55 protein-coding genes, 1 tRNA gene and 1 riboswitch (2 of these 57 running past the window's edge) are annotated in these 55,702 nt (G+C 63.2%); of the genes, 34 read left to right on the top strand and 22 right to left on the bottom strand.

All coding sequences use genetic code 11. From position 1 onward, the window contains the following. From nuoG to AC07UC_RS18590, 12 genes are all read left to right on the top strand, one after another. Positions 1–292, top strand: the end of a protein-coding gene (gene nuoG, locus AC07UC_RS18535) for an NADH-quinone oxidoreductase subunit NuoG (protein WP_494906987.1). The gene continues 1,790 nt to the left of window position 1, outside the view; the window shows 292 of its 2,082 coding nt (coding positions 1,791–2,082); the start codon falls outside the window, past its left edge; its stop codon occupies positions 290–292. A 2-nt stretch (positions 293–294) separates the two neighbouring features. After that, entirely contained in the window at positions 295–1,338 is a 1,044-nt protein-coding gene (nuoH, locus tag AC07UC_RS18540) for an NADH-quinone oxidoreductase subunit NuoH (RefSeq protein ID WP_494906988.1), read from the top strand. Then, on the top strand, positions 1,338–1,829 hold the full coding sequence (gene nuoI / locus AC07UC_RS18545; protein ID WP_140775928.1) for an NADH-quinone oxidoreductase subunit NuoI: 492 nt from the start codon (positions 1,338–1,340) through the stop codon (positions 1,827–1,829). Before nuoH ends, nuoI begins: the two co-directional genes overlap by 1 nt. Positions 1,830–1,959: 130 nt before the next feature. Further along, positions 1,960–2,580, top strand: coding sequence for an NADH-quinone oxidoreductase subunit J (locus tag AC07UC_RS18550; protein ID WP_202321746.1), 621 nt, complete (start codon positions 1,960–1,962; stop codon positions 2,578–2,580). Between the two features lies 1 nt (position 2,581). Beyond that, entirely contained in the window at positions 2,582–2,890 is a 309-nt protein-coding gene (gene nuoK, locus AC07UC_RS18555) for an NADH-quinone oxidoreductase subunit NuoK (protein ID WP_019858930.1), read from the top strand. A 10-nt stretch (positions 2,891–2,900) separates the two neighbouring features. Further along, entirely contained in the window at positions 2,901–4,874 is a 1,974-nt protein-coding gene (nuoL, locus tag AC07UC_RS18560; RefSeq protein WP_140775929.1) for an NADH-quinone oxidoreductase subunit L, read from the top strand. Next, a complete protein-coding gene (locus tag AC07UC_RS18565) occupies positions 4,874–6,379 on the top strand; it encodes an NADH-quinone oxidoreductase subunit M (RefSeq protein ID WP_140775930.1) in 1,506 nt (501 codons plus the stop codon). Before nuoL ends, AC07UC_RS18565 begins: the two co-directional genes overlap by 1 nt. Positions 6,380–6,398: 19 nt before the next feature. Then, positions 6,399–7,835: an NADH-quinone oxidoreductase subunit NuoN gene (nuoN, locus tag AC07UC_RS18570; RefSeq protein WP_140775931.1), complete on the top strand. Its 1,437-nt coding sequence runs from the start codon at positions 6,399–6,401 to the stop codon at positions 7,833–7,835. Between the two features lie 4 nt (positions 7,836–7,839). Continuing rightward, positions 7,840–8,661 (top strand): biotin--[acetyl-CoA-carboxylase] ligase, encoded by an 822-nt coding sequence (locus AC07UC_RS18575; RefSeq protein ID WP_494906989.1) that lies wholly within the window; start codon positions 7,840–7,842, stop codon positions 8,659–8,661. Between the two features lie 93 nt (positions 8,662–8,754). Then, positions 8,755–10,425 (top strand): ribonuclease J, encoded by a 1,671-nt coding sequence (locus AC07UC_RS18580; RefSeq protein ID WP_494906990.1) that lies wholly within the window; start codon positions 8,755–8,757, stop codon positions 10,423–10,425. Between the two features lie 103 nt (positions 10,426–10,528). Continuing rightward, positions 10,529–10,933, top strand: a complete 405-nt coding sequence (gene mce / locus AC07UC_RS18585; protein ID WP_494906991.1) for a methylmalonyl-CoA epimerase — start codon at positions 10,529–10,531, stop codon at positions 10,931–10,933. Continuing rightward, complete coding sequence (locus AC07UC_RS18590) at positions 10,930–11,214, top strand: DUF1467 family protein (RefSeq protein WP_494906992.1); 285 nt, start codon at positions 10,930–10,932, stop codon at positions 11,212–11,214. The genes mce and AC07UC_RS18590 overlap by 4 nt, the downstream gene beginning before the upstream one ends. Positions 11,215–11,717: 503 nt before the next feature. Here AC07UC_RS18590 and AC07UC_RS18595 read toward each other — a convergent pair. Beyond that, complete coding sequence (locus tag AC07UC_RS18595) at positions 11,718–14,207, bottom strand: caspase family protein (RefSeq protein WP_494906993.1); 2,490 nt, start codon at positions 14,205–14,207, stop codon at positions 11,718–11,720. 241 nt (positions 14,208–14,448) lie between these two features. On the opposite strand from AC07UC_RS18595, the gene proS reads away from it, so the two are divergent. Genes proS through AC07UC_RS18610 form a run of 3 tightly spaced genes read left to right on the top strand, consistent with a single transcriptional unit; the run spans position 14,449 to position 17,749 of the window. Further along, on the top strand, positions 14,449–15,777 hold the full coding sequence (gene proS / locus AC07UC_RS18600; RefSeq protein ID WP_140775936.1) for a proline--tRNA ligase: 1,329 nt from the start codon (positions 14,449–14,451) through the stop codon (positions 15,775–15,777). After that, positions 15,774–17,060, top strand: coding sequence for a lipoprotein-releasing ABC transporter permease subunit (locus AC07UC_RS18605; RefSeq protein WP_056572849.1), 1,287 nt, complete (start codon positions 15,774–15,776; stop codon positions 17,058–17,060). Before proS ends, AC07UC_RS18605 begins: the two co-directional genes overlap by 4 nt. Then, positions 17,012–17,749: an ABC transporter ATP-binding protein gene (locus tag AC07UC_RS18610; RefSeq protein WP_494906994.1), complete on the top strand. Its 738-nt coding sequence runs from the start codon at positions 17,012–17,014 to the stop codon at positions 17,747–17,749. Before AC07UC_RS18605 ends, AC07UC_RS18610 begins: the two co-directional genes overlap by 49 nt. A 110-nt stretch (positions 17,750–17,859) precedes the next feature. Here the strand turns inward: AC07UC_RS18610 and AC07UC_RS18615 are convergent, their stop codons facing one another. After that, positions 17,860–18,072, bottom strand: coding sequence for a hypothetical protein (locus tag AC07UC_RS18615; protein ID WP_140775938.1), 213 nt, complete (start codon positions 18,070–18,072; stop codon positions 17,860–17,862). A gap of 372 nt (positions 18,073–18,444) precedes the next feature. On the opposite strand from AC07UC_RS18615, the gene AC07UC_RS18620 reads away from it, so the two are divergent. Both AC07UC_RS18620 and AC07UC_RS18625 read left to right on the top strand, forming a co-directional pair. Further along, positions 18,445–18,978 (top strand): STM3941 family protein, encoded by a 534-nt coding sequence (locus tag AC07UC_RS18620; protein WP_494906995.1) that lies wholly within the window; start codon positions 18,445–18,447, stop codon positions 18,976–18,978. 667 nt (positions 18,979–19,645) lie between these two features. After that, complete coding sequence (locus AC07UC_RS18625; protein WP_494906996.1) at positions 19,646–20,896, top strand: site-2 protease family protein; 1,251 nt, start codon at positions 19,646–19,648, stop codon at positions 20,894–20,896. 21 nt (positions 20,897–20,917) lie between these two features. Here the strand turns inward: AC07UC_RS18625 and lipB are convergent, their stop codons facing one another. Continuing rightward, entirely contained in the window at positions 20,918–21,661 is a 744-nt protein-coding gene (gene lipB / locus AC07UC_RS18630; protein ID WP_494906997.1) for a lipoyl(octanoyl) transferase LipB, read from the bottom strand. Positions 21,662–21,887: 226 nt separating this feature from the next. Here lipB and AC07UC_RS18635 point away from each other — a divergent pair. Beyond that, a tRNA-Leu gene (locus AC07UC_RS18635) sits at positions 21,888–21,972 on the top strand. A gap of 85 nt (positions 21,973–22,057) precedes the next feature. Here the strand turns inward: AC07UC_RS18635 and AC07UC_RS18640 are convergent. The 8 genes from AC07UC_RS18640 to AC07UC_RS18675 all read right to left on the bottom strand — a co-directional run bounded on the left by AC07UC_RS18640 (position 22,058) and on the right by AC07UC_RS18675 (position 30,835). Further along, positions 22,058–23,383: a HAMP domain-containing sensor histidine kinase gene (locus tag AC07UC_RS18640; RefSeq protein WP_494906998.1), complete on the bottom strand. Its 1,326-nt coding sequence runs from the start codon at positions 23,381–23,383 to the stop codon at positions 22,058–22,060. Continuing rightward, positions 23,380–24,147 (bottom strand): response regulator, encoded by a 768-nt coding sequence (locus AC07UC_RS18645; protein WP_494908961.1) that lies wholly within the window; start codon positions 24,145–24,147, stop codon positions 23,380–23,382. The genes AC07UC_RS18640 and AC07UC_RS18645 overlap by 4 nt, the downstream gene beginning before the upstream one ends. A 17-nt stretch (positions 24,148–24,164) precedes the next feature. Beyond that, positions 24,165–25,034: a MipA/OmpV family protein gene (locus tag AC07UC_RS18650; RefSeq protein WP_494906999.1), complete on the bottom strand. Its 870-nt coding sequence runs from the start codon at positions 25,032–25,034 to the stop codon at positions 24,165–24,167. A 650-nt stretch (positions 25,035–25,684) separates the two neighbouring features. After that, positions 25,685–26,584 (bottom strand): succinate--CoA ligase subunit alpha, encoded by a 900-nt coding sequence (sucD, locus tag AC07UC_RS18655; protein WP_032930699.1) that lies wholly within the window; start codon positions 26,582–26,584, stop codon positions 25,685–25,687. Between the two features lie 128 nt (positions 26,585–26,712). Beyond that, positions 26,713–27,897 carry a malate--CoA ligase subunit beta gene (locus tag AC07UC_RS18660; protein WP_494907000.1) on the bottom strand — a complete coding sequence of 395 codons (1,185 nt, stop codon included), beginning with the start codon at positions 27,895–27,897 and terminating at the stop codon, positions 26,713–26,715. Positions 27,898–27,935: 38 nt separating this feature from the next. Then, positions 27,936–28,889 (bottom strand): HpcH/HpaI aldolase/citrate lyase family protein, encoded by a 954-nt coding sequence (locus AC07UC_RS18665; RefSeq protein WP_494907001.1) that lies wholly within the window; start codon positions 28,887–28,889, stop codon positions 27,936–27,938. 11 nt (positions 28,890–28,900) lie between these two features. Next, positions 28,901–30,091 carry an aminotransferase class V-fold PLP-dependent enzyme gene (locus AC07UC_RS18670; protein WP_494907002.1) on the bottom strand — a complete coding sequence of 397 codons (1,191 nt, stop codon included), beginning with the start codon at positions 30,089–30,091 and terminating at the stop codon, positions 28,901–28,903. Positions 30,092–30,214: 123 nt separating this feature from the next. After that, positions 30,215–30,835: a response regulator transcription factor gene (locus AC07UC_RS18675; RefSeq protein ID WP_494907003.1), complete on the bottom strand. Its 621-nt coding sequence runs from the start codon at positions 30,833–30,835 to the stop codon at positions 30,215–30,217. A 415-nt stretch (positions 30,836–31,250) separates the two neighbouring features. Here AC07UC_RS18675 and mgtE point away from each other — a divergent pair, with 415 nt between their 5' ends. Further along, positions 31,251–32,663, top strand: coding sequence for a magnesium transporter (gene mgtE / locus AC07UC_RS18680; protein WP_140772865.1), 1,413 nt, complete (start codon positions 31,251–31,253; stop codon positions 32,661–32,663). Between the two features lie 137 nt (positions 32,664–32,800). Further along, positions 32,801–33,187 (top strand): MerR family transcriptional regulator, encoded by a 387-nt coding sequence (locus AC07UC_RS18685; RefSeq protein WP_006203215.1) that lies wholly within the window; start codon positions 32,801–32,803, stop codon positions 33,185–33,187. Positions 33,188–33,193: 6 nt separating this feature from the next. Here AC07UC_RS18685 and AC07UC_RS18690 read toward each other — a convergent pair whose 3' ends face one another. Further along, positions 33,194–33,670 (bottom strand): methyltransferase family protein, encoded by a 477-nt coding sequence (locus tag AC07UC_RS18690; protein WP_202321768.1) that lies wholly within the window; start codon positions 33,668–33,670, stop codon positions 33,194–33,196. Then, positions 33,667–34,665: a heparan-alpha-glucosaminide N-acetyltransferase gene (locus AC07UC_RS18695; protein ID WP_494907004.1), complete on the bottom strand. Its 999-nt coding sequence runs from the start codon at positions 34,663–34,665 to the stop codon at positions 33,667–33,669. The genes AC07UC_RS18690 and AC07UC_RS18695 overlap by 4 nt, the downstream gene beginning before the upstream one ends. A gap of 208 nt (positions 34,666–34,873) precedes the next feature. Here AC07UC_RS18695 and AC07UC_RS18700 point away from each other — a divergent pair, with 208 nt between their 5' ends. Then, positions 34,874–36,073 carry an MFS transporter gene (locus tag AC07UC_RS18700; protein ID WP_140772871.1) on the top strand — a complete coding sequence of 400 codons (1,200 nt, stop codon included), beginning with the start codon at positions 34,874–34,876 and terminating at the stop codon, positions 36,071–36,073. A gap of 3 nt (positions 36,074–36,076) precedes the next feature. Here the strand turns inward: AC07UC_RS18700 and AC07UC_RS18705 are convergent, their stop codons facing one another. After that, positions 36,077–37,246, bottom strand: coding sequence for an aromatic ring-hydroxylating oxygenase subunit alpha (locus AC07UC_RS18705; RefSeq protein ID WP_494907005.1), 1,170 nt, complete (start codon positions 37,244–37,246; stop codon positions 36,077–36,079). A gap of 145 nt (positions 37,247–37,391) precedes the next feature. Then, positions 37,392–37,589, top strand: a riboswitch (cobalamin riboswitch). 36 nt (positions 37,590–37,625) lie between these two features. Between AC07UC_RS18705 and AC07UC_RS18710 the strand changes: the two genes are divergently transcribed. The 4 genes from AC07UC_RS18710 to cobO are packed head-to-tail and all read left to right on the top strand — an operon-like array spanning position 37,626 to position 39,772. Continuing rightward, complete coding sequence (locus AC07UC_RS18710) at positions 37,626–37,805, top strand: CbtB domain-containing protein (RefSeq protein ID WP_027029535.1); 180 nt, start codon at positions 37,626–37,628, stop codon at positions 37,803–37,805. A 15-nt stretch (positions 37,806–37,820) separates the two neighbouring features. Beyond that, the gene (locus AC07UC_RS18715) at positions 37,821–38,633 is read left to right on the top strand and encodes a CbtA family protein (protein WP_494907006.1); all 813 of its coding nucleotides are present in this window, start codon (positions 37,821–37,823) and stop codon (positions 38,631–38,633) included. Further along, on the top strand, positions 38,626–39,141 hold the full coding sequence (gene cobU, locus AC07UC_RS18720; RefSeq protein WP_494907007.1) for a bifunctional adenosylcobinamide kinase/adenosylcobinamide-phosphate guanylyltransferase: 516 nt from the start codon (positions 38,626–38,628) through the stop codon (positions 39,139–39,141). The genes AC07UC_RS18715 and cobU overlap by 8 nt, the downstream gene beginning before the upstream one ends. Before the next feature lies 1 nt (position 39,142). Next, positions 39,143–39,772 (top strand): cob(I)yrinic acid a,c-diamide adenosyltransferase, encoded by a 630-nt coding sequence (cobO, locus tag AC07UC_RS18725; RefSeq protein WP_202321773.1) that lies wholly within the window; start codon positions 39,143–39,145, stop codon positions 39,770–39,772. Here cobO and cbiB read toward each other — a convergent pair. Beyond that, complete coding sequence (gene cbiB / locus AC07UC_RS18730) at positions 39,769–40,743, bottom strand: adenosylcobinamide-phosphate synthase CbiB (RefSeq protein ID WP_494907008.1); 975 nt, start codon at positions 40,741–40,743, stop codon at positions 39,769–39,771. The genes cobO and cbiB overlap by 4 nt on opposite strands. On the opposite strand from cbiB, the gene cobD reads away from it, so the two are divergent. Continuing rightward, on the top strand, positions 40,742–41,788 hold the full coding sequence (gene cobD, locus AC07UC_RS18735) for a threonine-phosphate decarboxylase CobD (RefSeq protein ID WP_494907009.1): 1,047 nt from the start codon (positions 40,742–40,744) through the stop codon (positions 41,786–41,788). The genes cbiB and cobD overlap by 2 nt on opposite strands. After that, positions 41,785–42,294 carry a tyrosine phosphatase family protein gene (locus AC07UC_RS18740; protein ID WP_494907010.1) on the top strand — a complete coding sequence of 170 codons (510 nt, stop codon included), beginning with the start codon at positions 41,785–41,787 and terminating at the stop codon, positions 42,292–42,294. Before cobD ends, AC07UC_RS18740 begins: the two co-directional genes overlap by 4 nt. A gap of 150 nt (positions 42,295–42,444) precedes the next feature. Here the strand turns inward: AC07UC_RS18740 and AC07UC_RS18745 are convergent, their stop codons facing one another. The 4 genes from AC07UC_RS18745 to AC07UC_RS18760 form a co-directional block, all read right to left on the bottom strand. Next, a complete protein-coding gene (locus AC07UC_RS18745; protein WP_140772889.1) occupies positions 42,445–42,741 on the bottom strand; it encodes a type II toxin-antitoxin system RelE/ParE family toxin in 297 nt (98 codons plus the stop codon). Further along, complete coding sequence (locus AC07UC_RS18750; RefSeq protein ID WP_140773917.1) at positions 42,741–42,995, bottom strand: type II toxin-antitoxin system ParD family antitoxin; 255 nt, start codon at positions 42,993–42,995, stop codon at positions 42,741–42,743. The genes AC07UC_RS18745 and AC07UC_RS18750 overlap by 1 nt, the downstream gene beginning before the upstream one ends. A 102-nt stretch (positions 42,996–43,097) precedes the next feature. After that, a complete protein-coding gene (locus AC07UC_RS18755; RefSeq protein WP_494907011.1) occupies positions 43,098–43,901 on the bottom strand; it encodes a creatininase family protein in 804 nt (267 codons plus the stop codon). 219 nt (positions 43,902–44,120) lie between these two features. Next, on the bottom strand, positions 44,121–44,504 hold the full coding sequence (locus AC07UC_RS18760) for a RidA family protein (protein ID WP_140772893.1): 384 nt from the start codon (positions 44,502–44,504) through the stop codon (positions 44,121–44,123). Positions 44,505–44,771: 267 nt separating this feature from the next. Here AC07UC_RS18760 and AC07UC_RS18765 point away from each other — a divergent pair, with 267 nt between their 5' ends. The 7 genes from AC07UC_RS18765 to AC07UC_RS18795 are packed head-to-tail and all read left to right on the top strand — an operon-like array spanning position 44,772 to position 51,325. Then, positions 44,772–45,776 (top strand): ABC transporter substrate-binding protein, encoded by a 1,005-nt coding sequence (locus AC07UC_RS18765; protein WP_494907012.1) that lies wholly within the window; start codon positions 44,772–44,774, stop codon positions 45,774–45,776. A gap of 12 nt (positions 45,777–45,788) precedes the next feature. Continuing rightward, positions 45,789–46,613: an ABC transporter ATP-binding protein gene (locus tag AC07UC_RS18770; RefSeq protein WP_494907013.1), complete on the top strand. Its 825-nt coding sequence runs from the start codon at positions 45,789–45,791 to the stop codon at positions 46,611–46,613. Beyond that, positions 46,600–47,448, top strand: a complete 849-nt coding sequence (locus AC07UC_RS18775; RefSeq protein WP_202321780.1) for an ABC transporter permease — start codon at positions 46,600–46,602, stop codon at positions 47,446–47,448. The genes AC07UC_RS18770 and AC07UC_RS18775 overlap by 14 nt, the downstream gene beginning before the upstream one ends. A 4-nt stretch (positions 47,449–47,452) precedes the next feature. Continuing rightward, complete coding sequence (locus AC07UC_RS18780) at positions 47,453–48,754, top strand: cytosine deaminase (RefSeq protein WP_494907014.1); 1,302 nt, start codon at positions 47,453–47,455, stop codon at positions 48,752–48,754. Beyond that, the gene (locus AC07UC_RS18785; protein ID WP_494908962.1) at positions 48,754–50,157 is read left to right on the top strand and encodes an FAD-binding oxidoreductase; all 1,404 of its coding nucleotides are present in this window, start codon (positions 48,754–48,756) and stop codon (positions 50,155–50,157) included. The genes AC07UC_RS18780 and AC07UC_RS18785 overlap by 1 nt, the downstream gene beginning before the upstream one ends. Continuing rightward, the gene (locus AC07UC_RS18790; RefSeq protein WP_494907015.1) at positions 50,157–50,738 is read left to right on the top strand and encodes an NAD(P)H-dependent oxidoreductase; all 582 of its coding nucleotides are present in this window, start codon (positions 50,157–50,159) and stop codon (positions 50,736–50,738) included. The genes AC07UC_RS18785 and AC07UC_RS18790 overlap by 1 nt, the downstream gene beginning before the upstream one ends. Further along, entirely contained in the window at positions 50,738–51,325 is a 588-nt protein-coding gene (locus tag AC07UC_RS18795; RefSeq protein ID WP_202321783.1) for an NAD(P)H-dependent oxidoreductase, read from the top strand. Before AC07UC_RS18790 ends, AC07UC_RS18795 begins: the two co-directional genes overlap by 1 nt. Before the next feature lie 211 nt (positions 51,326–51,536). Here AC07UC_RS18795 and AC07UC_RS18800 read toward each other — a convergent pair whose 3' ends face one another. The 3 genes in view from AC07UC_RS18800 to AC07UC_RS18810 are tightly spaced (each overlapping or abutting the next) and all read right to left on the bottom strand, a layout consistent with a single transcriptional unit that may run on beyond the window. Further along, positions 51,537–53,999: a GcvT family protein gene (locus AC07UC_RS18800; protein WP_494907016.1), complete on the bottom strand. Its 2,463-nt coding sequence runs from the start codon at positions 53,997–53,999 to the stop codon at positions 51,537–51,539. Continuing rightward, on the bottom strand, positions 53,996–55,177 hold the full coding sequence (locus AC07UC_RS18805) for a pyridoxal phosphate-dependent aminotransferase (protein ID WP_494907017.1): 1,182 nt from the start codon (positions 55,175–55,177) through the stop codon (positions 53,996–53,998). Before AC07UC_RS18805 ends, AC07UC_RS18800 begins: the two co-directional genes overlap by 4 nt. Next, a protein-coding gene (locus tag AC07UC_RS18810) for a homocysteine S-methyltransferase family protein (protein ID WP_494907018.1) crosses the window boundary here: on the bottom strand, positions 55,177–55,702 show its 3' portion. Its footprint extends 374 nt past the window's final position; the window shows 526 of its 900 coding nt (coding positions 375–900); its start codon lies beyond the right edge, outside the window; its stop codon occupies positions 55,177–55,179. Before AC07UC_RS18810 ends, AC07UC_RS18805 begins: the two co-directional genes overlap by 1 nt.

The raw sequence follows: 55,702 nt of genomic DNA on the forward strand, positions 1-55,702 counted from the left end.
CCTGCGGGCACTGTCCGACGTTCTGGGCAAGAAACTGCCGTTCGATTCGCTGCCGCAACTGCGGGCGAAGCTCTACGGCGAATACCCGCATCTGGCCCGCATCGACCAGGTCGCGGCCGGCAGTGCCGAGGACGTCGCCGGCGTGGCGAAGCTCGGCGGGCGGCTGAACAAGGGCACCTTCACGTCGCCGGTCAAGGATTTCTACCTGACCAACCCGATCGCGCGGGCATCGGCCGTGATGGCGGAATGCTCGGCACTGGCCAAGAGCGGCTTCAAGCAGGCGGCGGAATAAGCATGGACACCTTCTTCTCCTTCTACGTGCTGCCGGCGCTGATCATCCTGCTGAATTCAGTGGTGCTGATCGTGATCTTGCTGGTCTTCGTCGCGTATATTCTCTACGCCGACCGCAAGATCTGGGCGGCGGTGCAGCTGCGCCGTGGCCCGAACGTGGTCGGCCCCTGGGGCACACTGCAGGCTTTCGCCGATCTGTTGAAATTCGTCTTCAAGGAACCGGTCATCCCGTCAGGCGCCAACAAGGGCGTGTTCCTTTTGGCGCCGCTGGTGTCGGCCGTGCTGGCGATCTCGGCCTGGGCGGTCATTCCGGTCAACCAGGGCTGGGCGATTGCCAACGTCAATGTCGGCATCCTCTATGTCTTCGCCATCTCCTCGCTCGAGGTCTACGGCGTGATCATGGGTGGCTGGGCGTCCAACTCGAAATATCCGTTCCTCGGCGCGCTACGTTCGGCAGCGCAGATGGTGTCCTACGAAGTCTCGATCGGCTTCGTCATCGTCACCGTGCTGCTGACGGCCGGCTCGCTCAACCTCAGCGATATCGTGCTGTCGCAACAGGGTGGGCTTGGCACGCGGCTTGGCCTGCCCAACACCTTCCTCGACTGGAACTGGCTGGCCCTGTTCCCGATGTTCATCATCTTCTTCATCTCGGCGCTGGCCGAGACGAACCGGCCGCCCTTCGACCTGGTCGAAGCCGAATCGGAACTGGTCGCCGGCCACATGGTCGAATATTCGTCGACGCCGTTCCTGCTGTTCTTCCTCGGCGAGTATGTCGCCATCGTGCTGATGTGCGCGCTGGCCACCATCCTGTTCCTCGGCGGCTGGCTGCCGCCCTTCGACTTCGCGCCCTTCACCTGGGTGCCCGGCGTCATCTGGTTCGTGCTGAAGGTCTGTTTCGTGTTCTTCGGCATTTCGATGGTGAAGGCCTTCGTGCCGCGCTACCGCTACGACCAGCTGATGCGGCTGGGCTGGAAAGTGTTCCTGCCGATCTCGCTGTTCATGGTGGTCGCCACCGCAGCCTTCCTCAAGATCACGGGGTTTGCGTGATGTCCGCTCTCGGCCAAGCCGCCAAATCGCTGCTGCTGCAGGATTTCGTCAGCGCCTTCTTCCTGTCGATGCGCCAGTTCTTCGCGCCGAAGGAAACGATCAACTATCCGCACGAGAAGGGGCCGATCAGCCCGCGCTTCCGTGGCGAGCACGCGCTGCGCCGCTATCCCAATGGCGAGGAGCGCTGCATCGCCTGCAAATTGTGCGAGGCGATCTGCCCGGCGCAGGCCATCACCATCGAGGCCGGCCCGCGCCGCAATGACGGCACGCGCCGCACGGTGCGCTACGACATCGACATGGTGAAGTGCATCTATTGCGGCTTCTGCCAGGAGGCCTGCCCGGTCGACGCCATCGTCGAGGGGCCGAATTTCGAGTTCGCGACGGAGACGCGCGAGGAACTCTACTACGACAAGGACAGGCTGCTGGCGAATGGCGACCGGTGGGAGCGCGAACTGGCGCGCAACATCTCGCTGGATGCGCCGTACCGCTGATATTTGACGCATGGACGGGGCGAGGGGCCTCGTCTAAGGACAACGCGGCTTCGATACCGGAGGCGGGACGAAGCCAGAGATAACAAACAGGACGAGTGTCCTGTTTGGACAGGAACCCGGGGGAACCCCAATGCTGAGTGGACTAGAGGCGGCCTTTTTCTACCTCTTCGCCTTTGTCGCCGTGGCCTCGGCGTTCATGGTCATTTCATCGCGCAACCCCGTGCATTCGGTGCTGTTCCTGATCCTGACCTTCTTCAACGCCGCCGGCCTGTTCATGCTGACCGGCGCCGAATTCCTGGCGATGATCCTGCTCGTCGTCTATGTCGGCGCTGTCATGGTGCTGTTCCTGTTCGTCGTCATGATGCTCGACGTCGATTTCGCCGAACTGAAGAGCGGCGCGCTGCAATATGCGCCGATCGGCGCCTTCGTCGGGCTGATCCTGGCGGCGGAACTGATCGTGGTTCTGGGCGGCTACACCTTCGCGCCGCGGCTCGCCTCGACGATCTCGAAACCCATTCCGGATCTCGCCACGCGCTCGAACACGGCCGCGCTCGGCGACATCCTCTATACCGACTACCTCTACTACTTCCAGATTTCGGGCCTCATCCTGCTGGTCGCCATGATCGGTGCCATCGTGCTGACGCTGCGCCACAAGGAAGGGGTCAAGCGGCAGTCGATCGCAGCCCAGGTCGGCCGCACGCCGGCCACCGGCATGGAAATCCGCAAGGTCAAGTCGGGCGAAGGAGTCTGAGATGGTCGTCGGCATCGCACATTATCTGACCGTATCGGCGATCCTGTTCACGCTTGGCGTGTTCGGTATCTTCCTGAACCGCAAGAACGTCATCGTCATCCTGATGTCGGTCGAGCTGATCCTGCTTGCGGTCAACATCAATTTTGTCGCCTTCTCGGCGGCGCTCGGCGATCTGGTCGGCCAGGTGTTCGCACTGTTCGTGCTGACGGTCGCGGCGGCCGAGGCGGCAATCGGACTTGCCATTCTCGTCGTCTTCTTCCGCAACCGCGGCTCGATCGCGGTCGAAGACGTGAACATGATGAAGGGTTGACGGAACCACCATGTATCAGGCCATCGTCTTCCTTCCACTGCTCGGCTTCCTGATCGTCGGCCTGTTCGGCACGTCGCTCGGCGCCAAGGCGTCCGAATACATCACCTCCGGCTTCCTGGTGATTTCGGCTGTTCTGTCGTGGGTTGCCTTCTTCAGCGTCGGCTTCGGCCATGGCGAGGTGTTCACGGTGCCGGTGCTGCACTGGATCCAGTCCGGCGGGCTGGATGTTTCCTGGGCGCTGCGCATCGACACGCTGACGGTGGTGATGCTGGTGGTGGTCAACACCGTGTCGGCGCTGGTTCACATCTATTCGATCGGCTACATGCACCACGATCCGAACCGGCCGCGCTTCTTCGCCTACCTGTCGCTGTTCACCTTCGCCATGCTGATGCTGGTGACGGCCGACAATCTGGTGCAGATGTTCTTCGGCTGGGAAGGGGTGGGCCTGGCCTCCTACCTGCTGATCGGTTTCTGGTACAAGAAGCCGTCGGCCAATGCCGCGGCCATCAAGGCCTTCGTCGTCAACCGCGTTGGCGATTTCGGCTTCGCGCTCGGCATTTTCGGCGTCTTCGTGCTGTTCGGCTCGGTCAATCTCGGCACGATCTTCGCCAATGCGGCGACATTCATTCCGGCTGAAGGCGCCCCGCAAGGTGCTGCCGTGCTGACCTTCCTCGGCCATGCGCTGGACAAGCAGTCGGCAATGACCGTCGTCTGCCTGCTCCTGTTCATGGGCGCCATGGGCAAGTCGGCGCAAGTGCCGCTGCACACCTGGCTGCCGGACGCCATGGAAGGCCCGACGCCGGTCTCCGCGCTGATCCACGCCGCAACCATGGTGACGGCGGGCGTGTTCATGCTGGCGCGGCTGTCGCCGCTGTTCGAATTGTCGCATTCGGCGCTGACTGTGGTGACCTTCATCGGCGCCTTCACCGCCTTCTTCGCGGCGACCGTCGGCCTGGTCCAGAACGACATCAAGCGCGTCATCGCGTATTCGACCTGCTCGCAGCTCGGCTACATGTTCGTTGCGCTCGGCGTCGGCGCCTATGGGGCGGCGATCTTCCACCTGTTCACGCATGCCTTCTTCAAGGCGCTGCTGTTCCTCGGTTCGGGCTCGGTCATCCACGCCGTCTCCGACGAGCAGGACATGCGCAAGATGGGCGGGCTGCGGTCGCTGATCCCGACAACCTACTGGATGATGGTGATCGGCACGCTGGCGCTGACCGGCGTCGGCATTCCGGTGACCGTCATCGGCACCGCCGGTTTCTTCTCCAAGGACGCCATCATCGAGAGCGCCTTTGCCGGCCACAATTCGGTCGCCGGCCTTGCCTTCGTGCTGCTGGTCATCGCCGCATGCTTCACCTCCTTCTATTCCTGGCGGCTGATCTTCATGACCTTCCACGGCAAGCCGCGGGCGAGCCATGAGGTGATGCACCACGTGCATGAATCGCCGCCGGTGATGCTGGTGCCGCTGTTCGTGCTGGCCGCCGGCGCGCTGTTTGCCGGCGTCATCTTCCACAATTCGTTTATCGGCGAAGGCTATGCCGAGTTCTGGAAGGCGTCGCTGTTCACGCTGCCGGACAACCACATCCTGCACGAGATCCATGAATTGCCGCTGTGGGTCGAGCTCTCGCCCTTCATCGCCATGCTGATCGGTTTCGCGCTGGCCTGGAAATTCTACATCCGCTCGCCGGAAATGCCCGTCAATCTCGCCGCTCGGCATCGCGGGCTCTACGCCTTCCTGCTCAACAAGTGGTATTTCGACGAGCTCTACGACTTCCTGTTCGTGCGGCCGGCCAAGCGCCTCGGCCATTTCCTGTGGAAGACCGGTGATGGCACCATCATCGATGGCCTGGGGCCGGACGGCATTTCGGCGCGCGTCGTCGATGTCACCAACCGTGTCGTCAAGCTGCAGACCGGCTACCTCTACCACTACGCCTTCGCCATGCTGATCGGCGTTGCCGCACTCGTCACCTGGATGATGCTCTGATGACCGCCTGGCCAATCCTCTCGCTGGTCACCTTCCTGCCGCTGGTTGGTGTGCTGCTGATCCTGTTCATCAACGATGACAGCGAAAACGCACGCCGCAACATCCGCGCCATTGCGCTGTTGACCACGACGTTCACGTTCATCATCTCGCTGTTCATCTGGACCGGCTTCGACAATTCGCAGGCGGGCTTCCAGTTCGTCGAAAAGGTCGCGTGGCTCGACTCCGGCATCTCCTACCACATGGGCGTCGACGGCATTTCGATGCTGTTCGTCATCCTGACGACCTTCCTGATGCCGCTCTGCATCCTGGCGTCGTGGGAATCGATCGAGAAGCGCGTCAAGGCCTACATGATCGCCTTCCTGCTGCTCGAGACGCTGATGATCGGCGTGTTCTGCGCGCTGGATATCGTGCTGTTCTACGTCTTTTTCGAAGCCGGCCTGATCCCGATGTTCATCATCATCGGCGTCTGGGGCGGCAAGCGTCGCGTCTACGCCTCGTTCAAGTTCTTCCTCTACACGCTCGCCGGCTCGGTGCTGATGCTGCTCGCCATCATGGCGATGTTCTATCAGTCCGGCACCACCGACATCCCGACGCTGTTGACCCACAACTTCCCGGCCAACATGCAGACCTGGCTATGGCTCGCCTTCTTCGCTTCCTTCGCGGTGAAGATGCCGATGTGGCCGGTGCATACCTGGCTGCCGGATGCACACGTCGAGGCGCCAACGGCCGGCTCGGTCATCCTGGCCGCCATCCTCCTGAAGATGGGTGGATACGGCTTCCTGCGCTTCTCCCTGCCGATGTTCCCGCTGGCGTCCGAAATGTTCGCGCCGCTGGTCTTCACGCTCTCCGTCGTCGCCATCATCTACACCTCGCTGGTGGCGCTGATGCAGGAGGACATGAAGAAGCTGATCGCCTATTCGTCGGTCGCCCATATGGGCTTCGTCACCATGGGCATCTTCGCCATGAACCAGGAAGGCGTGCAGGGCGCGATCTTCCAGATGCTCAGCCACGGCCTCGTCTCGGGCGCGCTGTTCCTGTGCGTCGGCGTCATCTACGACCGCATGCACACGCGTGAGATCGCCGCCTATGGCGGCCTGGTCAACAACATGCCGAAATACGCCACTGTGTTCCTGATCTTCACCATGGCCAATGTCGGCCTGCCGGGCACCTCAGGCTTCGTCGGCGAGTTCCTGACCATGCTTGGCGTGTTCCGGGTCAACACCTGGGTGGCGTTCTTCGCCGCCACCGGCGTCATCCTGTCGGCGGCTTACGCGCTCTGGCTCTATCGCCGGGTGATCTTCGGCGCGCTGACCAAGGACAGCCTGAAGGGCCTGCTCGATCTGTCGCCGCGCGAGAAGTTCATCATCTACCCGCTGGTGGTGCTGGTCATCTTCTTCGGCGTCTATCCCGCTCCCGTCTTCGATGCGACGGCCCAATCGGTCAAATCGCTCGTCACCAATGTCACCGCATCCATCGGCGCCGCGCAGACCGCGGCGGCGAACTGACCCAGGGGTTTTGCGAACCATGACGCCGGACCTTCTCTCCAGCCTGTCGCTCTCGACGCCCGAGCTGATCCTTGCCATCGGCGCGCTCGCGCTGCTGATGGTCGGGGCCTATTCGCGCTCCAACACCGCCAATACGGTGAGCGGCCTTGCGGTCGCCGTGCTGGTTATCGCAGGCGTCTGGCTGATCTTCCGGACCGGGCAAGGCAACGCCTATGGCAATGCCTTCATCCAGGATCCCTTCGCGCGCTTCATGAAGGTGCTGTCGCTGGTCGGCTCGGCGGTGACGCTGATTATGTCGATGCGCTTTGCCAAGGCGGAGCGTTTTGACAAGTTCGAATATCCGGTGCTGATCCTGCTGTGCACGCTGGGCATGATGCTGATGATCTCGGCCAACGGCATGATCGGGCTCTATCTCGGCCTCGAGCTGCAGTCACTGGCGATCTACGTGCTGGCGGCGATCAACCGCGACAATCTGCGTTCGACCGAGGCCGGCCTGAAATACTTCGTCCTCGGCGCGCTGTCGTCGGGCATGCTGCTCTATGGCATCAGCCTGGTCTATGGCTACACCGGCAACACCGGCTTCCAGGAGATCGCCTCAGCACTGGGCAGCGGCGAGCGCCAGCTTGGCCTCGTCTTCGGCCTGGTCTTCGTACTGGCCGGCCTTGCCTTCAAGATCTCGGCGGTGCCGTTCCACATGTGGACGCCCGACGTCTATGAAGGCGCGCCGACACCGGTGACCGCGTTCCTGGCGGCGGCCCCCAAGATGGCGGCGATGGCGCTGATCGTGCGCGTCACCATGGGCGCGTTCAAGCCGATCGCCGCCGACTGGCAGCAGATCATCGTCTTCATCTCGATCGCCTCGATGGCGCTCGGCGCCTTTGCCGCGATCGGCCAGACCAACATCAAGCGGCTGATGGCCTATTCCTCGATCGGCCATATGGGCTACGCGCTGGTCGGCCTTGCCGCCAACAGCCAGGCTGGCGTGCGTGGCGTCGCCATCTACATGCTGATCTATCTGGTGATGACGCTGGGCACATTCGCCTTCATCCTCGCCATGCGGCGCAAGGAAGGCAATGTCGAACAGATCAGCGACCTGGCCGGCCTTGCCTCGACCAACCCGATCATGGCGACGATCCTGACCATCCTGATGTTCTCGCTGGCCGGCATCCCGCCGCTCGCCGGCTTCTGGGGGAAGTGGTACGTCTTCCTCGCCGCCATCAACGCCAACCTCTACGCGCTGGCGATCATCGGCGTGCTGGCCTCGGTGGTGGGCGCCTACTACTACCTGCGCATCATCAAGATCATGTGGTTCGACGAACCGGTCGGCGGCTTCGTCCCGATGGCTAGCGAATTGCGCCTCGTGCTCGGCGTCTCCGGCGCCTTCGTGCTGTTCTATGTGCTGATCGGCGGGCCGATCGGCACCTATGCCGAAGCAGCCGCCAAGACATTTTTCTGACGGGATGGCATTTCGGCTGGCTCCAACCTCGGCGTCGGAAGGGTTCCGGCTCGAGGCCCATGACAGCGTCGGCTCCACCAATACGGTGGCGCTGGACCATGCAAGGGCAGGCGACCCGGGCAAGCTGTGGGTCGTTTCCAAAAAGCAGGAAAGCGGGCGTGGCCGGCGCGGCCGCGCCTGGGTCTCGCCCGAAGGCAATCTGGCGGCGACCCTGCTTGTCATCACCGGCGGTGAACTTCGCCTTGCCGCGACGCTGGGTTTCGTCGCCGGCCTGTCGCTTGCCGATGCACTGGATGCCGTGGTGCCGAAAGGCCGCATCGCCATCGGGCTTGATGGCGCAAGCCAGGGACAAAACCGTTTCGAGTTGAAATGGCCGAACGACGTTCTGGCCTCCGGCGCCAAGCTGGCCGGCATCCTGCTGGAGTCGGCGATGCTGGACGGCGGCCGTTTCGCCGTGGCGGTGGGCATCGGTGTCAATGTGGTGGCGCATCCCACGGATTTGCCGTATCCCGCGACATCGCTCCAAGCGCTCGGCGCGACATGCGATGCCGAAACGCTGTTCCTGGCGCTGTCGGATGCCTGGAGTGAGAATGCCCGCCTGTGGGATGAGGGGCGCGGGCTTTCAGCCATCAGGAGGCGCTGGCTGGCGCGCGCGGCGGGACTCGGCGGCGAGGTTGCTGTCAGAATTGACGGTAATGTGGTGCGTGGGGTGTTCGAGACCATTGACGAGGATTGCCGTTTCGTGATCCGCGACGATGAAGGGGCGGTTCTGACGATCGCTGCCGGCGATGTGCATTTCGGCGCGGTGGCATCCGCCCGGGTATAGTTTGTCTTTGCGCAATTCCGGACGGAAAATCGTTAGACGCTTTTCCTGGAATTGCTTTAACGGCTTGGCCTGAGGGCCAGGAAGGGAAAAATCATGGCGAAAGCGGAAAACGCCGAACTCGTCTTCGTGCCGCTCGGCGGCGTCGGCGAGATCGGTATGAACTTCGCCCTCTACGGCTACGGCCCGCCGAGCGCGCGCGAATGGATTGTCATCGATGTCGGTGTCACCTTTCCAGACGCGGCGCATCCGGGCGTCGACCTGATCCTGCCTGACACGCGCTTCATCGAGGAGAACCTCGCCAATCTGCGCGGCATCATCATCACCCACGCGCATGAGGATCATTACGGCGCGCTGCTCGACATCTGGCCGAAGCTGAAGGCGCCGGTGTGGATGACGCCGTTCAGCGCCGGGCTGCTGGAAGCCAAGCGCCAGGGCGAGCAGGGGGCAGCCAAGATCCCGCTGACGATCTACCGGGCTGGCGAGAAATTCACCGTCGGTCCGTTCGAGATCGAAGCCATTCCGGTGGCGCACTCCATCCCCGAGCCGATGTCGCTGGTCATCACCACGCCAGCCGGTACGGTCATCCACACCGGCGACTGGAAGATCGATCCGGAGCCGACGATCGGACCCAAGACCGACGAGGCGCGTTTCCGCGCCTATGGCGACAAGGGCGTGCTGGCGCTGATCTGCGATTCGACCAATGCGCTGCGCGAAGGCGAATCGCCTTCGGAAGTCGCCGTCGGCGAGGGATTGAAGGGCGTCATCCAGGCCGCCAAGGGCCGCGTCGCCGTCACCACCTTCTCCTCCAATGTCGGGCGCATCGTTTCGATCGCCAGGGCGGCACGCGATGCCGGCCGCCAGTGCCTGGTGCTTGGCCGTTCGCTGAAGCGGGTCATCGATGTCGCGGACGAACTCGGCTATATGGACGGCCTGCCGGAGTTCATCGCCGAGGAGGATTTCGGCTTCATTCCGCGCGAAAACCTGGTCATCATCTGCACCGGCAGCCAGGGCGAGCCGCTGGCGGCTCTTGCAAAACTATCGCGCGACGAGATGAAGTCGGTATCGCTGACGGCGGGCGACACGGTGGTGTTCTCCTCGCGCACCATCCCCGGCAATGAGAAGGCGATCCTCGAGATCAAGAATCGCCTTATCGATCTCGGCATCAAGATCATCGAGGACGGCGACGCGCTGGTGCATGTCTCCGGCCACCCCCGGCGCAGCGAGCTGCGCAAGATGTATGAATGGGTGCGCCCGCAGATCGGCGTTCCCGTGCATGGCGAGGCGGCGCATCTGGTGGCGCAGGGGTCGCTGATGTCGACCTCAGGCATCGGCCAGGTGGCGCAGGTGCGCGACGGCGATATGCTGAGGCTCGCCCCCGGTCCCGCCACCATCATCGACCAGGTGCCGTTCGGCCGCATCTACAAGGACGGCAACCTGATCGGTACCGACCAGGCGATGGGCATCCGCGACCGGCGCAAATTGTCCTTTGCCGGCCATGTCGCGGTCAATGTCGTGCTGGACGACAAATATGAGTTGGCCGGTGACCCCGACCTGGTCGCCATCGGCGTCGCCGAGGCCGATGCCAGCGGCGAGACGCTCGAAGACCTGATGATCGATGCGGCGGTCGGCGCGGTCGAGTCGATTCCCCGTCAACGCCGGAAAGACCTGGACCTCGTGCAGGAGGCTGTGCGGCGCGCGGTGCGCGGTGCGGCCAACGAGGCCTGGGGCAAGAAGCCGCTGGTGACGGTGTTTGTTACGCGATGAACGCAGTAGGGCAGTAGGGCAGTGGGAATGCGATCACCTCTAATCCGTCTTCCCCTATTGCCATACTGCCTTATTGCCATACTGCCCTGATACGGAGCATTTCATGCTTGGACGGTTGAACCATGTCGCGCTTGCGGTGCCGGATCTGGCGGCGGCGGTTGCCGCCTACCGCAATACGCTCGGCGCCGAAGTGACGGAGCCGCAGGCTTTGCCGGAGCATGGCGTCACGGTGGTGTTCGTCAATGTCGGTAACACCAAGATCGAATTGCTGGAGCCCTTGGGCGAAAGCCCGCCGATCGCGGCGTTCCTCGCGAAGAACCCGTCCGGCGGCATGCATCACCTCTGCTACGAGGTCGACGACATACTGGCCGCGCGTGATCAGCTCAAGGCCGCCGGCGCTCGCGTGCTGGGCGACGGCAACCCGAAGACCGGTGCCCATGGCAAGCCTGTGCTGTTCCTGCATCCGAAGGATTTCTTCGGCACGCTGATCGAACTGGAGCAATCATGAGCTGGGTTTCGTTCACCGCCCTGTTTTTCGCGACGTGGTGGGTGGTGCTGTTCGCCGTCCTGCCGTTCAGCGTCAGGACACAGGACGACGATCATGACGTGACGCTAGGCACGGTTCCTAGCGCGCCGCGCGGCCCGCACATGCTGCGTGCAGTCATCCGCACCACCATCGCCACGGCGATCGTGATGGGCATTTTCTATGGCCTGACGCATGGCCTGGGATACAGCCTCAACGACATCCCGCACATCGTGCCGGATTTTGGCCAGACACCAGCAAAATAGAGCGCCCGGCAAGGGCGCTTCGATACCGTAAGAGCGCGGCGGATGGGATCGAGACGTCGCCATGCTTGGCGGCTGAGTGCTTGCTGACGCCGGGTAATGTAGCTTGGCAACTCGCTGCGCTAACCAGATGATTGCACAAAAAAAATGCAAGGCACGAGGCCTTGCAATTAAACGCGTCCGATCTGTTTCCGGTTTCCGGCGGCAGCGAGTAACCGCGCCTAGATCGCATCCTCCCAAGACTTTGACCGCGTAGGAGAGCAGATTTTTCTCCGCCCTCTCGGTTATCGCGGCACACTAGCCTAAGCCGAATGAAAATGTCACGAAGAATTTTGCCTCGAAACAGGCATTCTCGTGCTGCACTGCACAATAGTATGGCATGCTTTGCTTTCTAAACGACCAGCAAGGTTCGACGGAGCCTTTGCGGCAGGTTCTGAATTGACGCGCGCAAAGAATTGGCGGCCAAACCCGAAGACGTTCGGGCCTCCCGCACAGCCGGCTGGACCCTACTTCGCGACGCCGGCCTCAGCCATCGCCTTCTCGACCATGCCGATCCAGCCTTCGTTGGCACCCGGCAGTCGACCTTGCGCTTTCAGCCCCGTCAGCATGGCCAGCGCGGCCTTGAGGTTTGCCGGCGTGTCGACACTGGCAATCGCCATCTTGTAGTGGCTGAAGGCGGCATCGACCGTGCGTTGCGCGCTGCCCGGATCAGCCTTGAGCTGCGCGTCGGCAATGGCGAAGCCGGCCTGGTATTCGGCAGCCGCCCCGGGTTTGTCGCCCTTGCTCATCAGCATGTCGCCGATGCGGTTATGGCCGACGGCAAGGTCGCGCTGCCATTCGGCGTTGTCGCGGTCGAGTTCGGCCAGATATTCCGCAATGGCTTGAGACGAACGGCGGTCGGCGAGCGCGCCATCGATATCTCCGGCCTCGGCGCGGGCGTCGGATATCTTGCCCAATGCAAGCGCGAGGTCACGCCGCCACAGTGTGTTGCCGGGGTCCCGCGCCACCAGCTTTTGCGCGATGTCGACGCTGCGCCTGTAGGGTTCGAAAGCCTTGTCATTGTGGCCGGTCAGCCGCTGCAAATCACCGATTGCATCGAGGCTGACGCTTATGTCGCGCTGCAGTTCCGTGTCGTCAGGCATCTTCTTCGCCAGCACCTCGGTGATCTGCAAGGACACTTCATATTCGGCGATCGAACCTTCCAGATCGTTGGTCAGCCTGAGCGCCAGCCCGATCTTGGAGTGGCTGACGGCAAGGTCGCGCCGAAAGCCTTCATCATCAGGCGCCTGCTCGACCAGGAATTCAGCCACCTTGAGCGCCGAACGGTAATTAGCCAGCGCGCCTGGTCCGTCGCCCGAAACCCGCATGGCGTCGCCGATGCGGTTGAAGCAGATGGCGTAGTCGCGAAGATAGCCAAAGGTAGGCTCTTTTTGGAGGATCGCTTTCATCGTGGCGAGAGCCTGTTGGTAGAGCGCGATCGCGCCGGCGCTATCGCCCATCGCCTTCTTGACGTCGGCCACCTTGTTCTGCGCCACGGCAAGGTCGCGCTGATGGTCGATCTTGTCGGGCTCTGCGGCCGCGCGTTTCTGCGCGGACCGGACCATCGAATCATAGGCTTTGCCGGCTTCCTGCAAATTGCCGACGGTCGTTTGCAGCGTGCCGATCAGTTCCCACGACAGTGTCTGCTGGTAGCGTGCCTCGTCCGGTATTGGGAGACCCTCGACATAGGCATAAAGCGCCACGGCCTTGCGGTAGTCCTCGATGGCGAGGTCGTAGCGCAATTGCGCCTGCGAAGCGCCGCCGGCGAGGTAATGCGTCGTCGCCTCCGACAGCGTGCGCTCGATGAAGCGGGTTTTCAGATCGTCGCGCGATTTGCCATCGATATCCGCCGCCTTGCCAAGCAGCGCCCGTGCTTCGTCGAATGAGCCGAGTGCCAGTTGCGCCTCCGCCTGCTGGCGCAGCGCCGTGACTTCAGGATCGGAGGAGGCGAAATTACGCAGATCGGCCCGCACCTTGACGAAAGCGTCGGCCGCCTCCCGCAGCTTCTGCTGGCGCTGCCGCGGCGCCATCGCCTTGCCGTCCGAGGTAATGAGCGCTGCGTATAGCGGTGCCAGCGGCATGTCGGCACTGGCCGCAACCGTCTCGACCTCGACACGCAAATCCGGCGTGACATCGGCCATGGCAAGCAGCAGCCGGTCACGCTCGGGCAGTGCGTCCTTGCTGGTCTGCGCGGCGAAGAAGAGTTGCGGCAGACCGCTCTCCACATAGGGCAGTTGCCTGCCGCGCGACAGATCGTAGACCTGCTGCTGAACCAGCGTCAGGACGGAACGTATTTCAAGGCCGTCGGTGGGCAGGAATTTGGCCAATGCGGCGGAAAAGTCGGAGTTGCCAGACGCACCGTCCGACGCCGTCTGCCCAGGCGCCGCGGAAAAGGCGAACAGCACGTTCTCCGCGCGCCCCATGCGCCCGAGCCCCGGCTTGGCCTCGGCTTTAACCTCCGGCGCGATGGACATCACGCCGCGTCCTTCACCAGCCTTGCTGTCTTCCGATTGGTCGCCGCCGGATTGGCCAAATGGATCGTTGCGGCACGCATCGAGCACGACGAGGCCGATCTTGCCGACCGCGGTCACTGCCTCACGCACCTCTTCGAGCGCAAGGCTTGTTGCCTTCAACCGGTCCAGCGACGACGGATCGGCATCGACGGGTAGAAGACGGTTGTCGCCCGCGATCTCGACGCCATGGCCTGAGAAATAGATCAGCGCGACATCGGCCCCGGCCGCATCGTCGCGAAAATCCTCCAGCGCGCGGCGCATACGCTTCAGGTCACGATTTGCTTCGGTGGTGACGTCGAAACCGAGTTTTTGCAGCGCGGCTTCGATCGTGCGGCTGTCGTTCACCGCATTCTTCAGGGGACGCACGTTGCGGTACTCATCGGCCGCGATGATGAGCGCGACCCGCCGCTCGGCGTGTGCCGCCGAAACGAAAAAGACCGCCAAAATGACTTTCAGAAAAAAGCGCAATGCCCCAATCCGCCCCGAGCGGACAGCGTCCCACGGCTTTTCGACCCAGGCAAGCCTGCTCGATCTGATCTGGGAACCTAGTGATTGCGGGCATGACGGCGTCAATGTGCCGCCATGGCCGGGTTCCCATTGCGCCATGAAATGGCTATGAAGCCGGGTCAAGCAAGCCTGCGTCGCACCGATTCTGGCGCGACCATTCTCATTCACGGACCAGTCCATGCGTTTGTCGCGCTATTTCCTGCCTATCCTCAAAGAAAATCCGCGTGAGGCCGAGATCGTCTCGCACCGGCTGATGCTGCGTGCCGGCATGATCCGCCAGCAGGGGCAGGGCAGTTTTTCCTGGCTGCCACTCGGCAAGCGGGTGCTGGACAAGGTTTGCCAGATCATCCGCGAGGAGCAGAACCGCGCCGGCGCGCTGGAGATCCTGATGCCGACCATCCAGTCGGCCGATCTGTGGCGCGAAAGTGGCCGCTATGACGACTACGGCAAGGAGATGCTGCGCATCAAGGATCGGCAGGACCGCGACATGCTCTACGGTCCGACCAATGAGGAAGTGGTCACCGAAATCGTCCGCGCCTACGTCAAGTCCTACAAGGATCTGCCGCTCAATCTCTACCACATCCAGTGGAAGTTCCGTGACGAGGTGCGGCCGCGCTTCGGCGTCATGCGCTCACGCGAATTCCTGATGAAGGACGCCTATTCCTTCGACCTTAACTTCGAAGGCGCGAGGGCCGCCTACAACAGGATGTTCGTGTCCTATCTCAGGACCTTCACGCGCATGGGCCTGCAGGCCATCCCGATGCGCGCCGATACCGGACCGATCGGCGGCGATCTCAGCCACGAATTCATCATCCTGGCGGACACCGGCGAGAGCCAGGTCTATTGCGATCGCGATTATCTGTCGCTCCAGGTGCCTGACGAAAACACCGACTTCGCCAATGACGCCGAGATATCGGACATCGTCAAAACCTGGACGACGCCTTACGCCGCTACCGACGAGATGCATGATGAGGCGGCGTGGGACAAGCTCGGCGAAGCGGACCGGGTCTCGGCCCGCGGCATCGAGGTTGGCCACATCTTCCATTTCGGCGACAAATATTCCAAGCCCATGGGCGCCAAGGTGACCGGACCTGACGGCAAGGACCATTTCGTCTCCGGCGGTTCCTACGGCATCGGCCCGTCACGGCTGGTCGCGGCGATCATCGAAGCCAGCCACGACGAGAACGGCATCATCTGGCCCGATGCCGTGGCGCCGTTCGACATCGGCCTGATCAACATGAAGGTGGGCGACGCCGAGTGCGATCGCGTCAGCGACGAGCTCGATGCCGCCTTCACCGCCGCCGGCAAGGATGTGCTCTATGACGACACCGACCAGCGGCCGGGCGGCAAGTTCGCCACCGCCGACCTGATCGGCCTGCCCTGGCAGGTAATCGTCGGGCCGCGCGGCGTGGCCGCCGGCGAGGTCGAGATCAAGAATCGCAAGACCGGCGAGCGCGTGACGCTGCCGATCGCCGATGCGAAAAAACGCTTCGGTGCCGCCGCATGAGCGAGGCGGCCGCGGCAAGATCGGCGGGTGCCGGCCCGTTCTCCATCTTCGAACGCACGGTGGCGTGGCGCTATTTGCGCTCGCGGCGCAAGGAGACGGTGATCTCGGTCATCGCCTCGATTTCCTTCCTCGGCATCATGCTGGGGGTGGCGACGCTGATCGTCGTCATGGCGGTGATGAACGGGTTCCGGGCCGAGCTTTTGACCCGTATCCTCGGCGTCAACGGCCATCTGATCGTACAGCCGCTTGATTCGCCGCTTGAGGATTACGCCCAGGTCGCAGGCCGTATCAACGGCGTGCCCGGCATCAAATACGCCATCCCGCTGATAGACGGCCAGGTGCTGGCGCAAGGCAATGTCGGTGGCGGCACCGGTGCGCTGGTGCGCGGCATACGCGGAGAGGATCTCGGCAAGATCGCCATCGTCGCCAGCAACGTCAAGCAAGGCACGCTCGCCGATTTCGACTCGGGCGAAGGCGTCGCCATCGGCAAGCGCATGGCCGAGAATCTCGGACTGACGCTCGGCGATACCATCACCTTGATCTCGCCCGATGGTGACGTGACGCCGCTGGGCACCACGCCTCGCATGAAGGGCTACAAGATCGCGGCGATCTTCGAAGTCGGCATGTCGGAATATGACAGCTCCATCGTCTACATGCCGTTCTCGGAAGCGCAGCTCTACTTCAACATGGATGGACGCGCGCAGACGATCGAGATTTATGTCGACAATCCCGACAATGTCGACGCACTGAAGCCGAAGGTGGAAGAAGCGGCGCAACGGCCCATCGACATCGTGGACTGGCGCCAGCGCAACGAGACCTTCTTTTCCGCCCTGCAGGTCGAGCGCAACGTCATGTTCATGATCCTGACGCTGATCGTGCTGGTGGCGGCGCTCAACATCATTTCCGGGCTGATCATGCTGGTGAAGGACAAGGGGCACGATATCGCCATCCTGCGCACCATGGGCGCCTCGCGCGGCGCGATCTTGCGCATCTTCCTGATGACCGGCGCGGCGATCGGCGTCACCGGCACGCTCGCCGGCGTGCTGCTCGGGGTGCTGATCTGCACCAACATCGAATCGATCCGGCAGTTCTTCTCCTGGATGACCGGCAAGGTGCTGTTCAATCCGGAGCTCTACTTCCTCAGCCAGCTGCCGGCGAAGATGGATCCGCGCGAGACCACCTATGTCATCATCATGGCGCTTGGCCTGTCGTTCCTGGCGACCGTGTTTCCGGCATGGCGGGCCGCCCGCCTCGATCCGGTCGAAGCGTTGAGGTACGAGTAGTGGCCGAGGTCATTATCGAGCTGAAGAGCGTCGAGCGGCACTATGTCCAGGGGCCGCGCAAGCTCACCATCCTGAACGGCGCCGATTTCTCGCTGAAGCGCGGCGAGATGGTGGCGCTGGTGGCGCCGTCGGGCACCGGCAAGTCGACACTGCTGCACACGGCAGGACTGCTGGAGCGCCCCGACGCCGGCGACGTGATCCTGTCCGGCCGGGCCTGCGGCCGGTTGTCCGACGACGAGCGCACGTCGATCCGCCGCAACGATGTCGGCTTCGTCTACCAGTTCCATCATCTGCTGCCCGAGTTTTCCGCGCTGGAAAACATCATGATGCCGCAGCTGATCAAGGGACTGCCGCGCAAGGAAGCATCCGAGCGCGCCGCCCAACTGCTCGATTACATGCAGATCGGCAAGCGCGCCTCGCACCGGCCGGCCGAATTGTCCGGTGGCGAGCAGCAGCGCGTCGCCATCGCTCGTGCCGTTGCCAATGCGCCGCTGGTGCTGCTGGCCGACGAGCCAACCGGCAATCTCGATCCGGTCACCGCCTCCTATGTGTTCGAAGCCCTGGAGGCTCTGGTGCGGCAGTCGGGTCTCGCGGCGCTGATCGCCACCCACAATCACGAGCTGGCATCGCGCATGGACCGGCGCGTCACGCTCGCCGACGGCAAGGTGGTGCCGCTCGGCTCGGGCTGACCTCAGCCTCGACAGACCCCGGCGGCTCATCGACAATCCGCCTTCCGGAGTGTGTTTCCGCATGGTGCGCGCTGGACCCGTCAACCTTTTCCTGGCCTGCCGATTTCCTCCTATCGCCTGCGGCGCATAATCGACGAAGCAAGATAGCCCAGTGCAAGCGTCATGGCGGCGACCGCGATCCCGGTGCTGATCACGCCTGCCGGCGTGATCCTGGCACTGCCTTGCAAGGTGACATGCTTGCCTAGGCGCAGATCGAAAACGGACTTGATTTCCTCAGGATGTGAGGGGACCGCGGGCGAGGGGTCTTCCTGGACAACTGACATTTGAGCCTCCGGTTCGTGCCTGCTATGCGGCTGCTGGAGCGAACCGTGTTTCTACACAACCTCCACCCGTTGCGGAAGTTCAGTTGCGAGCATCTGTATTCCGTAGACCTCAACGCTCGCCAGTGTATTCCGCCACGGCAACGCTGAGTTTCAACCTCGATGGCACCGAGACGAATCGACAACGCCGCCGCGAATCCGTCTGGCAGCGGTCGGCCGCAATGGCGCGGGTTGGAAAGAACGGGCGGCATTCGCGAGCAAGCACGCGAACAAGTAAAGTTGAAGTTGAACTGATTTTCTACCGCGTGGAAAACGTGCATAGCCTGCGATGGAAGGCAGGTGTGCGACAAGCCCGTTAGCTGCCATGAGGTTGTGATGTTGGCTGACCATTCAGACAGTTTCGTTGCCTATCCGTCACGCTGGCAGTGCGCATTTCTTGCATTTGGTTCATTAGCTTTTGTTATCGTGGGGCTGTGGATGTTAGGCGCCTTTGGTGCTGCGCCTACCCCTACTATCCAATACTCTCATCTGAAAATACTTATTGCCGGCTGGATTGCCGTGACAGTGGGTCCGCTTGCTGCGATGAAGTGGATTTCAAAATTGTTCGTGACGGCGGAGCAATTGCGTATCGATGCGGCGGGTATTCGCTATTCGCCTTGGTCCGATAAAACCATACCCTGGTCTGAGATAGAAGACGTAACGACTTGGTCCCGAAACGCGCAGAAGAGAATAGTTTTACATCTACGACACCCCAACAACTTCCCAGGCAAAGGACTAGCTGGTCGTTTGGCTAGTGCCAGCCGCAAGTTGACCGGAAGTGATGTAACCATAACCATTTTGCTGACCGGCACAGACCGTAGCTTCGATGAGGCTATGTCAGCGATCATGCGTTACAGGCGGTCGAGCTAACGCCCCGTTGCCCGCTTTGGCTGCCTGATCAGTCGAGAAGCGGCATGCATTTGCGTCGCCTGTTTAGCCTACTGCTTTCTCGCCGATTCTTGCCTGCGTATTCCCCCGAAAGCCCTTCGCATAGGCGGCCTTTTCGTCACTGCCATGCCGATTTTCACTGGATACATCTTGGAGGCCGTCGGCTGGCTGGGGGTGGCGTGGATCGCGCTTGGAGCCTCTGACCCACCGAAGCGGATGAGCGCTGGTGTTGTTTGCAGCATTACCTATTGGGACTCGGCCGCGGGCGACTGCGGCTACCGGGATATCGAGACGGACTATGCCAGGGCGATCGTAGCTACCGCGCCACCTGGAACCGGTTAACCTTTCGCTAACCGTGCCAAATTTCCCGCATTATCTCCTTACCCCGTGGTCGTTGACATTGAAACAAAATTAGAACAAATTGCGAACATATCAACAACAGGAGAGAGTTATGACCGATCTGGTTCAGGATGTCATCTCGCTGGTTTGCATGAGTGCGTTTCTCGTTTCCATGGCGATCTGGATCGGAGCCATGTGATTTGGCGGCTTCTCGCCGCCTTGGTTCCGCGGGCGAAACCCGCTCCGCCGTTAAGCCTTTCTTGCCGCAGCGACGCTAGGGTGCGCTTCCAAGGCAGGGAGCAACGTCCAGGTGTCGCCCATCGTCACGGCCATTCTCGTGGCCAGCAACCTCGGGCTGATCTTTCTCTTGATGACCGCGCCGCTCGATTTGCGCACGGTGAGGATGAGCCGCTTGATTGCGGTGGACCGTCAGCGCCTCTGGCAGGCGCTGTGGCCGCTTGGCAGTGATGCCGGCTGGTCCGGCGAGATCCTATCGGCGGGGCCACTGGACGGGGAGGGCGTGTCCCGCATCATGCTGTCGCGGGAGGGCCGCGACGGCAAGCCGATCGAACGCAGGGCACGGTTTGACGATGTCGTCGAAGGCAGTCGCTTCTCGATGCGTGTCGTCGAGGATACCGCGCTCGATGCCTCGTTCTGGAAAGACTATCGCGAAACCGCCGAACTCGTCCGCGAAGGCGGCGGCACGCGGGTGACGCTCGGCCAGACGGACCGTTACCGCGGCGTTGCCTTTCTGGTGTTCCGTTACTTCGCCATGCGCCGCGAGCTGTCCAAGCTGCAACGCTGGGCGCTAACCGGTCAGTATCGCAAGGGCGGCTGGTTCGAGCATCCGCTCAGCCAGGTCGGCTTTGCCGTACTGTCGGCATTGATGCTGTGGCCGTTCTTCGGGCTCCGCCTCGGCGGACTGGCGCTCGCCTCGATCCTCACCTCGGTCGTGGCCCTGCATGAGCTCGGCCATATGGCAGCGTTCCGGCTGATGGGCCACCGCAAGGCGCGGATGATCTTCATTCCGCTGCTCGGCGGCATCGCCATTGGCGGCCGGCCTTACAACAGCCGTTTTGAAGTGGCCTTCGTGGCGCTGATGGGGGCGGGCTTCTCCGCCTTCCTGGTGCCGATCGTCATTGCCGCCAGTGCGCTTGCGGGCGGCGAGGGACACAAGGCCGCGGCAGCGCTGCTGGCGGCGCTGGCGGGCTGCGCCGCCCTGTTCAACATCGCCAATCTGGTGCCGGTGTGGAAGTTCGACGGCGGCCAGGTGCTGCGCCAGATCTGCCCGGGGCCGGTCGCGCTGGCGCTGGCTTCGTTCTTCCTGCTCTCGGCGTTCCTGGCGGTGGGGTGGCGGGCCGGCTTTTCCTCCGGCTTCCTGCTCGCGGCGGGGGCGGTCTTTTCAATCCTCAGCCTGCTGACCATGGGCAGCGGGGTCAAGCCACGCCACGAGCTGGAGCCGATCCGCACGGTCGACCGCTTCGCCATCGCCGGTGCACTGCTGGCGGTGTTCGTCATCCATGGCTGCGGCGTCCTGTGGGCGTCGGCGCAGTTGCTTTGAGCCATGTTGAGCCCGAAGGGTTCAACCAGTCTTTCGGACTGGCTCGGCGGGTGCGGCCACGGCGGGACCGAAAACATCCTCGAAGGCTGATTTCAGCGCCAGATCGAGGTCGGCCATGCCAATGGGAAGGCCGAGATCGACGAGGCTGGTGACACCGTGGTCCTGCACACCGCAGGGCACGATGCCGCTGAAATGGCCGAGATCAGGCTCGACATTGATGGCGATGCCGTGAAAACTCACCCACCGCCGCAGCCTTATGCCTATTGCCGCGATCTTGTCCTCGGCCGGCGAACCGTCCGGCAAGGCAGGGCGATCGGGCCGCACCACCCAGACGCCGACCCGGTCCTCGCGGCGTTCGCCGCGCACGTTGAAGGCGGCGAGCGTGCCGATGATCCACTGTTCGAGCGCGGCGACGAAGGCGCGCACGTCCTCGCGTCGCCGTTTCAGGTCGAGCATGACATAAGCGACCCGCTGGCCCGGCCCGTGATAGGTGTATTCGCCGCCGCGACCGGCCGAAAAGACCGGGAACCGGTCGGGATCGATCAGGTCCTCGACGCGCGCACTGGTGCCGGCGGTGTAGAGCGGCGGATGTTCGACCAGCCAGACCATTTCGCCGGCGACCCCGCTGCGTATCGCCTCGGCACGCGCCTCCATGAAGGCAAGCGCATCGGGATAGGGGGTAAGGCCAGGCTCGATGCGCCACTCGACCGGTGCTGAACCGGGGAGCGGCAGGAACGACGTGGCGATCTGGCTGCGTTCTGTCATGGCTTTTCGTTTTTCACTTATGCCGTCGCGATCCGCTTGCACTTTCGGGCGGCATGCATCTGTCTCCATATGGCGTTATCAGCTGGAAACGTCCAGTTCCGGCCCTTCATTCCAATCCTGTGGACCGTTATGCCAATCGCTTGAGATTATTGCGTGCGGCGCACTTGTTTCGCCGGAAACGATTTGCTACACGCCGCGAGCCGGTCGGTTCCGGCTCCTACCACGTGCGGTCGTGGCGGAATTGGTAGACGCGCAGCGTTGAGGTCGCTGTGGGGCAACCCGTGGAAGTTCGAGTCTTCTCGACCGCACCAAAATTTCCCGAAGCGGGCCTTCGGATCTCGTGAAATCACCTCCGGCAATCCGGCGATCATCAGACCCGAGTACGGCGCCGCCGCCCTATAGCGGCTGGACCTTTGGTCCGTTCGGCAGATCGACGGTAACGACGAGGCCGGTTGGCTGGTTGTCGTGCAACTCGATCTTGCCGCCGTGGCCCTGGATGATGTCCGCTACGATCGAAAGGCCGAGGCCAAAGCCGTGCTTCGAGGCGACGCCGCGTGACATGTCCTCCTTGAAGAAGGGTTCGAAAACGCGGGAGCGGGCCGTCATCGAAATGCCCGGCCCGTCGTCGCCGACCGCAATGCGCGCCGTCGTGCCGGTCTGCGTCAATGCGACGGTGACATTGCCGGCGAATTTGACCCCATTGTCGCATAGGTTGGTGATCGCACGCGCCAGCGCATTGGGTTTGCACCAGCCCAGAAGCCTGTCCGGCCCGGAATAGGAAACCGAAAACCCGACATCGGAGAATTCGGCACAGACGGTTTGCAGCACGCTGGCAATATCGGCCCGCTGCAGCTTTTCCGTCGACACGTCGTTACGCAGATAGGTTAGAGTCTCGTCGATCAGATCTTCGATGTGCCGGACGTCGGACAGTATGGCGGTTCGAAGGAGACCATCATCCATGCGCTCGGCGCGAAGCCGCAGCCGTGTCAAAGGCGTGCGCAGATCATGACTGACGCTGCGCAACATGCGAGTGCGGTTTTCGATCATCGTGCGGATACGCTCCCGCATCCTGTTCAGCGCGCGCGCCAGACCGACCATTTCGATGGAGCCGTGTTCGGCGAAGAGCTCATTGCCATTCTCGATCTCGGCTTCCCCCACTGCCGCCGAGATGCGCCTTAGCGGGTCGGTCACGGCCCATACGGCAAACAGCCAGATCAGGATGGGCAAGGCGACGAAAGCCATGAACCTGTAGAACGAGACACGGACGAAGCCTGATGTCAGCCAGGAATCGGGCATGCCGAAATGCGCCAGGACGCTCTGCTGGTCCAGATCGATGACAAACGCGTACCTGCCGCCGGTCCTTATCCAGCGCCCGGCGATCGAGCTGCTCTCGATCTGGAGAAGCCATGTGATGCTTCGCCATTGCAGATAGGAGTCTGGAATATTGCTGATCTGCTCCCTGGGCAGGATCTTGAAATCAAAGCCGGCGCGTGTCGCCGCGGCCAGAACAGCGCTGCGGGCTTCGACCGATGTCTGGCGCAACAAGGCAGCGACAACGGCAGCCTGCCTGGCGCTGTCTTCCACGACGGGAAGGTCGGCATTTTCGATCAAATCCTCGAAGGCCGATCCGGAGGACATGATCACGATCACGGCGATGAAAATAATTGCCGCGAACTGCCCACGCACCGACTGCGGCAGGAAACGACGGACCAAATGCCTCACGCTTCCTCCACCGTGGCGGTGAAGATGTAGCCACCCAGCCGGACAGTCCTGAGAAGAACCGGATCGCGCGCGTCCTTTTCGATTTTCTGGCGGATCCGGCTGACATGGACATCGACGCTTCGCTCGATCGGGCCGGCAAGCCCCGCATGGGTGACGCTGAGAAGTTCCTCGCGCGACAGAACCCGACCCGCATTGCGGCAGAACGCAAGCAGCAGATCGAATTCATGCGTGGTGGTCGCGACCCGTGCATTGCTGGGATCATGCAATTGCCGGCGAACGGGATCGAGGCGCCAGCCGTTGAAGCGAAGCACCTTTGTCCGGTCCCGTTCGTCGGGAGCGTAAGCCGTGCGGCGCAGCAACGCGCGTATCCTTGCCGTCAATTCGCGCGCGCTGAACGGTTTCGTCACATAGTCGTCGGCGCCGATCTCCAGTCCGAAGATACGGTCGATTTCCTCGCCAAGCGCGGTCAGCATCAGGATCGGAACGTTCGTTTGCGCACGAAGCCGGCGGCAGATGCTGAGGCCGTTTTCACCAGGCAGCATGATATCGAGCACGATGAGATCGAATTTCTGGCTGCGAAGCGCGGCGTTCATGCGCACGCCGTTGGCGGCGATTTCCACGATCATGCCGTTTTCCGTGAGCGTCTCGCCCAGCATGCGCGCGATCTCGATATCGTCTTCGACAATGAGGATCTGCGGGCCTTGCCTCGGCGATTTGAACTCGGCGTTCAGATCGATCCGGCCGGAGTCTGCCGCAGCCTGCATTGCACTATGTGTTGGCATCAAAACCGATATCCGACGAGAAGCATTCCCGAGGGCTGGATCTTGTCGACGACAACAGGGCTGTCGGCAGCGTCCCCCACAAGAATGCCGACCCCCGCCTGGCCACGCACCATCCAGTTGCGATTGAGCATATATGTGGCGGAAATCGAAAAATCGGCGCGCTTCAACCCGGCGCCGGCATCGTAACGCGCCAGCCCCGAGCGAGCCGATTGCTCCGGCGTGACGCCAAAATAGGCCTGCATGTATTTTTCGTCGGCGAAGACGACCGATGCGGCGGCGCCGACCATCAGTGACTGGGACAGAGGCTGGGTCACCTCAATGCCAAGCGTGCCCTCCAGGCCGTCGCTGCCGCCGATGGTCTTGTCCAGTTGTGCGAAGATTTCCGCCGGACCGAATTTCACCGCCGCCTTGGCGCCGACGACCGCGCCCATGTCGACATCCCCCAGGCCGCGCAGGTGATCGGCATCGTCTTCCTTGCGGCCCATGTCGTAGCCAAGCCGCGCGCTGAGCTCGAACGGCCCTTGCTCATAGACGGCGATGTTGGCGCCCGTCGGATCGATCGTCACCGTGTCGAGGAATGTCGCCGATATGAAAGGCACAGGCATGACCTTGAACTCGTTGCTGCCCTCGTATTTGGGAACGATGATGGCGCCGCCGCCAAGGACGACATGCCAGTCGGCCAGTTTCTGTTCGAAGCGCCCGAAACGCGAAGGATTGGGCGGCGGGGTCGGATCCCCGGTGTCGTCGGCATCGGTGTCGACGGCAATGGCATCCGCCGCCAGCACGATCTCAGAATGCGTTGAAAACAGGATTGCCATCGCCGCGAGAGAGGCCCGGCCGGCGAAGAGTCCAGAAACCATTTTGTACATGCATGCTCCAGAGCAGGGAGGCAGTAAGAGCCTCCGATGCCCGGACTATTTCAGGTGAAAATGGCTGCATGCATGAAGTGATGTTAAGTTTTGTTGCGCAATCTTGGCCTGATCTTGGCTCCGTGCGTGCGCGCCTCTGGAACGGCGAAGCGTCAGACTCGGGAGTGTTTGATAGTCCCGCTCGTCAGGACGATGGGCCGGCCTGACCGCTGTCGAGGGATTATTTGTCGGCCAATTAAAGTTCATCAGCGGCGGGCTGCTTCCTAAACTGAGCTGCCAAACAAGGCTGTCACTGTTTTGTTATTGGTGGTTGCTGACAGCTCGCTTGACAATGCGATCCAGGCAACGGCAAGGGTCGCTTCGTGGGTTTTGGCCAAGGGGAGATACCATGAAGAAGACTTATGCGAAGCCGGTGTTCGTAAGGCGCGAAAAGCTGTCCGCCGTGACTGCGATAGCTTGTCCTAGCTTCGGCTGCCCGACCTAAGGGCTGGGCCAAACCGGCTTCTGCCAGATCGCCCGCCGTCGAAAGCGGGCGGGCTTCCATCGTGGCGTCGGCTGTTCGACTGTTTGGAAGGGACCGCTGGGCGGCGCATTCAGATCGCGCCGCCTCGTGTTTCGGCAGCTGCCCTTAGGCAGCCTGTTCCCAGAGGTTATGCCGCCTTCTTCATCCGTGCCAGCGTATCGGCCACCACCTCGCCAAATGACGACGGCGTCGGCACGATGATGACGCCTGCCTCCTTCAGGATTTCGACCTTCTCCTGCGCCGACTCGCCGAAGGCCGAGATGATGGCGCCGGCGTGGCCCATGCGGCGGCCTTTCGGGGCGGAGAGGCCGGCGATGTAGGCGATGAGCGGCTTGCGCATGTTGTCGCGTGCCCAGATCGCGGCTTCGGCTTCCTGCGGTCCGCCGATCTCGCCGATCATCACCACGGCGTCGGTCTCGTCGTCCTGTTCGAACAGCTTCAGCATGTCCTTGAAGGAGGAGCCGTTGATCGGGTCGCCGCCGATGCCGACGCTGGTCGACACGCCAATGCCGAGCGCCTTCATCTGCGAGGCCGCTTCGTAGCCGAGCGTGCCGGAACGGCCGACAATGCCGACGCGGCCGGGCAGGTAGATCGAGCCGGGCATGATGCCCATCAGCGCCTGTCCCGGGGTGATCATGCCGGCGCAGTTCGGGCCGATCAGCCGCATGCGGTCCTCGAAGCGGTAGCGGCGCATGTAGCGCTTGACCTGCATCATATCCTGCGAGGGGATGCCGTCGGTGATGCAGACGCAGAGTTTTATCCCCGCGTCGGCCGCCTCCATGATCGAATCGGCGGCGAAGGGCGGCGGCACGAAGACGATGCTCGCCTCGGCGCGGGTCTCGCGCACCGCGCCCTTGACGGTGTTGAAGACGGGCAGGCCGAGATGCGTCTGGCCGCCCTTGCCGGGGGTGACGCCGCCGACAAGCTTGGTGCCGTAGCGTTTCATGTCCTCGGCATGGAAGCTGCCGATCTTGCCGGTGAAACCCTGGACGATGACCCGGGTGCTGCGGTTGAGCAGGATTGCCATTTTTTCGACCTCCCTAGAGCATGATGCCGAAAAGTGTGAAGCGGTTTTCGGACGACATCATGCTCTATCTGTTTGATTTTAGAGACGGATTCAGATTTCAGGTCGATTCGACCTGAAATCATCCGGCTCTAGGCTGCTTTTTTCTTGGCGGCCGTTCGCCAGGCGGCGACGGCTTTTTCGGCGGCTTCGGCCAGCGTGTCGGCGACGATCACCGCCTCGCCGGAATCGGCCAGGATGCGGCGTCCTTCCTCAGCCTTGGTGCCGGAGAGCCGCACCACCAGCGGTACGGTCACGCCGACCTCGCGTATCGCCTTGATGACGCCCTCCGCGACCCAGTCGCACCGGTTGATGCCGGCGAAGATGTTGACCAGGATGGTCTCGACATTCTTGTCGCCAAGCACGGCGCGGAAGGATTTCGCCACCCGCTCGGGCGAGGCGCCGCCGCCAATGTCGAGGAAGTTGGCCGGCTCGCCGCCGGCGATCTTGATCATGTCCATGGTCGCCATGGCGAGCCCGGCGCCATTGATGATGCAGCCGATGTTGCCGTCGAGGCCGACATAGGAGAGGCCGCGGTCGCTGGCGAAGGTCTCGCGCGGGTCTTCCTGGCTCTTGTCACGCAGTTCGGAGATTTCCGGACGCCGGAACAGCGCGTTCTCGTCGAACGACATCTTGGCGTCGAGCGCGATCAGATTGCCGTCGCGGGTCACCACCAGCGGATTGATCTCCAGCATCGAGGCATCGTAGTCGCGGAACACCTGGTAGCAGCTGAAAATGGTCTCGGTCGCCTTGCCGATCAGGTCGTGATCGAGGCCGAGCCCAAAGGCGATCTCGCGGGCCTGGAAACGCTGCATGCCGACGCCGGGATCGACCGAGGTGCGCAGGATGGAATCGGGGGCCTTCTCGACAATGTCCTCGATCTCCATGCCGCCGGCGGCCGAGGCCACGATCATCACGCGCTCTTCCTTGCGGTCGAGGACGAAGCCGACATAGAGCTCCTGCGCGATGTCGACGGCTTCCTCGAGATAGAGCCTGGAGATCAGCTTGCCGCGCGGGCCGGTCTGCTGGGTCACCAGCTTGCGCCCGAGCATTGCTTCGGCGGCGCTGGAGATCTCTTCGTCATTGGCGCACAGTTTTATGCCGCCGGCCTTGCCGCGGGCGCCTGAGTGAACCTGCGCCTTCAAGACCCATTTGCCGCCGCCGATCTCGCGCGCCCGGTAGGTCGCCTGTTCGGGGCTGTAGGCCAGCCCGCCGCGCGGCACATGCACGCCATGCCGGGCGAGCAGTTCCTTGGCCTGATATTCGTGGATGTCCATTGTTGTCCTCCCTGAACCGTCAATGCGTGGCGCGGTCGTTAGCTGGTCGGTTGGCCGGCGCGTTCGATGGCCTCGTTGACCACCAGAACATTGCGCGCCATGCGTTCCGACGCGGCGTCGATCATCTTGCCGTCGAGTGCGGCGGCGCCTTTTCCCAGGGCCTCGGCTTCCTTGAGCACCTCAAGGATGCGCCTGGCCCGCGCGACTTCCTTTTCCGGCGGCGAGAAGACGTCGTTGGCAAGCGTGATCTGCGAGGGGTGGATCGCCCATTTGCCTTCGATGCCGAGTGCCGCCGCGCGCTTCGCACCGGCGATGTAGCCCTCCGGATCGGAGAAATCGCCGAACGGTCCGTCGATGGCGCGCAGGCCGTAAGCGCGGCAGGCGACGGTCATGCGCGACAGCGCGAAATGCCACTGGTCGCCGGGATAGTCGGGGTTGAGGCCGCCAATGTTGACGGTGCGTGCCTTGCAGCTTGCCGCATAGTCGGCGACGCCGAAATGCATCGCCTCGAGCCTGCCGGGTGTCGCGGCAATCGCCTCGACATTGGCCATGCCGAGCGCGGTCTCGATCAGGGCTTCCAAGCCGACACGGGTCTTGAAGCCCTTGGCCATCTCGATCTGGTTGACCATGGCCTCGACCATGTAGAGATCGGCCGGCACGCCAACCTTCGGCACCAGGATAGTGTCCAGCCGGCCGCCGGCCTGTTCCATCACATCGACCACGTCGCGGTACATGTAATGGGTGTCCAGCCCGTTGATGCGCACCGAGACGGTCTTGCCCTTGGCGCGCCAGTCGATGTCGTTGAGCGCCTGGATGATGTTCTTGCGGGCGCGTTCCTTGTCGGGCGGGGCGACCGCGTCCTCGATGTCGAGGAAGACGAAGTCGGCGGCGCTGTTTGCCGCCTTGTCGATCATCTCCGGGCTGGAGCCGGGAACCGCCAGTTCACTGCGCTGGAGCCTCAATTTCCTGAGGTGGTTGATGGTGTGGCTCATCGTCGGCTCCCTCAGGCGGCTTCGGCGACCGGCACGGCGGCCGAGGCGCGGAAATGCTGGATGGCGGCGCCGACGCCGGAACCAGGCGCCAGGCGCACGCCGCAATCGAGCAGCGCCATTTCGGCCGCCGACAGCGAGGCGAGCACCATCACCTCGTTCAGCCAGCCGAGATGGCCGATGCGGAAGACCTTGCCCATCACCTTGTTGAGGCCGCCGCCGAGCGAGGTCTGGTAGGTGCGGTAGGCGCGCTTGACGACGTCGCCGCTGTCGATGCCTTCGGGAACCAGAATGGCGCTCACCGTATCGGAATGCCATTTCGGCGCCTTGGCGCACAGCTTCAGGCCCCAGGCATCGACCGCCTTGCGCACGCCTTCGGCGAGGCGATGGTGGCGGGCGAAGATGGTGTCGAGGCCTTCCTCGGCAATCAGGTCGAGCGAGGCGCGCAGGCCGCGCAAAAGCTGCGTGGCCGGCGTGTAGGGGAAATAACCGGCATCGTTGGCGCGGATCATGTCCTCGAAGGAGAAGAAGCAGCGCCGGTGGGTGGCGCTTCGGGAAGCCACCAGCGCCTTCTTGCTGACCGAGAGGAAGCCGAGGCCGGCGGGCAGCATGAAACCCTTCTGCGAACCGCTGACGGCGCAGTCGACGCCCCATTCCTCCTGGCGGAAGTCGATCGAGCCGATCGACGACACGCCGTCGACGAAGAGCAGGGCAGGGTGTTTTGCGTCGTCGAGAATGGCACGGCAGCCGGCAACGTCGCTGGTCACGCCGGTCGCCGTTTCGTTCTGCGTGCAGAAGATTGCCTTGATGCGGTGCGTCTTGTCCGCCTTCAGCCTCTCGGCATAGAGCTCGAGCGGGACGCCGGTTCCCCATTCGCAGTCGATGACGTCGACCTCGAAGCCGAGGCGCTCGGCCATGTCGACCCACAGATGCGAGAACTGGCCGAAGCGCGACATCAGTACGCGGTCGCCGGGGCTGAGCACATTGGTCATCGCCGCTTCCCAGGCGCCGGTGCCGGAGGACGGGTAGATGAAGACGCGGCCGGTCTCGTTCTTGAAAACGCGTTTGATGTCCTCGAACAGCGGCAAGGTGAGATCGGGGAAGGACGCGGCGCGCATGTCCTCCATCGGCAGGTTCATCGCCTGCCGGACCTGTTCGGGGATGTTGGTCGGCCCGGGAATGAAAAGATGGGTGAAACCGGCCATGGTGCGAACTCCTCCTGATCCAGCAAAGCGGTGGGGGGAGTTTCGTTTCGACGGCTAAAGCCAACAACACCTTGGCGGGTAAGATCTCGCCGCGCGCGGGTGGGGGAAGCCTACCCGCTCAGCCTACCCGAAAGGCTGCTTCTGGGTACGCCTCTCTCGCGCGTAGAGCGCGACAGCCATCGCCCGGTTGCGGACGTCGAGCTTGTCGTAGAGATTCTTGAGGTGATACTTCACCGTGTTCTCGGAAATGCCGGTCCGCGTGGCGATCTGCAGATTGGTCCAGCCGTCGGAAAGCACCGCCAGCAGCTCGCGTTCGCGCACGGTGAGCTGCGCCAGCGGTGTGTCGTTGACCTTGTTGATGTCGATATAGGGGATGCAGATGCGTCCATGCGCGACCGCCAGGATCGTGTCGAAGATGATGGCTGGGTCGTCGAACTGGAAACAGTAGCCCTGGGCGCCGAGCCGCACGCATTGCTTCAGGATGCCGATGTCATGGTCGTTGGAAAAGACGGTGATGCGCACGTCGAGCTTGCGGCTCTGGACCTCGGCCAGCACATCGGCGCCGTCCATGTCGGCGAGCTTCCAGCCGATGACAGCGACGTCGAACCCGCCCTTATCAGCCAGATCCAGGAATTGCCTGCCGCTCTGCACGGTGCTCAACAGATCGAAACGGCCGTCGCATTCGAGCATTTCGCGCAGCGCCGATATGACGAATGGATTGCGCTCGGCGACGACAATGCGCATGCGCCGGTCGCCAACTGCCTTGCTCGTTTTCCCGGGCTTGCTGTTCAAGGGCCGTTTTTGTCCTGGGCTGCAACTCCGAGGTCAGGCTTCAGGCCTGGACCCGTATGATGACAATTCTGCCCCAATCGCGCCGGGGTGCTCTTTCCCCAGCGACATCGGCTGTCGCGCCGTCTGAAGCCGGGATTGGCTGTTTCTTGATGGGATAGGCATTGCCAGGTCAGGCATCCGCGATACACTCACCGGGCGATGTGGAGCAGGCGTTTCGTTTGATATTCCGTGCCTTAGAGCGATAAGTTCTTGAATCGAATCGCGTCTGTGCGCGAGATGCATCGGATTTCCGCGAAACCGGTTTCCGCTTTAGGGGCCGATGCTCTAGACCTGAGGCACAATTTTTCCGGGATGGCGGGAGGCGCTGGTGGAGGACAAGCAGACGACCTCCGCCAAGGCGGCTGACGATGCCCGCGCCGATATCTATGGCGAGGACGGTGCGGTCCTCCCGTCCTTCCTTGCCCAGATCGGGGCCGCGATCGCCGATCGCGATACGCCGACCCTCAAGCATGAAGTCGACCATCTGCACCAGTCGGAACTCGGCGACCTGATCGAGGCGCTGCATCCCGAACAGCGGCAGGCCCTGGTCGAGCTGCTGGGCGCCGATTTCGACTTTTCCGCCCTGACCGAGGTCGACGAGGCGATCCGCATGGAGATCGTCGATCATCTGCCCAATGCGCAGATCGCGCAGGCGGTGCAGGAACTCGATTCCGACGACGCGGTCTACATTCTCGAAGATCTCGAAAAGGAGGACCAGGACGAGATCCTGTCGCAGCTGCCTTTCACCGAACGGATCAGGCTGCGCCGCTCGCTCGACTATCCCGAAGAGACCGCCGGTCGACGCATGCAGACCGAGTTCGTCGCGGTGCCGCCGTTCTGGACCATCGGCCAGACAATCGACTACATGCGCGAGGACAAGAACCTGCCTGAGCGCTTCAGCCAGATCTTCGTCATCGATCCGACCTTCAAGCTGCTGGGGGCCATCGACCTCGACCAGATCCTGCGCACCAAGCGCGCGGTCAAGGTCGAGGATGTCATGCACGAGACGCGCCACGCCATTCCGGCCACCATGGACCAGGAAGAGGCGGCGCGGGAGTTCGAGCAGTACGACCTTTTGTCAGCCGCGGTCGTCGACGAGAATGAGCGGCTGGTCGGCGTGCTGACCATCGATGATGTCGTCGACGTCATCCAGCAGGAAGCGGAGGAAGATCTGCTGCGCATGGGCGGCGTCGGCGACGAGGAACTCTCCGACACAGTGTTTGCGACCTCGCGCTCGCGCGTTCCCTGGCTGCTGGTCAACCTTGTCACGGCATTTCTGGCGGCATCGGTGATCGGCCTGTTCGACCACACGATCGAGCGGATCGTGGCGCTCGCCGTGCTGATGCCGATCGTGGCCGGCATGGGCGGCAATGCCGGTTCGCAGACCATGACCGTCACCGTGCGGGCGCTGGCGACCAAGGACCTCGACATCTACAATGCCGCCCGCATCATCCGCCGCGAAATGGGTGTGGGCTTCATCAACGGCATCGTCTTTGCCGTTCTGATCGGCATCGTCGCCGCCGTCTGGTTTCGTGATCCCAACCTGGGCGGGATCATCGGAGCGGCGATGATCATCAATATGTTCGCGGCCGCACTTGCCGGCATCCTGATCCCGCTGCTGCTCGACCGGTTCAAGATCGACCCGGCCGTGGCGTCGGCGGTTTTCGTCACCACCGTCACAGACTGCGTCGGCTTTTTCGCTTTCCTTGGCCTTGCAAGCTGGTGGTTCGGCGTGAGGTAGTGGCCTCAATTGACTTTTACGTAAATGCCGTGCGAGGCTCGCGCGGGGGCCATGTCGATTCCGGCGGCCAAGGGTTTGGTTCGGGACAGAAGGCGGCGCCGCGTGGCGGTCGCCCGGAATTCCGACTTGGAGTGACAATGCGGGAATATTATTCGATCACCGAACTGACCCGCGAATTCGACGTGTCGACGCGGACGTTGCGTTTCTATGAGGACGAAGGCCTGGTGCAGCCGGTGCGGCGTGGCCGCACGCGGCTGTTTCGTCCCTCCGACCGCCATCTCATCCGGCAGATCATGCGCGGCAAAAGGCTCGGCTTCTCGATCAACGAGATCCGCGAAATCATCCAGATGTACAAGGAGCCGCCGGGCGAGGTCGGGCAGCTCAAGCTGATGATCAAGCGCATCGAGGAAAAGCGCGAGGATCTGAGGCAGAAGCGCCGCGACCTCGAGGAGACGCTGGCCGAACTCGACCAGGCCGAGGAATCCTGTGTCGAGCGGCTCGTGGAGCTTGGCGTCAACACCTGAAGCTGTTCAGATCCAGCGCCGCACCCGCTTCGCGTAGTCGCGGTATTTCTTGCCGAATTTCGCTGCCAGTATCTTTTCCTCGCCCTCGATCGCCAGTTTCTGGGTGAGGAAGGCGGCGATGAAGGCAAAGAGCAGGAACCAGGCTATCCCCGAGACAAAGGCGACGCCGATCAACAGCAGTGTGTTGGCGAGATACATCGGGTTGCGGGTGACGCCGAAGGGGCCGGTCGTGACGAGATGGTCGGGCACGGCATTGGGATTGAGCGTCGTCCTGGCCCGCATCATGGTGCGGATGGCGGTGAACCAGAGCACGGCGACGCCGAACAATGCCACCCAGCCCGCCGCGAACAGGATGTCGCCCAGGAGATCGCCGATCCAGGGCAGGGGATAGAGCATGCCGAGGATGATGCTGACGGCGATCGCCGCGGTGTAGATAACCGGCGGCCACGGTATCACCCCGGGCTTCGGTTGGGTTTCGGTCATTGTGTTCCTCCCTCATCCATCTTGTCTTCGGTCTGGGCCGTGCAGCTGCCGGCCAGATCGCCCAGATGCGCCCGGAATTCCGCAGTCTGGTCGTTGTTCTCGAGCCGATCAAGCGAGGCTTCGCCCTCGAGCGTCGTCAGCATGCAGCCGCAATAGCTCGAACAGAAGGTTGCGTTGCGCGTCTGCTCGCACGAGCGCTGGCAGGTTTTGAGGAAATTGACCTGCGGGGTTTCGACCTGGGCCGGCATCATTTGCGAGAACAGCCAGACGCAGCCGATCAGCAACGGCTGGTGGATCAGGTAGAAGGCGAGGCTGTGGCGGCCGATGAAGACCAGCGGATTGGCCCAGCGTCCGGGTTTGAGGCTCGCAAGGCGGGCTCGCATGCCGGATGCGGAGGCGAGTTTCGCCACGCCGATGCCGACGAGCACCGCGCCAAACCATGGAAACAGCGGCACATAGTCGTTGGATCGCGGATTGATCGCTGACAGGCCGATCCACCACAGCCAGGGATGATCCAGCGCCTCGAAGCGCAGGTAGATGGGCGCCGCGATGACGAGCGCGGCAATGACAAGAGTCAGCAGCGCGGGTAGCCGCAGGAAGGCAAGGCCGAGCAGGCTGGCGAGCGCGATCTGGTGCAGGATGCCGAAGAAGATGAAGCCGTCAGGCGTGGCGATCCGCGTGACGACCGAAATGGCGATCGCCGCTCCGGCAACCATGGCGAACCGCTTCCAGAAACCGTTCCAGCGGATTTGCCGGCCATGGGCGAGGTACAGGCTGACGCCGACCAGGAACAGGAAGGTCGAGGCAATGCAGCGTGCGTAGATCTTCCACCAGCCGAAAGCGGTGAGGCCCGGATCGGTATAGCCGAAGAATTCCAGGTCCCAGGTGAAATGGTAGCTCGCCATGGCCAGCAGCGCGACGCCGCGCACGATGTCGATGGCGACGATGCGCCTGGATGGCTCCGGAACGGGTACGGTCGGCGTATGGATGGTCATGGTCTCGCGATCTGATTCAGCCCCGCCTGAGGACTATCACGGTTGGACGGGACAGAAGAAGGCCAGGGGGTGGATCAAGCGACGCTTTAGGCCAGAGCCGGGAAGCCTTTGACCGGCTTCGCTTTTGGCCGGTAACGGGTCGGTTTCCTCTTAATCGCCCGGGAGTGACCAAGGCAGATTTGGCTGGTGATTCTGCTTTGGGGAAGCAATGTCCACCCATGTGCGCCATCCGATCTGGCTCCCGGCCCTCAAGGCCGCGGATGCGCGCACCTTCGCCTCGCTCTACGCGGTGGAGTCCTTTGCCCGCGCCACGGTGTCGAGCGTCATCCCGATCCAGGCCTACGAGATCCTGCACAACGAGCAGATCGTCTCGATCCTCTACACCATCGTGGCGCTGCTCGGCCTGTCGGTGACCTTGTTCATGCCGATGCTGATCCGCCGCTTTGCCCGGCGCTGGGTCTATACGGCGGGCGCCTGCCTGCTCGCCATCGGCTCGCTGTTCTTCGTCACCCATACGCTTGCCGGGCAACTGGCCGGGATGCTGTGCCGGGTGATGGGCGCCAGCGCGCTGTCGATCACTCTCAATCTCTACATCATGGACCACATCCGCAAGACCGACTTCATGCAGGCTGAATCGCTGCGCATGGCGTGGTCGATGGTCGCCTGGACCGGCGGTCCGACGCTCGGCATCTTCCTCTATACACGCTTCGGCATCTATGCGGCGCATGGGGCGGTGGCGGTGTTCGCGCTGGCCTTGCTGGCGCTGTTCTGGACCTATCGGCTGGGCGACAACCAGTCGATCCGGCCCGGCAAGACCCGGCCGGCCAATCCGCTCGCCAATATCGGCCGCTTCGTCGCGCAGCCCAGATTGAGGCTCGCCTGGCTGATCGCCTTCGGCCGCTCCTGCTTCTGGACGACGTTCTTCGTCTATGGGCCGCTGTTCATGGTGATCACCGGGCAGGGCGATATCGCCGGCGGCCTCCTTGTCTCGGCCGGCAATGCGCTTTTGTTCATGGCGATCTTCTGGGGCAAGGCTGGAAAACGCTTTGGCGGCCGCCGCACCATGACATTTGCCTATTTCGCCATGTCGGCCATGCTGCTGGCGGCCGGCACGGTGGGCGCGACCGCGCCATTGCTGACCGGCGCTTTCCTGCTTGGTGGCGCGTTCTTTACCATCGCGCTCGATGCCCTGGGCTCGACCGCCTTCATGCGTTCTGTACGATCTTATGAACGGCCGCAGATGGCTGCGGTCTACCGCACCTATCTCGATTTTTCGGAACTCACGCCGCCGCTGGTTTATTCGGTGGTGCTGATCTTCTTCGGGCTGGGCTCGGTGTTTGTCACGCTCAGCCTGCTGGCGGCGGCGTGCGGCTTCGTGACCTGGCGCTATCTGCCGAAGTCGCTGTGAGGATCACGGTGAAAGTGCCGCATGGCGCTCGCGCACCCAGTTGTGGAAGCGGTGCAGTTCATATTCCTCGGGCATCAGCACGCCGGCGGCATGGCGCATCGAGCGCAGGCCTTTCTGGTTGACCTCGCAGATCGCCGCATCCTCCTCCAGCACCTGTGTGCCGAAGGCGATGATGTTGTCGATGTCGGTCGCGGCCAGCGCCTCGGGCGCGAACAGCCATTCGGCGACAAGTTCCGTCTGTTCCGGCCCGAGCGGTACCAGCCGAACGGTCCTGACATAGTCGACATGGCCGACGATGAACATCGAGGGCAGGCTGGTGGCGTAGGTCTGGCCGGCGGCGCGTTCGGCCGGTGTCAATCCCGGGAAGACCGGCCCATGGGTCTTGCCGTCGCTCGACCAGGTTTCGGCGCCCGCCCGCAGACCACCGGAAAACTCCGGCGCGTCATTGTCGGCGTGCCGGGTCCATTCGGGGTCGTCATGCCGGCTCATCAGGCCGCGGCCATAGATCGGCACCAGCCGCGACAGGTCCTTGTGGACGCCCGGACAATGCAGGCACTCGTTGAAGTTCTCCCAAAAGATCTTCCAGTTGCAGTGCATCACCTTGCGCAGCACATGGCCCGCCACCAGCGTTTCCAGAGGCCAGTTGCCGAGATTGCCGGAGGCAGGGTCGAAGGATGCCTGCGCCGAGCCGGCCGCATCCTCCTGCAAATTGATGAACACGAAGCCGCGCCATACCGAGAGTGCGACGCGATAGAGCGGATGGTCGGCCTTGTCGAAGCCGTCCGGCAATGATTTCGACGGCACGCGCACGAGGTCGCCGCGAAGCGAATAGGACCAGGCATGATAGGGGCAGGTGATCAGCCGCGCCTTCAGCCGGCCCTCGCTCTCCTGGCAAAGCTGCGAGCCGCGATGCCGGCACGTGTTGTGGAAGGCACGTAGCGCGCCGGTGTCGTCGCGCAGCACGATGATGTCCTGCGTGCCGATGCGGAATCGGCGGAAGGCCAGCGGCTGGGCAAGATCGGCCTCGCGGCAGACCAGCAGCCAGTTCTTGTACCAGATGGCATCGAGGTCCAGTTGATAGGCCGCTTCATCCCAATAGGCCGATGAGGGCAGGGTGGGTTCGGCCTGGGTCAGGCCGTTATAGGGATCGCGCTCGCTGGCAATGGGCTGCATGGCTGGCTTCCTGTGAAGTGGCCAGCCGACACCCGGCCGGCACAATTGTCAATTGTGGCGCCGATTGATGGCTGATGTGGCCGGCATGGCGTAATCGCGCTGGTTACCGGCGGAATTTGGTTTGCCGGAGGCGATGATTCTGCCTATAGTCGCTGATGTCGTCGGTTCCATTTTGGAGCCAAGAGGGAATGCGGTGCGGGCTGACTTGTTGCCCAATGCCGTTGCTGCCCCCGCAACTGTGTGCGGTAGTCCTCTCCATATGCCACTGAGGATTTGTCTTCGGGAAGGTGGGGAAGGGCGCTGATCCGTGAGCCAGGAGACCTGCCGGCGACAGGAAACTGACTTCGATGCCCTCGGGTGGAGGGTGAAAGGACAAGACATGACTACCGCTTCCGTCTCCCTCGGCGCCTCCGTCTCCTCGCAGTCGCGCTTCATGCAGCTGGCGCTCGCCGCGCTGCTCGGCACCTTCATCATCGGCTTCGTCGGCTTCTCGCACATCGATGCGGTCCACAATGCCGGTCATGACAACCGGCATTCGATGGCGTTTCCCTGCCACTGACGAGGATCTGACATCATGAATCTGTTTCGCAACGTCGTGTTCATCGCGGCGATCGCAGGGCTCGTGGCCGGCGTCGTCCTCGCCTGCATGCAGGCCTATGCCACCGTGCCGCTGATCCTCAAGGCGGAAGTCTACGAACAGGCCGAAGGCGGCCATGACCATGCCGCCGCACCCGCGGCGCCGGCTGATGCCGCCAGCGGCAACGCAATGAGTTCCGCCGCGCCGGCGGCATCGAATGCCATGAGCGCTGCCACCCCGGCTCCGGCCGCCGCGGCTGCTCCGGCCGAAGACGAGGGCTGGGCGCCGGCCGACGGCTTCGAGCGTTTTGCCTTCAACGTGGTTTCCAACGTCGTCACCGGCATCGGTTTCGCGCTGATCCTGGTCGCTGTTTCGGAATTCGCCGGCGGCATCGGCAACTGGCGCCAGGGCGTGTTCTGGGGCCTGGCCGGCTTTGCCGTGTTCACGCTGGCGCCCGGCCTCGGCCTGCCGCCGGAACTGCCCGCCATGCCGGCGGCCGACCTCACGCAGCGGCAGATCTGGTGGGTGGCAACGGTGGTCGCGACCGCCATCGGGCTTGGCCTGATCGCGTTCCGCAAGTCGCTGCCGCTCGCCATCCTTGCCGTGCTGCTGATCGTGGCGCCGCACATTGTCGGCGCGCCGCAGCCCGACAGCTTCGAGACACCGATCCCGGAAGGCCTGCACCACCAGTTCGTGGTGGCGGTGACGCTGACCAGTCTGGTGTTCTGGCTGGTGCTTGGCGCCGTCGTCGGCGTGGTGCGCGGACGCTTCACCGGCACCGCTACCAGCCTGCGCGACAGCTTTGCCTGATCGCGGCAGGCTGACCTTCATCATCGGTGGTGCGCGCTCGGGAAAGAGCGCGCATGCCGAAACCCTGGTGACGGCGTTGCCCTCGCCATGGACCTACATCGCCACCGCGCAAGCCTATGACGACGAGATGCGCGAGCGCATCGCGCTGCATCGGGCGCGGCGCGGCGCGGGCTGGACGACCATCGATGCGCCGCTCGACCTCGCCGGCGCGCTCGAGGCTTTGCCCGATGGCCGGCCGGTGCTGGTCGACTGCCTGACGCTGTGGCTGACCAATCACATGCTGGCAAACCATGACCTTGGGTTTGAATGCCGGCGGCTGGCCGATGTGTTGTCGCGGTCGCGCGGGCCGTGGTTCGTGGTCTCCAACGAAGTCGGGCAAGGCATCGTGCCGGATAATGCGCTGGCGCGCCGGTTTCGTGATGAGGCCGGTCGGCTCAACCAGCAGGTCGCGGCGATCGCCGATACGGTGCTGCTGATGGTGGCGGGGCTGCCGCTCAAGGTGAAATGAGATGACCGATATCGACGGCAAGACCACCGAAGACAGGGACGAAGAGCGCCACCGCGCCAAGATGGCCAAGCGCAAGGCGGTGCAGGACGCCGAGGTGGCCGCCAAGACGATCGAGAAGGGTCTGCTGATCGTCAACACCGGCCCGGGCAAGGGCAAGACGACAGCAGCGTTCGGTTTGGCGCTCCGCATGCTCGGCTATGGCAAGCGCGTCGGCGTCGTCCAGTTCATCAAGGGCAAGTGGCACACGGGCGAGAAGGATGCTTTCGCTGCCTTCGGCGATCGCGTCGTCTGGCACGCAATGGGCGAGGGCTTCACCTGGGAAACGCAGGATCTGAAGCGCGATATCGCCGCTGCCGAAGCCGCCTGGGCCAAGGCGCTGGAGCTGATCGCCGATCCGTCGATCAGCCTTGTCGTGCTCGATGAGCTCAATATCGCATTGCGCTACGACTATCTCGATCTCGACAAGGTGGTTGCAGGGCTGAAAGCGCGTCGCGAGGGCCTGCATGTCGTCGTCACTGGCCGCAACGCCAAGCCGGCGCTGGTCGAAGCGGCCGACCTGGTCACCGAAATGGGTGTGACCAAGCACCACTTTTCGGCGGGCGTGAAAGCCCAGCAAGGGATCGAGTTCTAGAACGCCAGAACCGCGATCACCGAGACCAAGCCGAACAGCGCGATCAGCAGATAGTCGGCGACGCGGTAGAGTTTCAGCGCCCGCCTGATGTCACCGCTGTCGACGTCGCGGCGGCCGCCTTCACCCATGAAGACATCGTCGACCAGCACGCCGCCATAGCTGCGCGGTCCGGCCAGTGCCAGACCGAGCGCGCCCGCCATTGCCGCTTCCGGCCAGCCGGCGTTGGGCGAGCGGTGTTTTTTCGCGTCGCGCCACACCGCATGCCAGGCGCCGCGGGGATCGGCGTCCCTGACCAGGAACGCCGCCAGCACGATCAGCAGCGCCGTCAGCCGAGAGGCCGGCAGGTTGATCCAGTCGTCGAAGCGTGCCGCCGCCCACCCGAAAGCCTCGTGGCGCGGGGTCCGGTGGCCGATCATCGAATCGGCGGTGTTGGCGGCCTTGTAGGCGGCTCCGCCGGCCAGCCCGCCGACACCGGTCCAGAAGGCGGGAGCGACGATGCCGTCGGAAAAATTCTCCGCTAGGCTTTCGATCGCCGCACGGCAGACGGCGGCGCGGTCGAGCGCCTCGGGATCGCGGCCAACGATTCGCGAGACGGCGACACGGCCCATGGCCAGCCCGCCTGTATCGAGCGCGTCGGCGACGGATTCGACATGTTCGTAAAGGCTCTTCTGCGACAGAAGCGATGTCGCCAGAAGGGCGGCAACGACCAGTCCCAGGGGAACGAACCAGAACAGGACAAGCTGTACGCAAAGGCCGATCACCGCCGGCACCAGCACGATGACCAGAAGTGCCTGGACACCGCGTTGGCGACGTAGTGCGTCGGGATCAGTGGCGCGGTTGAGCCTGCGATCGAGAAAGGATATCAGCCTGCCGAACCACGTCACCGGATGGCCGATGGCGCGAAATAGCCAATCCGGGTAACCGAGGGCGAATTCGACGGCCAATGACAGGAAAGCGATCAGGACTGACATGAAGCTTCTTGAAGGAGCGGTGGACCATGGTGGAAGTCTCGGCCGGGCGAGGGTGCTTTTCCCCAACGCCGTATTGCCTTTCGTCGACCTCTCTACCGGTATCAATCCGCTCTCCTACCCGCTTTTCGACCTGCCCGCCACCTCGCTGTGGCGATTGCCGGAAGCCGGGCAGGCCCGTGAACTGACAGAGATAGCGGCCAGGACCTACGGCGTGCCGTCGCCAGCCAACGTCGTCGCTGCGCCCGGCACGCAGATCCTGTTGCCGCGTGTGGCGTCGTGGGTCAGGCCCGGCAAGGCGTTGGTGCTGGGGCCGACCTATGCCGAACATGCGCGTGCCGCGGCGATCGCCGGTCACGAAGTGAGCGAAGTCAGCGATTTCGCGGCGCTGGCGCGGGCCGACCTTGCCATCATCGTCAATCCCAACAATCCCGACGGTCGCGTCATCGAGCGCGACCGGCTGCTGGCGCTGGCCGCCGGGCTGCGTGCAAAAGGCGGGCTGCTGGTCGTCGACGAAGCGTTCATGGATGTCGGCCCGCGCCAGCACAGCCTCGCCGGTGATGTCGATCAAGGCGGCATCGTCGTGCTGCGTTCGTTCGGCAAGTTCTTCGGTCTCGCCGGCCTGCGGCTCGGCTTCGCGCTTTCGGATGCAGCGACGGTGGAATCCCTGGAATCGCAATTCGGGCCATGGGCTGTTGCCGGCCCGGCGCTGGAATACGGCATCCGCGCGCTTGCCGATCTCGGTTGGCAGGAAACGATGCGGGCCTCCCTGGCGGACGCGGCGGCGCGGCTGGACTCATTGTTCGACCGTTTCGGCGTGCCTGTCGCGGGCGGCACCACGTTGTTCCGCTATCTCAGCCTGCCGGATGCCGCCGGCCTGTTTTCAGCGCTTGGCGAGCGTGGCGTCCTGCTTCGGCATTTCTCCGGCCGGCCGCATGTCCTGCGCGCCGGCCTGCCGGGAAGTCAGGAGGAATGGCTGCGGCTCGAATCGGCCCTTGCCGATTGGGCGACGCTGCGCGAGGATCGATCAAGGGGTTTAACACCATGATCCATGTCTGTTCGCTGTCGAAGATCGAGGAAACGGTGGCCAGGACCGGTGCCAAGCGCATGCTGTCGCTGCTCTCCATCGGGACGGATGTGACGCGTCCGGCGTCGATATCGAGGGAAAATCATCTGCATCTGGTAATGCACGATATCGCGGTGGCTCAGGACGACATGACCATGCCGGGCGAGGAGCATGTGCGCACCCTGCTCGATTTCGCACGCGGCTGGGACCGGGCGAAGCCCATGGTCGTGCATTGCTATGCCGGCATCAGCCGCTCGACGGCTTCGGCCTACATCATCGCCGCCGCGCTCGCGCCGAAGCGCGACGAGGTCGAACTGGCCCGGACGCTGCGGACACTGTCGCCCTCGGCGACACCCAATCCGCGCTTGATTGCGGTGGCCGACGCGCTGCTGGAGCGCGATGGCCGCATGATCGAGGCGATCCAGTCGATCGGGCGCGGCGCCGACGCGTTTGAGGGCACGCCGTTCGAGCTGAAGATCGACAGCTAGAGCGGTTCAGCGTTTCACGGAATCGCAGAACCGCTCTAACTATTTGTTTTTACGCAATTCCCAAGGGCAAGCGCTACGCGCTTGTCCCAGGAAAACCGTTACACGCTTTTCCTGGAATTGCCCTAGCCGTGCCCATGCATCGTTGCTGGATTATCGAGTGCCTTCATGCGCCCAATCTTCGTGCCCGTGGCGTACTCGGACAATGAACACGTCGCCGTCGGCTTCGATCTGGTAAACGATAAGATGGGCCTTGAAGGGATGGACGCGCATTGGTGGCGACAATTCAAGCCGCTCCCGCGCCATTCGGGGACTGGCAGCGATCAGGTCGAAGATCGCGAACAACTCGTCATGATATTGTCTGGCCTGTACAGCGCCAAACAGGCGCACCCCTTGCTCGGCAATACCGACGATGTCCTCTTCCGCGGCTAAAGAAAGGCGAAACCCCATTACCCGTTGCCGGGTGACTTTCCAGCGCGTTTGACCGCCTCGGTAAAAAGCGCGTCCTTGGATCGATTGCCGATGCCACTCTTCAAGCCGTCATCGACAAAGCGCTGCATGGCGGCAATCTTGTCGTTGCGCTCCTGATCCCGACGGATCAAATCGCGCACATAGTCGCTCGCGTTGGCGTAGCGACCCGTTTCGGTTTGCGCCTCAACCCAATCCTTCATCGGATCGGGCAATGATACGTTCATTGTTGCCATATTGGCCTCCATATCCCGTCCAGTATGATCTATTTTGGCAAAGTTTGTCAAAATCTCATAAGCGGGAGTCTTTTTTGCGAAGGCGCGATTGTGACCAGGCGGCTACTTCAGCCAATCGGCGAGCTTTGCCTTGCGCACATCCCTGACCAGGCTGATGAAGCCGTCGGCCTGATGCTCCGCGGTCAGCCGGCCTTTTTCCGCCGTGGCGATGCTGGCATTGCCGACCACGCCGTTCGGGTTGAGATCGCCTGCGATCCAGGCAAAGGCATGGGTGCCGGTATGGCGCAGCAGCGAGAATTCCTTCTCGGCCCTGGCGACGTTGGAAACGAAATTCTCGGCCTTGGCCATGTCGACGAGATCCGGCCGGAAGTGCAGCATCAGCGAGGTCTCGACATCGCCGCCATGGATTCCGTGACGATCCTCGAGTTCGGTATACATGCCGGCCGGCCGGCCAAAACGCTGCCAGCTCGTCTTCACCGCCAGCATCTTTTCGCGCACCCGCAATTCGCGCGTGATGATGCCCATGATCTCTTCATTGCCGCCATGCGAATTGACGACGATGAGCTTGCGCGCGCCGGCGCGCGCGATCGACGCGCCAAGTTCGGTCCAGGCCTCGACCAGTGTCGTTGCCGGCAGGGTGAGCGTGCCCGGCGCATGCAGATGCTCGTTCGATTTGCCCACCGCCTGGACCGGCAGGATGCGGATGTCCAGATCGCCGGGCAGGCGGGCGATCACCGTGTCGAGCATGCCGTTCATGATCGAGGTATCGGTCGAGACAGGCAGATGCGGGCCGTGCTGCTCGATCGCCGCCACCGGCAGGACGGCGATCGTCGCCTCCGGATCGATCGAGGCGTATTCTGTGGTCCGGTAGTCACCCCACCAGACGCGTCTTTTTGTATCGTTCATTTTGTGCCTCGACGGAACTGATTTGGCGTCGGCGCTGCCCCTCACCCTTACCCTCTCCCCGTGAAGAACGGGGAGAGGGGGATCGCCAGCGTCGGAGCGCTTCCCTTCTCCCCGTCTCTATACGGGGAGAAGGTGCCGGCAGGCGGATGAGGGGCAGCGCCAACTTCGCGTGACTTTAGACTATTGGACTGTCGATTCGTAGGGTTTCACTAGCGCTTCTTACCCGGCGGCGATGGCTTCGACCTCGACCTTGAATTCGGGGCGGGCAAATCCGGAAACGATCATCAGCGTCGAGGCCGGCGCCGGGCTCGAAAACAGCCGGTCGCGCACGTCCATATAGGGCCGCAGGTGCGCGCGGTCGGTGACGTAGGCGTTGATGCGCACGATATCCCCAAGTCCCATCCCGGCCTCTCCAAGAATCGCCTCGATGTTGCGGAAGCAGAGCTCGGCCTGGGCGCCGGCATCCTCGGGGATCTGGTCGTCCGCCGTGATGGCGACCTGGCCCGAGCACAGCACCAGCCGCTTGCCGGCGGGCACTTCGACGCCGTGGCTGTAGCGGGCAAAGGGAGGCTTGATCGACTTGGGTGTGAGGAATCTGAACATGGCAATCTCCTGGATACCGCCAGCCTAAGGCCGTATTCACTACAGCTTCAAGATGGCCCGGGATGGCGCCGGTGCGATTGTGGACAGGCGTTCAAAAAATAGGCACGATGCCTCCGGTGCAGCACGACCTTTCCGGCTTTCGCAGATGGCTGTGGTGCAGGCGGGCGGGTCCCGGCGCGAGACGCCGGTGGCATGTGTCTTGCTTCTTGAATCTTTGGTGTCGAGCCTGGCGCGAGGCGCGCCGGAGCAAACAAAGGGTGGTTGTCGATGTACGCAAAACAGAAGACCTCGGTGGCGGTGGTGGCCTTGCTTGCCGCCAGCACACTGGGGGCCGCGGCGAATGAAAAGGTGACCTTCGGCACCAACTGGCTGGCCGAGCCGGAACATGGCGGATACTACCAGGCCGTGGCGGACGGCACCTATGCCGCTTGCGGCCTCGACGTCACCATCATGCAGGGCGGTCCGCAGGTCGCTGGCCGGCCGATGCTGCTGGCCGGCAAGCTCGATTTCTACATGGGCGGCAATCTGCTGTCGGCCTTCGATGCCGTCCAGCAAGGCATCCCGATGCGCGTCGTGGCCGCCGATTTCCAGAAGGATCCGCAGGTCATCATGTCCCACCCCGGCGAGGGGCTGGACAAATGGGAGGACCTGAAGAACGCCGACCAGTACATTCTTGGCGACGAAGGCGTGCAGACCTTCTTCCAGTGGATGGTCACGGCGCTCGGCTTCGACGCCGCCAAGCGCGCGCCCTACACCTACAACACCGCTCCTTTCATCGCCAACAAGAAGTCGATCCAGCAGGGCTACGTCACCTCGGAGCCGTTCGCCGTCAAGAAGGAAGGCGGCTTCGTGCCGAACCAGTTCCTGCTCGCCGACTATGGCTGGGACACCTACTCGACGACGATCGAGGTGATGCAGGACACGATCGACAAGAAGCCGGAGGTGGTCCAGTGCTTCGTCGATGGCTCGGCCAAGGGCTGGTACAAGTACCTCTACGGCGACAACAAGGCCGCCAACGAAATGATCAAGAAAGACAATCCCGACATGACGGACGAGCAGATCGCTTTCTCGATCGAGCAGATGAAGAAGTTCGGCCTCGCCGATTCCGGCGACACCGAGAAGCTCGGCATCGGCGCCATGACCGACGCGCGCATCAAGAGTTTTTACGACAAGATGGTCAAGGCCAAGGTCACGCCTGAAGGCATCGACATCACCAAGGGCTACACGCTGGCCTTCGTCAACAAAGGCGTCGGGCTCGAGCTGAAGAAATAGGCCAGCCTGGGCATGATAGGGGAAAAGGTGGCGCAAGCGCCGGCATCGGATATCGCTCCGACCTTGCTGGCGCTGCGCGGCGTCGGCAAGGTCTTTTCCAATGGCGTGACGGCGCTGAGCGATGTCGGCCTGACGATCCGGGAAGGCGATTTCCTCAGCCTGCTCGGGCCGTCCGGCTGCGGCAAGTCAACGGCGCTGCGGCTGATCGCCGGCCTGTCGACACCGACCTCCGGCGTGCTCGACTGGCGCGGTGGCGGTTCGTTCGACCGCGCCAATATCGGCTTCGTCTTCCAGGAGCCGACGCTGCTGCCCTGGGCCAGCGTCTTCGACAATGTCTGGCTGCCGCTGAGGCTGAAGGGCATTTCCCGCGCCAAGGCTGCCCCGGCGATACATGAGATGCTGGCGCGGGTTCACCTGACCGGCTTCGAGAATGCCGTGCCGCGCGAACTGTCCGGTGGCATGAAGATGCGTGTGTCCATCGCGCGGGCCATGGTGACAAAGCCGCGCGTGCTGTTGATGGACGAACCGTTCGCGGCACTGGACGAGATCACCCGCTTCAAGCTCAACAACGATCTGCTGGAGCTTTGGCAGGACGAACGCTTCACCGTCGTCTTCGTCACCCACAGCGTCTTTGAGAGCGTGTTCCTTTCCAACCGCGTCGTCGTGATGGCGGCGCGGCCGGGCCGGGTCTTCGACGAACTTGCCATCGAGGCCTCCTATCCGCGCGACGAGGCGTTTCGCACCTCGCCGGCCTATGCAGCCCTTTGCCGGCAAGCCTCGGACGTGCTGGTCAACGCCATAAATTCAACAGCGGGCTCGCATCATGACGGTCATTGACGGCACGTTGAAACTCGACCCCGAGGAAGCGCGCCGGGTGCGCCAGGAGCGGCTCGAGCGAGTCGGCCGTTGGGTACTGCCGCTGGCGATCATGATCCTGGCGATCTGGCTGTGGGACCGCATCTGCGTCTGGAACGAGATCCCGCAATATATCCTGCCGCGCCCCGGCGTGGTGCTGCAGACGCTCTACAACGATGCCGGCCTGCTGTTCTCCTCGTTGCTGGTCACGTTGCGCATCACCTTCCTCAGCCTTGCCCTGGCCGTCATCGGCGGTGTTGGATTGTCGGTGCTGTTCGCGCAGTCGAAATGGGTGGAGATGTCGTTCTTCCCCTTCGCCATCGTGTTGCAGGTGACGCCGATCGTGGCGATCTTTCCGCTGATCAACATCTATGTGAACAACCAGACGACCAAGCTTCTGCTCTGCGCCTGGATCGTCGCCTTCTTCCCGATCCTGTCCAACACCACGCTTGGCCTGAACTCCGTCGACCGCAATCTGCGCGACCTGTTCAAGCTCAACGGCGCGACGCGCTGGCAGCAATTGCGCTATCTCAGGCTGCCGGCGGCGATGCCGTATTTCCTCGGTGGGCTGAAGATCGCCGGCGGCCTGTCGCTGATCGGTGCCGTGGTGGCCGAGTTCGTCGCCGGCACCACCGGCCAGTCGTCGGGTCTTGCCTCGCGCATCATCGAGGCCGGCTACCGGCTGAACGCGCCAAGGCTCTTCGCGGCGCTGTTCCTGATCTCGCTGACCGGCATCCTGATCTTCCTCGTGCTGTCGCTGATTTCGCATCTCATTCTGCGGCGCTGGCACGAAAGCGCGCTGAAGCAGGAGCGGTAGGTCCTTGATTCCGAACACAGGTTCATACCATCTCGCCAACGCTCGCGTTCATGCGTCGCTGACGCCCGGATTTGTCGCGCCCTTCGACGGCGATGGCTTTGCGCTCGCCGATATTTCTGTCGCCGACGACAAGATTTCCAGCATCGCCGCGCATGGCCGATCGAAGGCGCCTGCCGATGCGATCGACCTCCACGGCCGCATCATCCTGCCCTGTTTCGTCGACTGCCATACGCATATCGACAAGGGCCATATCTGGCCGCGAAAACCCAATCCCGACGGCACTTTCATGGGAGCCCTGAACGCCACCGGCGCCGATCGCGTCGCGCGCTGGAGCGCGCAGGACGTGGCGCGGCGCATGGACTTTTCACTGCGCTCGGCCTATGCGCATGGCACCAGGGCGCTGCGCACCCATCTCGACAGCGTCGCGCCGCAGGAGGAAATCTCCTGGCCGGTGTTCGAGACGATGCGCGAGACATGGCGCGGCCGCATCGAGTTGCAGGGCGCCTGCCTGCTCGGCATCGAGGGCGTGCGCGACAAGAAATGGTTCGACAGGCTGGCGAAGCGGGTGGCCGCCGCCAAGGGTGTGCTCGGCGTCGTCACCTATATGGTGCCGGATCTGGAAGAGCTGCTGGACCACGTTTTCGCGCAGGCGATCAAGCATGGACTCGACCTCGATTTCCATGCCGACGAGACCGACGACATTGCCGCCATCTCGCTGAAGAAGATCGCCGAGGCAGCGCTTTGGAGCGGCTTCGAGGGCAATATCCTCGTCGGCCATTGCTGCTCGCTGGCACGGCAGCCCGATCTCGAGGTTCTGGACACGCTGGACAAGGTGGCGAAGGCCGGGTTGGCGATTGTTTCTCTGCCGATGTGCAATCTCTATCTGCAGGATCGGCGTGGCGACGCCACCACGCCGCGCTGGCGCGGCGTCACGCTGCTGCATGAGATGAAGGCGAGGGGCATTCCGGTGTCAGTCGCTTCCGACAATACACGCGATCCCTTTTATGCCTATGGCGACCTCGACATGCTGGAGGTCTACCGCATGGCGACGCGCATCCTGCATTTCGATCATCCCGTTGCCGACTGGCCGCAAGCGGTCACCTCGACGCCGGCCAAGGTGATGCGGCTTGATGGTCTAGGCACGCTTGCCGCCGGCGGCGGTGCCGATTTCATTCTGTTCAAAGGTCGTAGCTGGACGGAATTGCTGTCGCGGCCCGAATCGGATCGCATCGTCGTGCGCGCCGGACGCGCGATCGAGCGGCAATTGCCCGACTATGCCGAGCTCGACGAACTGATGGTGGAATGATGGACGTTTCGGCGCTCAAACGCGATCTCGACGGGATAAAGCTCGACGATAATCCGGCCATCGTCCAGCAGAAGAGCCGCGACTTCTACTGGTACAGCCCGGTGCTGAAGCGGCAGCTCGACCATGTCACCGGCGACCTGATTGTGACGCCAAGAACCGAGGCCGAACTGATCCGCGTGCTGGCCGCCTGTCATCGGCATGGCGTGCCGGTGACGCCGCGCGGCAGCGGCACGGGCAATTACGGACAGGCAATGCCGCTGTCGGGCGGTGTCGTGCTCAATCTCGCAGAGATGAACGAGATCAAGTCGATCGCGCCGGGGCGCGTGGTGACGGGGCCGGGCGCGGTGCTGGCCGACATCGACAAGGCGACGCGGGCGCAGTCCGGCCAGGAACTCAGGCTCTCGCCCTCGACCTACAATACGGCTTCGATCGGCGGCTTCATCGCCGGCGGTTCGGGCGGCGTCGGCTCGATCAATTTCGGCGGGTTGCGCGATTTCGGCAATGTGCTTCGCCTGCGCGTGGTGACGATGGAGGCCGAGCCGAAAGCGCTCGAACTCACCGGCGAGGATTTGCACAAGGTGACCCATGCCTACGGCACCAATGGCATCATCACGGAGGTCGAGATGCCACTGACCGCGGCCTATGAGTGGGTCGATGTCATTGTCGGCTTCGATGCCTTCATGGACGCGGCGCGCTACGGCAATGCGCTGGCGTGCCAGGACGGGATCCTGACCAAGCTGATCACCCCGATTGCCGCACCCGTGCCGCGGCTCTATTTCAAGCGGCACCAGAAGTTTTTCAGGGAGGGTCAAAGCATCTGCGTCGTCATGGTGGCGCAGCATGGGCTGGATGCCTTCCTTGCCTTCACCCGGCGCGCCGGCGGCGAGCTGATCCTCAACGCGGCCACAGCGACGCCGGAGGAGAAAAAAGGCCTGCCGCCGGCCTATGAGCTGGCCTGGAACCACACCACGCTCAGGGCACTGCGTGTCGATCCCGACATCACCTATCTGCAATCGCTCTATCCCTTTCCCAACCAGTTGGCGCTGGTCGAGAAAATGGATGCGATGTTTCCGGACGAAGTATTTTCGCATCTCGAATTCGTGCGGCTCGACGGCAACATCACCTGTTTCGGCCTGCCATTGGTGAAGTTCACCACCGAGGCGCGGCTCGACGAGATCGTGCGGCTGCATGAGGAGAATGGCTGCCCGATCTTCAATCCGCACCGCTACACGCTGGAGGAGGGCGGCATGAAGCAGACGGATGCCGTGCAGCTCGCCTTCAAGCGCGAGACGGACCCGCAAGGCCTGCTCAACCCCGGCAAGATGATCGCCTGGGAAAATCCGGACTACGACTATCGTTCGGGGCGAACCTTCTTGTTCAAGGGGCTGCAAAAGGCAGGCTGATGAACATCCTCGTCCTCTACGCCCATCCGGTCGAGACCAGCTTCAATGCCGGCCTGCACCGGTTGGTCGTCGAGCGGCTGATGGCGGCGGGCCATACGATCGATGATTGCGACCTCTACGCCGAGAATTTCGATCCAAGGCTGACGCGCCAGGAGAGGCTGGACTATCACGACCAGCGCGGCTCCGCGGACCCCGCGGCGCCCTATGTCGAACGTCTGCTGCGGGCCGATGCGCTGGTGCTTTCCTATCCGGTGTGGAACTACGGCTTCCCGGCGATCCTGAAGGGCTTCTTCGATCGCGTCTTCCTGCCTGGCGTGTCGTTCAAGCTGGTCGACGGCAAGGTGCAGCCGTCGCTGCACAACATCAGGAAGGTCGCGGCCGTCACCACCTATGGCGGCAGCCGGTTTCGCGCCGTGCTGATGGGCGATCCGCCGCGCAGGCTGATCAAGCGCATGCTGCGCGCGACGGTAAAGCCCGGCGCGCCGGTGACTTATCTCGCGCACTACGCGATGAACCTGTCGACCGATGAAACACGGAAGTCGTTCATGACGAAGGTCGCGGCGAGCATGGATGCGTTCTGATGCGGGTCCTCGTGGTCTATTGCCATCCGGTGCCGGAGAGTTTTTGCGCAGCGGTCCGCGACACCGCTCTCGATGTGCTGAAGGCAAGGGGCTGGGAGGTACGGCTGCTCGATCTCTATGCCGAGAAATTCGATCCGGTGATGGGTTGCGACGAGCGGCGTACCTACAATGACCAGGCGCCGCGCGATCCCGCGCTGAAGCCGCATTTCGAACTGCTCGCCTGGGCTGAAGCGATCCTGTTCGTCTATCCGACCTGGTGGTACGGGCTGCCGGCGATGCTGAAGGGCTGGCTTGACCGGGTGTGGGCGACCGATGTCGCCTTCAAGCTGCCGGCGGGCAAGGGGCGGATCACATCGCTGATGAGGCATGTCACCAAGGTCGGCGTCATCACCACCTGCGGCGCGCCGACCTGGTGGAGCGTCGTCGTCGGACAGCCGGGACGCAAGACCTTGTTGCGCGGCATGCGGGCGCTGTGCGCGACACGCTGCAAGACGTTTTTCCTGGCGCATTATCTGATGGATGCCTCGACGCCGGCAACGAGAGCGGCGTTTCTGGCAAAGGTGCGGGCGAAGCTGGAAAGGTTTTGAAGGATGCGCGACTTTCCCTTCTCCCCCTTGTGGGAGAAGGTGGCCTCGCGAAGCGAGGTCGGATGAGGGGTGCGCGAAGGATCTCTGCTTTGCAGAAGTAAGCGCTTGAGATCCTTCGATCTTTTCACGCCGCGCTTCGTCACGCACCCCTCATCCGTCTCGGCGCTGCGCGCCGATCCACCTTCTCCCACAAGGGGAGAAGAAAGAGGCGCTACATCTTCACCCGTTCCGCCTTCGGATCATATATCGGCTTCAGCGAGGCTTCCGCCGCGAAACGCTCGCCGGCGATCTCGATCTCGTAGGACGAGGCCAGCACATCCGCCTCGCTCTCGCCCGGGCAGGGCACATAGCCCAGCCCGATGGCGCCGCCGAGATGGTGGCCGTAATTGCCTGAGGTGATCGGGCCGACGATCTTGCCGTCGCGCAGGATCGCTTCGTTGTGGAAGAGCAGGGGCTGCGGGTCCTTCAGGCGAAACTGGACCAGCCGGCGTGACAGGCCGGCTTCCTTCTTCTTCAGCACCGCATCGCGGCCGATGAACTCGCCCTTGGCCGTCTTCACCGCGAAGCCGAGGCCTGCTTCCAGCACATTGTCCTCGTCGGTGATGTCGTGGCCGAAATGCCGGAAGGCTTTTTCGATGCGGCAGGAATCGAGCGTATGCAGGCCGCAGAGTTTCAGGCCGACATCCGCGCCGGCCTCGTAGATCGCCTCGAAGACATGGGCCGCTTGTTCGGTCGAGACATAGAGTTCCCAGCCGAGTTCACCGACATAGGTGACGCGGTGGGCGCGGGCCAGACCCATGCCGATCTCGATCTCCTGGAACGTGCCAAACGGATTGTTCTCGTTGGAGAAATCGTTGGGGCTGACTTTCTGGATAAGCTTTCGCGCATCCGGGCCCATCAAGCAGAGCACGCTTTCGGCCGCTGTGACATCCGTGATGACCACGAATTCGTCGCCGACATGCCGGCGCAACCAGGCGAGGTCGCGCTGCAGCGTGGCACCCGGGACGACGAGGAAATAGGCCGTATCCGACAGGCGCGAGACGGTGAGATCGCTCTCTATGCCGCCGCGCTGGTTTAGCATCTGTGTGTAGACGATCTTGCCCGGCGCCACATCCATGTCGTTGGCGCAGAGTCTTTGCAGGAAGGCACATGCATCGCGGCCCTCGACGCGGATCTTGCCGAAGGAGGTCATGTCGAACAGGCCGACCTTGTTGCGGACCGCCAGATGCTCGTCGCGCTGGTTGTCGAACCAGTTCTGCCGCTTCCAGGAATAGCGGTATTCGCGCTCCTGGCCTTCGCGGGCGAACCAGTTGGCGCGCTCCCAGCCGGCGACCTCGCCGAACACGGCGCCGCGCGCTTTCAGATGCTCATGCAAAGGCGAGCGCCTGACGTTGCGCGATGTCGCCATCTGCCGGTAGGGGAAATGGTCGGCATAGAGGAGGCCGAGCGTTTCCGAGACGCGCTCCTTCAGGTAGCGGCGGTTCTTCTGGAAGGGCTGGGCGCGGCGGATGTCGACTTCCCACAGGTCAAAGGGCGCTTCGCCATCGTTGATCCACTGCGCCAGCGCCATGCCGGCGCCGCCCGAAGAGACGATGCCGATAGAATTGTAGCCGGTCGCCATCCAGTAGCCCCGAAGTTCCGGCGCCTCGCCGAGATAATAACGGTCGTCCGGGGTAAAACTCTCGGGGCCGTTGAAGAAAGTGTGGATACCGGCGGTCGCCAGCATCGGCATGCGGTTGACGCCCATTTCGAGGATCGGCTCGAAATGGTCCATGTCCTCGGGCAACTGGTCGAAGCAGAAATCCTCGCGGATGCCGTCCATGCCCCAGGGCTTGGCCACCGGCTCGAAGGCGCCGAGCATCATCTTGCCGGCATCTTCCTTGTAGTAGGCGCATTCGTCGGGAACGCGCAGCACCGGCAGGCGGGAGAGGCCGGGGATCGGCTCGGTGACGAGATAGAAATGCTCGCAGGCGTGCAGCGGGATGGTGACGCCGTTCTGACGCCCGAGTTCCCGGGCCCACATGCCGGCGCAGTTGACGACGATATCGGCCTCGATGGTGCCTTGGTCCTCGCCCTGTGTCCAGGACACGCCGGTGACACGGCCGGCTTTGGTGTGGACCTTGGTCACCTTCACATTCTCGACGATGGTGGCGCCGCGCTGGCGCGCGCCCTTGGCCAGCGCCATGGCGATGTTGGCGGGGTCGCACTGGCCGTCGAGCGGCAGATGCACCGCACCGACGACGTCGGACACGTTGAGATGCGGATACATCTCCTTGACCTCGTTGGGCGAAATCTCGCGCACATCGACATCGAAGGCACGGGCCAGAGACGCCTGCCGGTAGATCTCGTGCTTGCGCTCCTCTGTCAGCGCCACGGTGATCGAGCCGACCTGGCGCATGCCGGTGCCGACTTCGGTCTCGGCTTCCAGCTTGACGTAGAGGTCGGCCGAATATTTTGCCAGCCGCGTCATGTTCTGCGAACCGCGCAACTGGCCGATCAGGCCGGCGGCGTGCCATGTCGTGCCCGAGGTCAGCTGCTTGCGCTCCAGAAGCACGATGTCGGTCCAGCCGAGCTTGGCCAGGTGATAGGCGACCGAACAGCCGGAAACGCCGCCGCCGATGATCACCGCCCTTGCTTTGGTAGGAATGGCCTTGGTGGGAATGGTCTTGGTCATGCGGCCTCGCGGCGATAGGTGGAAGCAAAACGGCGTAGCCGGGCTGCTGCTTCTTGCAGCACGGGCTCCGGCTGGCAGAGGCTGATGCGGATGTGGCCGGCGGCGGCTTCGCCGAAGCTGGAACCCGGCATCACGCCGACCTTCTCCTTGTCGAGGAAGGCGAAGGCGAATTTCTCGTCGTCGGGTTCGACCGCGGATATGTCGAGCATGACATACATGCCGCCTTCGGAGCCGCGCACGCTGACGTCATTCATGCCGCGCACGGCATCGAGGAAGACGGTGCGGCGCGCCGCGTAGCGCTCGGCGATGTCCTTCACGCCGTAGTGGTTCTCCAGCGCCTCGGCGCAGGCGACCGAGATGAAGGCCGGGAGGCCGTAGGTCGTCACCAGATTGAGATTGATGAGCAGCGTGATCATCGCTTCAGGACCGGTCAGCCAGCCCATGCGCCAGCCGGTCATGCCATGGCTCTTGGACATGGAATTGATGACCAGCGTGCGTTCGGCCATGCCGGGCAATGAGCGCGGCGAGATGTGCTCGCCGCCGCCCAGCGTCCAGTAGACCTCGTCCGACAGCAGCCAGAGGTCGTGCTCCCTGCAGATTTCGGCCAGCTGTTCGAGCCGCTCTCGTGAATAGACCGCACCGGTGGGGTTGTTCGGCGTGTTGATCAGGATGGCGCGCGTGTTGGGCTTGAGTGCCGCGCGGATCATGTCGACGTGCGGCTGGAAACCATCCTCGGCCGGCGTCTCGACGACGGTGAAACTGGCACCCGCGGCACTGAACGTGTTGGGGTAGGTGGCGTAGTAGGGGGCAACGACGATGGCGTGGTCGCCCTGGTCGAGCACGGCCTGCACGGCCGCGTAGAGGGCCGCCTGGCCGCCCGGCGTGGCGATCACCTGATCCGGTGTCGTCTCGACGCCGGTGCAGGCGCTGGAGGCTGCCGCCATCGCCTGGCGCAGGCGCGGCAGGCCAGGCAGCGGTGTGTAGTGGTGATTGCTGCCGCGGACCGCGGCGACGCAGGCCTCGATCGTTTGGGAAGGCGTGTCGAAATCGTGGTCGCCGACCGACAGCATGATGATGTCCTCGCCGGCTTCCTTGCGGGCCCAGGCGGCGGAATGGACTTCCCAGCCATCCTTGCCCGAAGGCACGATGCCGGAAATGCGCGATGATGGTTTTGGCATCATTGAACTCCCGAGATCTGGTAGCCGGCCTGTTCGAGCCGGCCACGCAGCGCCGCGATATGGGCAGGGCCGACCTCGCAGCAACCGCCGACGATTTCTGCGCCGGCTTCGACCCAGCCGATGGCCTGATCGGCATAGGCCCGCGGATCGAGATCGTGGCGGGCATGCAGCACCTCGACCGTGCCGCCATGCTTGAGCGCCTCGACCGAGGTGAAGCCGTTGGCATAGGCGCCAACCGGCCCGCCGAGCGCGATCAGTTCCGGCAGTGCCGCGCTGACGGCTTCGGGCCGGCAGCAATTGACCAGCCGTGCGGCGATCGGCAGGTCGCCCAGCGCCGCGGACGCGGCGGCGAGGGCTTCGCCACTGCGCAGGCTTGGCGTGCCGTGGTCGGCGAGCGTCCAGGACACCCAGACGGGCTTGCCGCTTTCCGATGCCGCGGTGACGGCCGCGCGCGCTTCATCGGCCGACGCCATGGTTTCGCACAGGAAGAGATCGACGCCATCCGCCTGCTCGGCGACGATGCGG

Source organism: Mesorhizobium sp. GW821-FHT04C10 (assembly GCF_059420305.1).

Bases quoted from the DNA above. Each gene is read 5' to 3' on its own strand.
- AC07UC_RS18790 (WP_494907015.1), top strand. From the start codon at position 50,157: ATGAACATCCTCGTCCTCTACGCCCATCCGGTCGAGACCAGCTTCAAT.
- nuoL (WP_140775929.1), top strand. From the start codon at position 2,901: ATGTATCAGGCCATCGTCTTCCTTCCACTGCTCGGCTTCCTGATCGTC.
- mce (WP_494906991.1), top strand. From the start codon at position 10,529: ATGCTTGGACGGTTGAACCATGTCGCGCTTGCGGTGCCGGATCTGGCG.
- AC07UC_RS18705 (WP_494907005.1), bottom strand. From the start codon at position 37,246: ATGCAGCCCATTGCCAGCGAGCGCGATCCCTATAACGGCCTGACCCAG.
- AC07UC_RS18695 (WP_494907004.1), bottom strand. From the start codon at position 34,665: ATGACCATCCATACGCCGACCGTACCCGTTCCGGAGCCATCCAGGCGC.
- AC07UC_RS18615 (WP_140775938.1), bottom strand. From the start codon at position 18,072: ATGTCAGTTGTCCAGGAAGACCCCTCGCCCGCGGTCCCCTCACATCCT.
- AC07UC_RS18765 (WP_494907012.1), top strand. From the start codon at position 44,772: ATGTACGCAAAACAGAAGACCTCGGTGGCGGTGGTGGCCTTGCTTGCC.
- AC07UC_RS18575 (WP_494906989.1), top strand. From the start codon at position 7,840: ATGGCATTTCGGCTGGCTCCAACCTCGGCGTCGGAAGGGTTCCGGCTC.
- AC07UC_RS18660 (WP_494907000.1), bottom strand. From the start codon at position 27,897: ATGGACATCCACGAATATCAGGCCAAGGAACTGCTCGCCCGGCATGGC.
- AC07UC_RS18770 (WP_494907013.1), top strand. From the start codon at position 45,789: ATGATAGGGGAAAAGGTGGCGCAAGCGCCGGCATCGGATATCGCTCCG.
- nuoN (WP_140775931.1), top strand. From the start codon at position 6,399: ATGACGCCGGACCTTCTCTCCAGCCTGTCGCTCTCGACGCCCGAGCTG.
- cobD (WP_494907009.1), top strand. From the start codon at position 40,742: ATGAAGCTTCTTGAAGGAGCGGTGGACCATGGTGGAAGTCTCGGCCGG.
- AC07UC_RS18565 (WP_140775930.1), top strand. From the start codon at position 4,874: ATGACCGCCTGGCCAATCCTCTCGCTGGTCACCTTCCTGCCGCTGGTT.
- AC07UC_RS18550 (WP_202321746.1), top strand. From the start codon at position 1,960: ATGCTGAGTGGACTAGAGGCGGCCTTTTTCTACCTCTTCGCCTTTGTC.
- AC07UC_RS18715 (WP_494907006.1), top strand. From the start codon at position 37,821: ATGAATCTGTTTCGCAACGTCGTGTTCATCGCGGCGATCGCAGGGCTC.
- AC07UC_RS18645 (WP_494908961.1), bottom strand. From the start codon at position 24,147: ATGCAGGCTGCGGCAGACTCCGGCCGGATCGATCTGAACGCCGAGTTC.
- AC07UC_RS18665 (WP_494907001.1), bottom strand. From the start codon at position 28,889: ATGAGCCACACCATCAACCACCTCAGGAAATTGAGGCTCCAGCGCAGT.
- AC07UC_RS18580 (WP_494906990.1), top strand. From the start codon at position 8,755: ATGGCGAAAGCGGAAAACGCCGAACTCGTCTTCGTGCCGCTCGGCGGC.
- nuoH (WP_494906988.1), top strand. From the start codon at position 295: ATGGACACCTTCTTCTCCTTCTACGTGCTGCCGGCGCTGATCATCCTG.
- sucD (WP_032930699.1), bottom strand. From the start codon at position 26,584: ATGGCAATCCTGCTCAACCGCAGCACCCGGGTCATCGTCCAGGGTTTC.
- AC07UC_RS18740 (WP_494907010.1), top strand. From the start codon at position 41,785: ATGATCCATGTCTGTTCGCTGTCGAAGATCGAGGAAACGGTGGCCAGG.
- AC07UC_RS18785 (WP_494908962.1), top strand. From the start codon at position 48,754: ATGGACGTTTCGGCGCTCAAACGCGATCTCGACGGGATAAAGCTCGAC.
- AC07UC_RS18760 (WP_140772893.1), bottom strand. From the start codon at position 44,504: ATGTTCAGATTCCTCACACCCAAGTCGATCAAGCCTCCCTTTGCCCGC.
- AC07UC_RS18795 (WP_202321783.1), top strand. From the start codon at position 50,738: ATGCGGGTCCTCGTGGTCTATTGCCATCCGGTGCCGGAGAGTTTTTGC.
- AC07UC_RS18650 (WP_494906999.1), bottom strand. From the start codon at position 25,034: ATGTACAAAATGGTTTCTGGACTCTTCGCCGGCCGGGCCTCTCTCGCG.
- AC07UC_RS18685 (WP_006203215.1), top strand. From the start codon at position 32,801: ATGCGGGAATATTATTCGATCACCGAACTGACCCGCGAATTCGACGTG.
- nuoI (WP_140775928.1), top strand. From the start codon at position 1,338: ATGTCCGCTCTCGGCCAAGCCGCCAAATCGCTGCTGCTGCAGGATTTC.
- AC07UC_RS18745 (WP_140772889.1), bottom strand. From the start codon at position 42,741: ATGGGGTTTCGCCTTTCTTTAGCCGCGGAAGAGGACATCGTCGGTATT.
- nuoK (WP_019858930.1), top strand. From the start codon at position 2,582: ATGGTCGTCGGCATCGCACATTATCTGACCGTATCGGCGATCCTGTTC.
- AC07UC_RS18690 (WP_202321768.1), bottom strand. From the start codon at position 33,670: ATGACCGAAACCCAACCGAAGCCCGGGGTGATACCGTGGCCGCCGGTT.
- proS (WP_140775936.1), top strand. From the start codon at position 14,449: ATGCGTTTGTCGCGCTATTTCCTGCCTATCCTCAAAGAAAATCCGCGT.
- AC07UC_RS18805 (WP_494907017.1), bottom strand. From the start codon at position 55,177: ATGCCAAAACCATCATCGCGCATTTCCGGCATCGTGCCTTCGGGCAAG.
- AC07UC_RS18700 (WP_140772871.1), top strand. From the start codon at position 34,874: ATGTCCACCCATGTGCGCCATCCGATCTGGCTCCCGGCCCTCAAGGCC.
- cobO (WP_202321773.1), top strand. From the start codon at position 39,143: ATGACCGATATCGACGGCAAGACCACCGAAGACAGGGACGAAGAGCGC.
- AC07UC_RS18675 (WP_494907003.1), bottom strand. From the start codon at position 30,835: ATGCGCATTGTCGTCGCCGAGCGCAATCCATTCGTCATATCGGCGCTG.
- lipB (WP_494906997.1), bottom strand. From the start codon at position 21,661: ATGACAGAACGCAGCCAGATCGCCACGTCGTTCCTGCCGCTCCCCGGT.
- AC07UC_RS18800 (WP_494907016.1), bottom strand. From the start codon at position 53,999: ATGACCAAGACCATTCCCACCAAGGCCATTCCTACCAAAGCAAGGGCG.
- AC07UC_RS18610 (WP_494906994.1), top strand. From the start codon at position 17,012: ATGGCGGGCCGCCCGCCTCGATCCGGTCGAAGCGTTGAGGTACGAGTA.
- AC07UC_RS18670 (WP_494907002.1), bottom strand. From the start codon at position 30,091: ATGGCCGGTTTCACCCATCTTTTCATTCCCGGGCCGACCAACATCCCC.
- AC07UC_RS18750 (WP_140773917.1), bottom strand. From the start codon at position 42,995: ATGGCAACAATGAACGTATCATTGCCCGATCCGATGAAGGATTGGGTT.
- AC07UC_RS18590 (WP_494906992.1), top strand. From the start codon at position 10,930: ATGAGCTGGGTTTCGTTCACCGCCCTGTTTTTCGCGACGTGGTGGGTG.
- AC07UC_RS18775 (WP_202321780.1), top strand. From the start codon at position 46,600: ATGACGGTCATTGACGGCACGTTGAAACTCGACCCCGAGGAAGCGCGC.
- AC07UC_RS18620 (WP_494906995.1), top strand. From the start codon at position 18,445: ATGTTGGCTGACCATTCAGACAGTTTCGTTGCCTATCCGTCACGCTGG.
- AC07UC_RS18710 (WP_027029535.1), top strand. From the start codon at position 37,626: ATGACTACCGCTTCCGTCTCCCTCGGCGCCTCCGTCTCCTCGCAGTCG.
- cbiB (WP_494907008.1), bottom strand. From the start codon at position 40,743: ATGTCAGTCCTGATCGCTTTCCTGTCATTGGCCGTCGAATTCGCCCTC.
- AC07UC_RS18605 (WP_056572849.1), top strand. From the start codon at position 15,774: ATGAGCGAGGCGGCCGCGGCAAGATCGGCGGGTGCCGGCCCGTTCTCC.
- AC07UC_RS18755 (WP_494907011.1), bottom strand. From the start codon at position 43,901: ATGAACGATACAAAAAGACGCGTCTGGTGGGGTGACTACCGGACCACA.